Origin of the sequence: Bacteroides sp. AF29-11, from assembly GCF_003602895.1 — a bacterium.
GTDB lineage: Bacteria > Bacteroidota > Bacteroidia > Bacteroidales > Bacteroidaceae > Bacteroides > Bacteroides uniformis.
Genome location: NZ_QTLY01000004.1, coordinates 173,410 through 231,080, shown reverse-complemented (window position 1 = coordinate 231,080; position 57,671 = coordinate 173,410). Strand labels below are relative to the sequence as shown.

43 protein-coding genes and 1 pseudogene (2 of these 44 only partly in view) are annotated in these 57,671 nt (G+C 47.9%); 18 read left to right on the top strand and 26 right to left on the bottom strand.

Annotated elements, in window-relative coordinates; translation table 11 throughout:
* From DWZ03_RS08555 to DWZ03_RS08545, 3 genes are all read right to left on the bottom strand, one after another.
* Nucleotides 1–2,068: the 5' portion of a glycoside hydrolase family 3 C-terminal domain-containing protein gene (locus DWZ03_RS08555; RefSeq protein ID WP_016272120.1), read on the bottom strand. Its footprint begins 158 nt before the window's first position; the window shows 2,068 of its 2,226 coding nt (coding positions 1–2,068); its start codon is at nucleotides 2,066–2,068; the stop codon falls past the left edge of the window.
* A gap of 360 nt (nucleotides 2,069–2,428) precedes the next feature.
* On the bottom strand, nucleotides 2,429–3,679 hold the full coding sequence (locus DWZ03_RS08550; protein WP_034525477.1) for a glycoside hydrolase family 5 protein: 1,251 nt from the start codon (nucleotides 3,677–3,679) through the stop codon (nucleotides 2,429–2,431).
* Nucleotides 3,680–3,884: 205 nt separating this feature from the next.
* The gene (locus DWZ03_RS08545) at nucleotides 3,885–5,477 is read right to left on the bottom strand and encodes a DUF6377 domain-containing protein (RefSeq protein WP_225982638.1); all 1,593 of its coding nucleotides are present in this window, start codon (nucleotides 5,475–5,477) and stop codon (nucleotides 3,885–3,887) included.
* A 106-nt stretch (nucleotides 5,478–5,583) separates the two neighbouring features.
* Between DWZ03_RS08545 and DWZ03_RS08540 the strand changes: the two genes are divergently transcribed.
* The 3 genes from DWZ03_RS08540 to DWZ03_RS08530 all read left to right on the top strand — a co-directional run bounded on the left by DWZ03_RS08540 (nucleotide 5,584) and on the right by DWZ03_RS08530 (nucleotide 8,350).
* A complete protein-coding gene (locus DWZ03_RS08540; RefSeq protein WP_061412230.1) occupies nucleotides 5,584–6,768 on the top strand; it encodes a DUF5009 domain-containing protein in 1,185 nt (394 codons plus the stop codon).
* Nucleotides 6,768–7,355, top strand: a complete 588-nt coding sequence (locus DWZ03_RS08535) for an epoxyqueuosine reductase QueH (RefSeq protein ID WP_009037437.1) — start codon at nucleotides 6,768–6,770, stop codon at nucleotides 7,353–7,355. Before DWZ03_RS08540 ends, DWZ03_RS08535 begins: the two co-directional genes overlap by 1 nt.
* Before the next feature lie 89 nt (nucleotides 7,356–7,444).
* A complete protein-coding gene (locus DWZ03_RS08530; protein ID WP_044468248.1) occupies nucleotides 7,445–8,350 on the top strand; it encodes an alkaline phosphatase in 906 nt (301 codons plus the stop codon).
* Between the two features lie 9 nt (nucleotides 8,351–8,359).
* Here the strand turns inward: DWZ03_RS08530 and DWZ03_RS08525 are convergent, their stop codons facing one another.
* Entirely contained in the window at nucleotides 8,360–9,607 is a 1,248-nt protein-coding gene (locus DWZ03_RS08525; RefSeq protein WP_009037438.1) for a M16 family metallopeptidase, read from the bottom strand.
* Between the two features lie 123 nt (nucleotides 9,608–9,730).
* Between DWZ03_RS08525 and DWZ03_RS08520 the strand changes: the two genes are divergently transcribed.
* From DWZ03_RS08520 to DWZ03_RS08485, 8 genes are all read left to right on the top strand, one after another.
* Nucleotides 9,731–10,336, top strand: a complete 606-nt coding sequence (locus tag DWZ03_RS08520) for an SIS domain-containing protein (protein WP_005826081.1) — start codon at nucleotides 9,731–9,733, stop codon at nucleotides 10,334–10,336.
* Nucleotides 10,324–11,253 carry a carbohydrate kinase family protein gene (locus tag DWZ03_RS08515; protein ID WP_005833892.1) on the top strand — a complete coding sequence of 310 codons (930 nt, stop codon included), beginning with the start codon at nucleotides 10,324–10,326 and terminating at the stop codon, nucleotides 11,251–11,253. Before DWZ03_RS08520 ends, DWZ03_RS08515 begins: the two co-directional genes overlap by 13 nt.
* A gap of 163 nt (nucleotides 11,254–11,416) precedes the next feature.
* A complete protein-coding gene (locus tag DWZ03_RS08510) occupies nucleotides 11,417–12,799 on the top strand; it encodes a hypothetical protein (protein WP_005833893.1) in 1,383 nt (460 codons plus the stop codon).
* A complete protein-coding gene (locus tag DWZ03_RS08505; RefSeq protein ID WP_005826095.1) occupies nucleotides 12,796–13,410 on the top strand; it encodes a DUF5043 domain-containing protein in 615 nt (204 codons plus the stop codon). The genes DWZ03_RS08510 and DWZ03_RS08505 overlap by 4 nt, the downstream gene beginning before the upstream one ends.
* Nucleotides 13,411–13,446: 36 nt before the next feature.
* Complete coding sequence (locus DWZ03_RS08500; protein WP_005826095.1) at nucleotides 13,447–14,061, top strand: DUF5043 domain-containing protein; 615 nt, start codon at nucleotides 13,447–13,449, stop codon at nucleotides 14,059–14,061.
* 36 nt (nucleotides 14,062–14,097) lie between these two features.
* Nucleotides 14,098–14,715, top strand: coding sequence for a DUF5043 domain-containing protein (locus tag DWZ03_RS08495; RefSeq protein WP_005826097.1), 618 nt, complete (start codon nucleotides 14,098–14,100; stop codon nucleotides 14,713–14,715).
* A gap of 149 nt (nucleotides 14,716–14,864) precedes the next feature.
* Nucleotides 14,865–15,929, top strand: coding sequence for a tyrosine-protein phosphatase (locus DWZ03_RS08490; RefSeq protein ID WP_117878326.1), 1,065 nt, complete (start codon nucleotides 14,865–14,867; stop codon nucleotides 15,927–15,929).
* A gap of 144 nt (nucleotides 15,930–16,073) precedes the next feature.
* Entirely contained in the window at nucleotides 16,074–18,026 is a 1,953-nt protein-coding gene (locus DWZ03_RS08485; protein WP_009037442.1) for a DEAD/DEAH box helicase, read from the top strand.
* An 89-nt stretch (nucleotides 18,027–18,115) separates the two neighbouring features.
* On the opposite strand, the gene DWZ03_RS08480 is transcribed toward DWZ03_RS08485, so the two are convergent.
* On the bottom strand, nucleotides 18,116–18,604 hold the full coding sequence (locus tag DWZ03_RS08480) for a Dps family protein (RefSeq protein ID WP_005826103.1): 489 nt from the start codon (nucleotides 18,602–18,604) through the stop codon (nucleotides 18,116–18,118).
* A 140-nt stretch (nucleotides 18,605–18,744) separates the two neighbouring features.
* On the opposite strand from DWZ03_RS08480, the gene DWZ03_RS08475 reads away from it, so the two are divergent.
* From DWZ03_RS08475 to ahpF, 3 genes are all read left to right on the top strand, one after another.
* Nucleotides 18,745–19,671, top strand: coding sequence for a hydrogen peroxide-inducible genes activator (locus DWZ03_RS08475; RefSeq protein WP_005826104.1), 927 nt, complete (start codon nucleotides 18,745–18,747; stop codon nucleotides 19,669–19,671).
* Between the two features lie 195 nt (nucleotides 19,672–19,866).
* A complete protein-coding gene (gene ahpC / locus DWZ03_RS08470; protein ID WP_005826106.1) occupies nucleotides 19,867–20,433 on the top strand; it encodes an alkyl hydroperoxide reductase subunit C in 567 nt (188 codons plus the stop codon).
* Between the two features lie 213 nt (nucleotides 20,434–20,646).
* Nucleotides 20,647–22,206 (top strand): alkyl hydroperoxide reductase subunit F, encoded by a 1,560-nt coding sequence (gene ahpF, locus DWZ03_RS08465; protein WP_120129619.1) that lies wholly within the window; start codon nucleotides 20,647–20,649, stop codon nucleotides 22,204–22,206.
* Between the two features lie 38 nt (nucleotides 22,207–22,244).
* On the opposite strand, the gene DWZ03_RS08460 is transcribed toward ahpF, so the two are convergent.
* From DWZ03_RS08460 to DWZ03_RS08430, 7 genes and pseudogenes are all read right to left on the bottom strand, one after another.
* Nucleotides 22,245–24,383, bottom strand: a complete 2,139-nt coding sequence (locus DWZ03_RS08460) for a S46 family peptidase (protein ID WP_005833898.1) — start codon at nucleotides 24,381–24,383, stop codon at nucleotides 22,245–22,247.
* A 16-nt stretch (nucleotides 24,384–24,399) separates the two neighbouring features.
* Nucleotides 24,400–25,770 (bottom strand): TIGR00341 family protein, encoded by a 1,371-nt coding sequence (locus tag DWZ03_RS08455; RefSeq protein ID WP_005826112.1) that lies wholly within the window; start codon nucleotides 25,768–25,770, stop codon nucleotides 24,400–24,402.
* A 52-nt stretch (nucleotides 25,771–25,822) separates the two neighbouring features.
* Nucleotides 25,823–26,454, bottom strand: a pseudogene (dinD, locus tag DWZ03_RS08450) (DNA damage-inducible protein D); the annotation flags it as partial.
* A 180-nt stretch (nucleotides 26,455–26,634) separates the two neighbouring features.
* Complete coding sequence (locus DWZ03_RS08445; RefSeq protein ID WP_120129616.1) at nucleotides 26,635–28,077, bottom strand: lipopolysaccharide biosynthesis protein; 1,443 nt, start codon at nucleotides 28,075–28,077, stop codon at nucleotides 26,635–26,637.
* A 42-nt stretch (nucleotides 28,078–28,119) separates the two neighbouring features.
* Nucleotides 28,120–29,157 carry a Holliday junction branch migration DNA helicase RuvB gene (gene ruvB / locus DWZ03_RS08440; RefSeq protein WP_034525480.1) on the bottom strand — a complete coding sequence of 346 codons (1,038 nt, stop codon included), beginning with the start codon at nucleotides 29,155–29,157 and terminating at the stop codon, nucleotides 28,120–28,122.
* 1 nt (nucleotide 29,158) lies between these two features.
* Entirely contained in the window at nucleotides 29,159–29,806 is a 648-nt protein-coding gene (locus DWZ03_RS08435; protein ID WP_120129613.1) for a DUF3226 domain-containing protein, read from the bottom strand.
* A gap of 3 nt (nucleotides 29,807–29,809) precedes the next feature.
* Nucleotides 29,810–30,889, bottom strand: coding sequence for an AAA family ATPase (locus DWZ03_RS08430; RefSeq protein WP_005833903.1), 1,080 nt, complete (start codon nucleotides 30,887–30,889; stop codon nucleotides 29,810–29,812).
* 298 nt (nucleotides 30,890–31,187) lie between these two features.
* Here DWZ03_RS08430 and DWZ03_RS08425 point away from each other — a divergent pair, with 298 nt between their 5' ends.
* A complete protein-coding gene (locus DWZ03_RS08425) occupies nucleotides 31,188–31,622 on the top strand; it encodes a DUF6078 family protein (RefSeq protein ID WP_120129611.1) in 435 nt (144 codons plus the stop codon).
* 178 nt (nucleotides 31,623–31,800) lie between these two features.
* Here DWZ03_RS08425 and DWZ03_RS08420 read toward each other — a convergent pair whose 3' ends face one another.
* Nucleotides 31,801–32,568, bottom strand: coding sequence for a DNA alkylation repair protein (locus DWZ03_RS08420; protein WP_120129608.1), 768 nt, complete (start codon nucleotides 32,566–32,568; stop codon nucleotides 31,801–31,803).
* A gap of 131 nt (nucleotides 32,569–32,699) precedes the next feature.
* On the opposite strand from DWZ03_RS08420, the gene DWZ03_RS08415 reads away from it, so the two are divergent.
* From DWZ03_RS08415 to ybeY, 3 genes are all read left to right on the top strand, one after another.
* Nucleotides 32,700–33,704: a M28 family metallopeptidase gene (locus DWZ03_RS08415; RefSeq protein ID WP_119961991.1), complete on the top strand. Its 1,005-nt coding sequence runs from the start codon at nucleotides 32,700–32,702 to the stop codon at nucleotides 33,702–33,704.
* Nucleotides 33,705–33,729: 25 nt separating this feature from the next.
* The gene (locus tag DWZ03_RS08410; protein ID WP_008662144.1) at nucleotides 33,730–34,962 is read left to right on the top strand and encodes a nucleoside recognition domain-containing protein; all 1,233 of its coding nucleotides are present in this window, start codon (nucleotides 33,730–33,732) and stop codon (nucleotides 34,960–34,962) included.
* A 67-nt stretch (nucleotides 34,963–35,029) separates the two neighbouring features.
* Nucleotides 35,030–35,443, top strand: coding sequence for an rRNA maturation RNase YbeY (gene ybeY / locus DWZ03_RS08405; protein ID WP_005826129.1), 414 nt, complete (start codon nucleotides 35,030–35,032; stop codon nucleotides 35,441–35,443).
* 71 nt (nucleotides 35,444–35,514) lie between these two features.
* On the opposite strand, the gene DWZ03_RS08400 is transcribed toward ybeY, so the two are convergent.
* From DWZ03_RS08400 to DWZ03_RS08340, 13 genes are all read right to left on the bottom strand, one after another.
* Nucleotides 35,515–36,051 (bottom strand): hypothetical protein, encoded by a 537-nt coding sequence (locus tag DWZ03_RS08400; protein WP_117589459.1) that lies wholly within the window; start codon nucleotides 36,049–36,051, stop codon nucleotides 35,515–35,517.
* Between the two features lie 128 nt (nucleotides 36,052–36,179).
* Nucleotides 36,180–36,707: a hypothetical protein gene (locus DWZ03_RS08395; RefSeq protein ID WP_120129606.1), complete on the bottom strand. Its 528-nt coding sequence runs from the start codon at nucleotides 36,705–36,707 to the stop codon at nucleotides 36,180–36,182.
* A gap of 6 nt (nucleotides 36,708–36,713) precedes the next feature.
* Nucleotides 36,714–38,144, bottom strand: coding sequence for a C10 family peptidase (locus tag DWZ03_RS08390; RefSeq protein WP_016272137.1), 1,431 nt, complete (start codon nucleotides 38,142–38,144; stop codon nucleotides 36,714–36,716).
* Nucleotides 38,145–38,213: 69 nt separating this feature from the next.
* Nucleotides 38,214–39,350: an aldose epimerase family protein gene (locus tag DWZ03_RS08385; RefSeq protein WP_120129603.1), complete on the bottom strand. Its 1,137-nt coding sequence runs from the start codon at nucleotides 39,348–39,350 to the stop codon at nucleotides 38,214–38,216.
* 29 nt (nucleotides 39,351–39,379) lie between these two features.
* Complete coding sequence (locus DWZ03_RS08380; RefSeq protein ID WP_120129600.1) at nucleotides 39,380–41,410, bottom strand: hypothetical protein; 2,031 nt, start codon at nucleotides 41,408–41,410, stop codon at nucleotides 39,380–39,382.
* Between the two features lie 33 nt (nucleotides 41,411–41,443).
* Nucleotides 41,444–44,170: a glycoside hydrolase family 78 protein gene (locus DWZ03_RS08375; RefSeq protein WP_120129597.1), complete on the bottom strand. Its 2,727-nt coding sequence runs from the start codon at nucleotides 44,168–44,170 to the stop codon at nucleotides 41,444–41,446.
* A 5-nt stretch (nucleotides 44,171–44,175) separates the two neighbouring features.
* Nucleotides 44,176–45,192 carry a family 43 glycosylhydrolase gene (locus tag DWZ03_RS08370; protein ID WP_120129595.1) on the bottom strand — a complete coding sequence of 339 codons (1,017 nt, stop codon included), beginning with the start codon at nucleotides 45,190–45,192 and terminating at the stop codon, nucleotides 44,176–44,178.
* 133 nt (nucleotides 45,193–45,325) lie between these two features.
* On the bottom strand, nucleotides 45,326–46,294 hold the full coding sequence (locus DWZ03_RS08365) for a glycoside hydrolase family 43 protein (RefSeq protein WP_165859855.1): 969 nt from the start codon (nucleotides 46,292–46,294) through the stop codon (nucleotides 45,326–45,328).
* 3 nt (nucleotides 46,295–46,297) lie between these two features.
* The gene (locus DWZ03_RS08360) at nucleotides 46,298–47,266 is read right to left on the bottom strand and encodes a glycoside hydrolase family 43 protein (protein WP_117703746.1); all 969 of its coding nucleotides are present in this window, start codon (nucleotides 47,264–47,266) and stop codon (nucleotides 46,298–46,300) included.
* Between the two features lie 244 nt (nucleotides 47,267–47,510).
* Complete coding sequence (locus DWZ03_RS08355; RefSeq protein ID WP_120129592.1) at nucleotides 47,511–50,153, bottom strand: family 43 glycosylhydrolase; 2,643 nt, start codon at nucleotides 50,151–50,153, stop codon at nucleotides 47,511–47,513.
* Between the two features lie 84 nt (nucleotides 50,154–50,237).
* Nucleotides 50,238–51,815 carry a RagB/SusD family nutrient uptake outer membrane protein gene (locus DWZ03_RS08350; protein WP_120129589.1) on the bottom strand — a complete coding sequence of 526 codons (1,578 nt, stop codon included), beginning with the start codon at nucleotides 51,813–51,815 and terminating at the stop codon, nucleotides 50,238–50,240.
* Between the two features lie 22 nt (nucleotides 51,816–51,837).
* Nucleotides 51,838–54,849 carry a SusC/RagA family TonB-linked outer membrane protein gene (locus tag DWZ03_RS08345; protein ID WP_044467408.1) on the bottom strand — a complete coding sequence of 1,004 codons (3,012 nt, stop codon included), beginning with the start codon at nucleotides 54,847–54,849 and terminating at the stop codon, nucleotides 51,838–51,840.
* Between the two features lie 299 nt (nucleotides 54,850–55,148).
* Nucleotides 55,149–57,671 carry the 3' portion of a hybrid sensor histidine kinase/response regulator transcription factor gene (locus DWZ03_RS08340; protein ID WP_120129587.1) on the bottom strand. Its footprint extends 1,431 nt past the window's final position, so only the last 2,523 of its 3,954 coding nucleotides appear in the window; its start codon lies off the right edge, out of view — the gene reads right to left on this strand; the stop codon is at nucleotides 55,149–55,151.

Here is a 57,671-nt window from a genome sequence, read left to right as displayed (position 1 = left end):
CCGGAGCCAGTTTCACCTTTTGGAAACCTTTCAGTTCCTTGACGGGACGAGGCAGAGAGGACTTCTTGTCACTGATGTACAGTTGGACAACTTCCTGCCCTTCGCGCGCTCCGGTATTCTTTACAGAAACCTTCACGGTCAGCGTACCGTCGGCCTGCATGGTCTTGCTGTCGGCCGTCGGCTTGCCATATTCGAAAGTGGTATAGCTCAAACCGTGGCCGAAGGGGAACAACGGTTTCACCTTCTTCTGCTTATCGGCCCAACGGTAGCCCACGAAGATGCTTTCATTATACTTGATGTCGATGATGTCCTTGCTCCGTTTGCCGGTATATTCGCCCAAGCTGTGGGCCGGGCAGTCCTCCAGCTTCACGGGGAAGGTGAACGGAAGCTTGCCGCTGGGATTGACATCACCCATGAGGATGGCGGCAAGGGAACTGCCGGCTTCGGAACCCAGATACCAGTCCTGCACGATGGCAGGCACCTCGTTCACCCACGGCATGGCAATGGCGTTGCCGGAGATGTTGACGACAATCAGATTCTTGTTCGCCTCGGCCAGTGCGGAGATAACGGCATCCTGACCGTAAGACAAACCCAGACCTTCACGGTCTGAATCCTCACAGTCCTGGCCGTTGCTTTTGTTCAAACCACCGATGAAGATGACATAATCGGCATCCCGGGCCTCTTTCACGGCTTCGGCTATCAGCTCTTCGGGAGTACGGTCATCCTTCAGATTCTGTCCGGTCACCACCCCGTTGTATTCACCGCTTGCATCGCCCACGTAGCCACGGGCATAGACCACCTCGGCCTTGCCGGCCACACGCTGCTTGATGCCGTCCAACGGAGAGAGTTCGCGCTGTACCTTCAGGGAAGAACTGCCACCGCCTACGGTCATCATCTTGATGGCATTCTCGCCCACTACAAGAATCTTTTTAGCCCGGTTTAGGTCTATCGGGAGCACATTGCCCTTGTTCTGCAACAGTACGATGCCCTCCTCACCGATGCGGCGGGCAGCCTCGTAATGTTCCGGAGAGAGCATGCTTCCCCACGGGCGGTCGGGGTTCATCACCGTACGGAAGATAAGGCGCAGAATGCGGCGTACCTTGTCGTCCAGTTCCGTGGTACCTACCTTACCTTCGCGGATGAGGTTCAGATAGGGATTTGCCAGATAATAGTTATCGTATGCGTTGCTGGCACCGTTCGAGAGCCCGTTGGTCCAACTGCCGAATTCCATATCCAGCCCGTTGGTGATGGCTTGCCGGGTATCGTGCGTGCCGCCCCAGTCGGAAATGACTACGCCGTCGAATCCCCATTCGCCCTTCAATATATCGTTCAATGTGTATTGGTTGTGACAAAGATGTTGGCCTTTGTATAGGTTGTAGGCACCCATGATGCTCCACGCTCCGCCTTCCTGCACGGCCATCTTGAAAGCAGGCAGATAGATTTCATAAAGGGCACGGTCGTCCACGATGACGTTGGTGGTGTGGCGGTTCACTTCGTGGTTGTTCAAGGCGAAGTGTTTCACGCAGGCGGCCACGCCGTTCTGCTGCACGCCCCGGATATAGGGCGACACCATCTTTCCAGCCAGATAAGGGTCCTCACCCATATACTCGAAGTTGCGTCCGTTGAGCGGTGTGCGGTAGATATTGACACCGGGGCCCAGCAGGACGGACTTGTTGCGGTAGCGTGCCTCTTCACCAATGCTCTGTCCGTAAAGGAGAGACATTTCGGGGTTCCAGGTTGCCGCCAGACAGGTCAGGGCAGGGAAAGCCACGCAGGAGTCGTTGGTGCATCCGGCTTGTTCCCACTCGTCCCACAACACATCGGGACGTATGCCGTGGGGGCCGTCGTCCGTCCACACATCGGGAATGCCCAGACGGGGCACACCCGCACTGCTGAACTTGCTTTGCGCATGGGTCAACTTCACTTTCTCTTCCAGGGTCAGACGGCTCAAGGCGTCTTCCACTCTTTCTTCAATAGGTTTGCTTGCGTCCAGATAGACGGGCTTCTGCTGGGCCGAAAGAGGCAGCGCGACAGCAGCCAGAACCAAACCGAATAATACTTTTTTCATTGTTGTATAATTAAGTTGTTATATAAGTAAGCAATCATAATCAGTCCGTACCATTGATAATCCCCAACATACAAGGGAATATGACTTAGCCCTACCTACATAGGAACTGAAGTCCTTACACCCGTATAGTGAGTACCCATAACATCCGGATGTTGTTGTCCAAAACATCCCCATGTTTTACCCCAAAACACCCGGATGTTTTATCCCAATACATCCCCATGTTTTGCCCTAAAACATCCGGATGTTTTGGATGCTCAGTCCTATGGTGTGTACAGCTCAGTCCCTACCTCTTTCATACTAAGTCCCGGCATCTCATCCTCTGGGACTTGATACGTACTGTTTGCAGCGAGGCAGCACCCGCTACTTCATTCCCAATGACCGGATATAACCCTCCTGAACCACACAATTCTTCAGTTTGCATGCCTCGATAAAGTCCATCATCGCCTTGCGGGACATGGCCTGCGCGGGACGTGCCTCACGGATTTCCTTGTACGTGGCACGCGGTGCTTCGGAGAAATACACGATGTTTGCCCAGTTCTCCGGCGGAGTGATGCCGACGAAAGAAGAACCGTCCATCTTCTTGTAGGGCCAGAAGGTATAGCCGATGTTGTTCTCGCGCATCGTCTGGCAGAAAGCGGCCTGCCATTCGTCCGTATTGTGGCCTATCTCACCCATGTACATGGGCAGGTTCACACTGTCGCGGAAGTTGATAATCGTCTGGATGGCAGCTTGGGTAGGTTCGCCTCCGTAACGGTGGCAAGTGTACATTATCTTGTCGTCGAACTTGGAGTCCTTGAAAGGCTTGAAATTACCGTTCCATTGCGCACCGCCCAGCAGAATGATGTGGTTGCTGTCCACCTCGCGGATGGCGGCTACACCTTTCTTATATACATCTTCCAGCTTGCCGTTGAGTTCCTCCATGTTCTCGAAGTAAGGGGCAATGGGCTCGTTGAAGAGTTCGTAGCCGAGGATGACCGGTTCGTCCTTGTAGCGGTCGGCTATCCGGCGCCAGATGTCACAGTAGAGTTGCTGGCTGGCTTCGCTGTCGAACAGCCAGGGATAGCCGTAGCTGTCGTCGATGTTGTCGCCTGTCTGTCCGCCGGGAGCGTCGTGCATGTCGAGGATGAGGTACAAGTCCGATTCGCGGCACCACTCTACCAGGCTGTCCACGCGGGCAAATCCGTCCTGGGCGGCGGTCAGCCCCATATAGTCCTCGTCGGTAAACAGCTTGTAGTGGAAAGGCAGGCGGATGGTGTTGGCACCCTGCTCCTTGATGAAGCGGATGTCCTCGCGCGTTACATAATTGTCCTTGAATGCTTTCCAGAAGTCGGCCGTAAAGTCCGGTCCCACCAACTGGCAGAACATCTCATTGATGAAACGGCCGGAATTGGTCTTGTTGAACTTGAACATGTATCCTTCCGGATTCAGCCAGTTGCCCAGGTTGGTACCCATGATGAAGAGTTTGGTACCGTCGGGCTTTATCAAGTCCTGACCCTGAATGGTTACGAATGCATCCGAAGTTACTTCTTTTGTCGCTTGTTTCTCACCGCATCCCGCAAGGCCCAAAGAGAGCAGGGCGATGGTAATGCTTGTCGCTAATAAATGTTTCATGGCAATAATTTTGGTTATAGTATTAGTTGCGATATTCGCTTTTGCTTCCCCAAAGTTAGGAAAGATAAGAACACCTCGTACCGGCGAATCGGGAATAGGTGGAAGGAGTGAAGAAGCATGAACAAACAAACAACTAATAATCAGAAATATAATCAGAAGAAGAGAAAGGCAGAAAGTGGATTCAAAAAGCCAGTTTGACGTATTGTCAGCGTATCTGCATCAGCCGTATTTCAAAGTCCTCGCGCGAAATGCGGGCCTTGTTCTTCACTTTGGCACGGTAATTATAGATGGTGTTTACGGAATAACGGAGGAATTCTGCAATCTGCGAACTGTCGTCGATACCCAGACGAATCAAGGCGAAAATGCGGAGTTCCGTATTCAGCAACTCGCCTTTACGGAGCACGATGCGTTCTTCGGGCTGCAGCAAGTCATTGAATTTATCGACAAAATCGGGGAAAAGGTGCAAGAAGGCAGTATCAAAGTTATCATAGAGTTCCTTCAGTCCGGTGTCCAGCACCTCGCGGGAACGCACCATCTTCAGCAGCTCTTCCATCTGCCCGGCAGAGATTTTCTTGTTGACCATCCGCCGGTAGGTATCCAGCCGGTTGATATAAACGGAGCAGAGATTCATGAAACGGCCCACATACTCCTCCTTGATGTTGTTTGAGAGTTGCAGTTGCTCGTTGGCATGCTCCAGCTTGTTCCGTGCGGCAGAGAGTCGCTGCATCTGCCGGTAGATAAAGCCCACTGCCACCACCAACAGCACAATCAAAGCGCTGATGAGCCAGAGGTACAGCCGGAGCCGGTCATTCTGCTTCTCGCGCATGGCCTGATAAGTGAGGTCTATCAGTGAAAGGATGCCGGCAGTCTGGAGGCTGCGGCTACGGGCGTTGTATCGGTTGGTTTCGTCCCACGAGAAACGGATGTAACGGTAGGCATGCTCCATATCCCCTTCCTCATAAAGAAGTTCCGCCAGGTTCCAGAGTGAGGCATGGTCTGTGATGCTCAGGCGAATATCGGTCAGTGCAGACAAAGCCAGATAGCGCTTCTCCTCCTCCCGGTTCCCGAGCCGGCGGTAGAGCAATGAGCGCTGATAGGTCACCAGCGCATATTCGGGAGTATTGGGCTTGGCATGTGCCAGACGCGTATCATTGATGCTCAAGGCTTCGTCCGGATGGCCTGCAGCGGCCTCCCGCGTCTCTCTTCGTTCCAGATAGAGGGGGGATGAAGGCAGAAGTACCTGCATCAAAGAATCGTCATAATGGGTAGCCAAAGCCTGATAATGCTTCTTGAAAGAATCGTCCAGCGTATAGAAACTCAGTTCTGTGTAAAGTTTATGACAGGCATTGTAATAGTCCGGCATCAGATGGGTGGGAAGGGAGGCTTTGTCCGTCTGCCTCAAGAGTTCGGCAGCTTCCTCGTACATGCCTGCCGAAGCCATCAGGTGGGCAAGCTCCAGCCTTGTTTCGAGTGCTGCATTCCGTTGGCCATAGCGTTCTGCCCAATCCAGATTGACACAAAGATAATGGATGGCAGAGTCGCAGATATATGCCTTGTACTCCTTATAAATTTCCCCATTCCATCGAAAAAAAGAGAGATTGGCGGTGTCGGCATCCAGCAATTGGCACTTCAGCCGGGCAATGCGCCCTTCACGCACGGCGACATAGTGCCGATGCGCCTCGATAGCCTCATCCAAAGAAGCCGTCAGTGCAGTGAAAGACGACGTGCCGGCAGCCAAAGCCACACTTTGCCATACCACGACGGCAAGAAAACAAAAAATGAACAATCTCCTTTCCATGACCATAAAGTTCATGCAAATATAGCAAGAAATCCTGCAAAGCAGTAGCATCGGAAAGAATAGTTTCCTATATTTGCGTTCAAAACCCCCAAACAAATTATCTATCATGAAAAGCTTAACACCCCAACGGATTGCCGCGGTAGACGTATTCCGCGCACTCACCATGTTCCTCATGCTCTTTGTCAACGACATTCCCGGACTGAAAAACGTCCCCCACTGGCTGATGCATGCCAGGATAGACGAAGACATGATGGGATTCTCCGACACCATCTTCCCCGCTTTCCTTTTCTGTATGGGCATGTCCGTATCCTTTGCCATACAAAACCGGTACAAAAAGGGAGACAACACCCTGCAAGTCGTGGCCCATATCTTCTGGCGGACAGTGGCACTGATTGCCATGGGACTGTTTTCACTGAACAGCGGAGGCATCGAAGGCGGCCTCTCGCACCCATGGTTCTCCATCCTGATGGTCATCGGTTTCTTCCTCACCTGGGGGGTATATCCCAAAGCGGTAGGAACGAAAAAGGTCCTTTTCACCGCAATGAAAACAGCAGGCGTGCTTCTGCTTGCCTTCCTCGTCATCTACAAGGACATGAACGGGAAACCGTTCCAGATAAGCTGGTGGGGCATCCTCGGACTTATCGGCTGGACGTATGCGGTATGTGCAGGCATCTATCTATTCACTCGGGAGAACCTGCGGAAGAATGCCATTGCCTGGTTCGTGGTCGTATTGCTTGCCGTAGTCAGCCATTCCGACTTGATACCGGGAGAGTACGGCAGCCGGATTGTCCTGCTTCCCTTTATCCCGAGCGACTGGACGCTGCATGCCCTTGGTATGTCCGGCGTACTGACCTCCCTGCTCATGCAGCGCTATGCCGACCGGGAACGGCCGGGACGGTTCATCGGCATGCTCTGTGCCCTCGGCATAGGAATGCTTGTCCTTGCCCTCGTCTCACACCCGTTCTGGATTATATCCAAAATACAAGCCACACCGACATGGCTGTTCTACTGCCTCGCCATGTTCTTCCCCTTGTTCGGCTTCTTCTACTGGCTGACGGACGTGAAAGGCAAGACCAACTGGTTCGATATTATCAAACCCGCAGGCACGGCAACGCTGACCTGCTATATTATCCCTTACATCTGGTATGCTGTCCAGCAACTGCTGCATCTGCACTATCCCGAAGCATTGGGAAGCGGTGTACCGGGGCTGCTCAAGTCCCTCGTCTTCTCGCTTGTCATTGTGGGGCTGACCGGCCTGCTGGTGAAAGGCAAGATTAAACTGAAAGTATAATGTTGAAAGTCCAAACACCCAACGGTGACCGCAAGGTGCTGCTGCATTCGTGCTGCGCACCTTGCTCCTCTGCCATCATCGAGTGCATGCTGGAGAACGGCATACGCCCCACCGTATTCTACTGCAATCCCAACATCTATCCGCAGGCGGAATATGAGATAAGGAAAAACGAGGCTATCCGTTTCGTAACCTCCAAAAACATCGATTTCATCGATGCAGACTACGATTATGCACACTGGCTGCACACCATGCAAGGCCTGGAGCACGAACCGGAACGCGGCAGCCGTTGCCTGAAGTGCTTCACCCTGCGCCTGACAGAGACAGCCCGCTACGCCTCCGAACACGGTTTCTCCGTATTCACCACTACCCTCGCCTCTTCGCGCTGGAAAAGCCTGGAACAAATCAATGAAGCCGGACGCCGTGCCGCCGCGCTCTACCCGGGCACCCTCTTCTGGGAACAGAACTGGCGGAAAGGCGGACTTCAGGACCGGCGCAACCAACTGCTGAAAGAGTATGACTTCTACAACCAGCAGTATTGCGGCTGTGAATTCAGCATGCAACGGTTGGAAAAGAACGAAACGATATAAAATCGGCCGGATTATGTACGATATCGTACTAAAACTAGGTACGTTTCCCGTAACTTTGTTTCATGTTAACAATAAGAACTAAAGAAAACATGAAGAAACTGACTTTTACATTATTCATCGCCCTAGCAGTGGCATGCCTCTTTTCAGTTCCCTGCAATGCCAAGGGAAAAGCAAAACACGTAGTTTTCATCGGTCTTGACGGCTGGGGTAGCTACAGTGTTCCCAAAGCAGACATCCCCCACATCAAGCAACTGATGGCAGACGGTTCTTATACATTAGAAAAACGGACTGTACTTCCCTCCTCCAGCGCCGTCAACTGGGCAAGCATGTTTATGGGGGCAGGTCCTGAATTGCACGGATATACGCAATGGGGCTCCAAGACTCCCGAGCTTCCGTCACGCGTACTGAACCAGCACGGCATATTTCCTACCATCTTCCAGCTGCTACGTGATGCCCGGCCGGAAGCGGAAATAGGCTGCCTGTATGAATGGGACGGTATCAAATACCTTGTAGACACTCTTGCCTTAAGCCACTATGCGCAAGCGCCCGACTACAACAAACATCCCGAAGCCTTATGCGGTATGGCAGAAAAGTATATCAAGGAGAAACAACCGACCCTTCTTGCCATTTGCTTTGACAACCCCGACCATGTAGGCCATCAAGCCGGACACAATACTCCTGAATATTACGCCAAACTGAAAGAACTCGACGGTTATGTGAGCCGCATCATCCAGGCCGTTACAGAGGCAGGCATGCTGAAAGAAACAATCTTCGTCGTTACTGCCGACCACGGAGGTATTGAAAAAGGACATGGCGGCAAGACCATGCAGGAAATGCAGACTCCCTTCATCATCTCCGGAAAGAACATTAAGAAAGAAGGCGAATTCCACGAAAGCATGATGCAGTATGACGTTGCCTCCACCATTGCCCACATCTTCGGGCTGAAACAGCCACAAGTATGGATAGGACGTCCTATGTTGCAGGTTTTCAAATAAAAAAAGCGGTCAGCGATAAATGAGCGTCGAAAGATAGTCCTCGGCAAACATCTCGTTCGCCACCTCTAACAGAGCTTCCGAAGTGAGCTGTTCAATGCGATGGAACACGGCTTCGGAAGTTTCGCATTTATTATAATGCAGGAAAGTCTTTCCCATACCCAGCGCATTGTTCTCATTATTATCCGAAGCTACACCGATTTGCCCGATAAGCTGCTTCTTGGCGGCCGCAAGCTGCGAGGAAGTCATCCGGACATCACGCAAGCGTTTCAATTCCTTATATACCAGGCGGGTGCAGTAGTCCAAATCTGCAGGGTCGCAACCGAAGTAGATGCAGAAAGTTCCCGTATCGGTATAGGAAGTCAAGTTGGATTCTACGTTATAGACCAGCCCACGACGTTCACGGAGAGAGACGTTCAAGCGGCTGTTCATGCCCGGGCCACCCAAGACATTGTTCAGCAGGTAAAGTGCGGTGCGCTTGTCATCGTATGCATTATATCCCCGGCTGCCAATCATGACATGTGCCTGGTGAGTATCCTTATGCACTACAAGATGCTCGGGTACATAGAGGGGCGGCAGAGTACGACCATAATGCACCGGTGTTGCCGGTATATCCGCCAGAAGTTTTTTTGCCATAAGCACAACTTTCTTGAAACTCAGATTACCCAGAACAAAGAAAACCATATTGTTGGGATGGTAGAAGCGGGCAGTGAATGCGGCAGCATCCTCACTGCGAAACTGCTTTAACTGCTCGGGATTGCCCAGAATGTTGCGTCCCAAGGGATGCCCCCTGAATATCAAGTCCTCAAAATCATCGAAGATTAGCTCGGAAGGGTTGTCTTCGTAGGATTGTATCTCGTCGATAATCACCTCTGTCTCCTTCTCTATCTCGCGTTGCGGAAAGGTGGAGTGGAATACAATATCCACCAGAAGTTCGAAGGCACGGCCGAAATGCTCGGTCAGGAAAGCAGAGTAAATCACCGTCTCTTCCTTGTTGGTGTAAGCGTTGAGGTCACCGCCCACATTCTCCATGCGGTTCAGAATGTGCCATGCCTTGCGCTTGGCGGTACCTTTAAATATAAGGTGCTCCACAAAATGCGCCATACCCTGCTCGTTTTCAAGCTCGTCGCGCGTACCCGCATCTACGGCAAAACCACAATAAGCCACTTTGGAGGCTGAGGGTTCGTGAATGATGCGCATGCCATTGGGCAGAGTATATTGATTGAAAGTTGGCAGTAAATTTTCTTTTAAGTTCTTCATTCTGACGTTTCAAACTATTTGAGGCGACAAAAATACAATAAAACTTATTGCCGTTTATAGAAAATTGCAGATATTTGCAATTGCTATAATTTTAAGCACATTAATCAAATTAGCACATTAAGTATGATTGCATCCATTCAAGAGCTTTTGCAGAAAGAGGCACAGGCCGTACTGAACATTCCAGTGACGGACGCTTATGAAAGAGCTGTAGAACTCATCGTAGAACAAGTGCACCGCAAAAAAGGGAAACTGGTAACTTCGGGTATGGGCAAGGCAGGACAGATAGCCATGAACATCGCTACCACCTTCTGCTCTACCGGTATTCCGTCCGTTTTCCTGCACCCCAGCGAAGCACAGCATGGTGACCTCGGCATCCTCCAGGAGAATGACTTGTTGCTGCTCATCTCCAATTCGGGCAAAACTCGCGAAATCGTGGAGCTGACACAGCTGGCACATAACCTGAACCCGGGACTGAAGTTCATCGTCATCACCGGAAACCCCGACAGCCCCCTGGCACACGAATCCAACGTATGCCTCAGCACCGGGAAACCGCAAGAAGTATGTGTACTGGGCATGACACCCACGACTTCGACCACCGCCATGACCGTCATCGGCGACATCCTGGTGGTACAGACCATGAAAGAAACAGGATTCACCATTGAAGACTACTCCAAGCGCCATCACGGTGGTTACCTCGGAGAAAAATCAAGATCGCTATGCGTAAAGTAATAGGCATCGGAGAAACCATACTGGACATCATATTCCGTGGCGAACAGCCCACAGCAGCCGTTCCGGGCGGTTCGGTATTCAACGGCATCGTTTCACTGGGACGTATCGGTGTTCCCATCTGCTTTATCAGTGAAACGGGCAACGACCACGTGGGCAATATCATCCTCAACTTCATGCGCGAGAACAATATTCCCACAGACCATGTCAATGTGTTCCCCGACGGGAAGTCCCCCGTATCACTCGCTTTCCTGAACAACCGGAGCGATGCGGAATACATCTTCTACAAAGATTATCCCAAGCAGCGCCTGGACGTGGAATATCCGCAGATTCAGGAAGACGACATCGTAATCATAGGGTCGTACTATGCCCTGAATCCGGTACTGCGCGACAAAGTGGTGGAGCTACTGGAACGCGCACACGACATGCATGCCATTATCTACTACGATCCCAATTTCCGTTCGTCCCATAAAGAGGAGGCCATCAAGCTGGCTCCCACCATCATCGAGAATCTGGAATACGCCAACATTGTACGCGGCTCGCAAGAGGATTTCTTCTATATGTGGGGCCTGCAGGAGGCCGACAAGATATACAAAGACAAAGTAAAGTTCTACTGCCGCAACTTCCTCTGCACAGCCGGCGCGGAGCAGGTTTCATTGCGCACCGGCACGATTTCCAAGGAATATTCCATCCCCCCACTGGAGGCGGTCAGCACCATCGGTGCAGGAGACAACTTCAACGCAGGCATCATCTTCGGGCTGCTGAAACATAATGTACGCTACGAGGACCTCGATACCATGGACGAGGCTACTTGGGACCAAGTTATCCAATACGGCATTGAGTTTGCCGCCGAGGTATGCAAGAGTTTCAACAACTCCGTTTCAAAGGAATTTGCAGAAGCACGAAAATACCAGCCATAGACACCCTTACAAAAGGGTGTTCACCACAGATTACATGGCCTGAAAATCCATGCAATCTGTGGTAGAACAGCTTCCGGATTAACAAAATTCTCCCGCTTTTCCTTTCATTTCTGCTTTTTTTTTGCTTTATTTGTCTATCCTTTATACCTTAAGCATTCGCGCTATGAATACAAAAGGAAGCAGACAGCACTCTCCAACCCCTCCTAAGCAGAAATGGCAAAACATCTGCCTTGCCTTGTGCATTCTTTTAGGAATACTCGCCTCTTGCGAAACAGAAGAATCCTTCTATCAACCCCGATTCCCGGCAAACGATGTCCCGTTGACCCGGCAAGCGTTATTCAAGCCGGAAAACTTCTTTGCCTACACCGACTCTACCCTAAAAGCCGTGATTTCCGCACTACGCAGAGTGGAAGAAGAAAAGCATTTCACCGCTTCTTTCCTGTTGAAATACGGCATTCCTCTCTGGAACTTCACCTATAAATTGACTGGAGAAGAGACCTGTATCTTCGTTCCCCTCTACCGCCTTGACAAGCCACACTGCATCGATGCCATCTGGCTGTTGCACATCAAAGACGGATGGATGAAGTTTTTTCCATTGAAGCGTGATGACGAACTCATAAGAGAAAGCGACCAAGTGTTCATATTCGACTTGTTAAGCTATCTAGTATTTGGCGAAGAGAATGCGCAAGGACTCACATTCAAGCCTCATGCCCAGACCCGTTCGGTAATAACCGTCACCCAATGCTGGGATGTATATACCGGACCTAAAGACCAGCTGGAATACAGCTATACCAACTGCGTTAGTCATTCCTATTGGGTAGATGATGCCCTTATAAATAATAGCAACTGGAACAGTGAAGGAGGAGGAAGCGGCGATGTGTGGATTGGAGGAGGAAGTTCAGGAGGTTCCGGCTCTTCATCGGGCACTCCGGCAGGAAATATATTCAAGAAAGAGGCCGACCAAGACTCGCTTTTATGGGTAATCACCGAAAACATGACAGCCCGAATCATGGAAGACTGTTTGGGAGGAGACCTATACAGCCAACTGAAAGAGAAAGTCAAAAACAACAAAATCAATCTGGAATTCGATTTCGGCAAAGGGTATTCCTACAATTGGGAAGAGCATACCTTGCACATCGGATTGGAAGAATTGGAAGCAAACAACCTTCTGCATGAAATGTTCCATGTTTTCCAAACCACACAAGAGCCTATATCATCGTTCAAAAGTTCTATGATGAACAGAGAGATAGAAGCGCACTATGCGCAATACCTGTTCTTACAAAGGAGCGCGGAGTGGACGGACAAAAAACAAGATAAATATGCAAAAAGCCAACGCCTAAGAGCAACAACTTCATTGACTAAATATGTAAATCAGCAAGGTCATGTTACAACTTCATTCTTGGATATCTTTGAAACCTATATATCTAATAATGTCGTTAATGCTTTCCGTCAGGAAGGATACGACAATTATCCATTTAAAGAGTATTCGGATATCACCAATATTTTTCCCAACATAAAATTAACAACTAAAAATTGTGACGAATGAAAAGACTATTGCTTATTACACTGCTTATAGGATACATCTACCCTTGTGTAGCACAGGACAAACCTATCAGAACAGAAGAATCACTTGAAGGAACAGTCATTTATAAAAAGACCACCACTTTCGAGGTAGATGGTTATACGTACCAATGCGACGTAGATGACGGTAGCCAGTTTGTGACTCTTTATAACAAAGAAAACAAACTGACATACGAAAAGATTGTGTATAAAGACACGGGGAAGACATATATTGGCAGCTGGAGTAGCAATGTAATTGAATATGACAGATTCATGAGTCAGCAAGCAGATTTCATAGTAGACCAAGCATTCACCAAAGCCATGGCAGATGAAATTGGGAAAACGGAACTTATGATAACCATGTTGCTCAGTCCAAATACGGGAGAAGTAATGGAAGTGAATTTCAATTTTTTCACCTTTGAGCCATACGCCAAAGTGCCACTACATGTATATAGGGAAATCGAAGTAAAACTGAAAGAACAAATTCATTTTAAACCCATAGAGGAAGGAAAACAACTCAACTACATTATGCTGGCATGGATGCAAAAGCCCCAAGGGAAACTCCCCCCATTACCTCCTCCCGGTTCGCTAATGTAAGCAACATACAAAATTAACAACTAAAAATTGTGACGAATGAAAAGACTATTGCTTATTACACTGCTTATAGGATACATCTACCCTTGTGTAGCACAGGACAAACCTATCAGAACAGAAGAATCACTTGAAGGAACAGTCATTTATAAAAAGACCACCACTTTCGAGGTAGATGGTTATACGTACCAATGCGACGTAGATGACGGTAGCCAGTTTGTGACTCTTTATAACAAAGAAAACAAACTGACATACGAAAAGATTGTGTATAAAGACACGGGGAAGACATATATTGGCAGCTGGAGTAGCAATGTAATTGAATATGACAGATTCATGAGTCAGCAAGCAGATTTCATAGTAGACCAAGCATTCACCAAAGCCATGGCAGATGAAATTGGGAAAACGGAACTTATGATAACCATGTTGCTCAGTCCAAATACGGGAGAAGTAATGGAAGTGAATTTCAATTTTTTCACCTTTGAGCCATACGCCAAAGTGCCACTACATGTATATAGGGAAATCGAAGTAAAACTGAAAGAACAAATTCATTTTAAACCCATAGAGGAAGGAAAACAACTCAACTACATTATGCTGGCATGGATGCAAAAGCCCCAAGGGAAACTCCCCCCATTACCTCCTCCCGGTTCGCTAATGTAAGCAACATACAAAATTAACAACTAAAAATTGTGACGAATGAAAAGACTATTGCTTATTACACTGCTTATAGGATACATCTACCCTTGTGTAGCACAGGATAAACCTATCAGAACAGAAGAATCGCTTGAAGGAACAGTCATTTATAAAAAAACCACCACTTTCGAGGTAGATGGTTATACGTATCAATGTGACGTAGATGACGGTAGCCAGTTTGTGACTCTTTATAACAAAGAGAACAAGTTGACATACAAAGATATTGTATATAAAGCCACAGGAAAAATATACATCGGTAGCTGGAATGAAAAAAAAGTAATTGAATACAATAGCTCCATGAGTAAACAAGCAGACTTCATTGTGGACGAAGCTTTTACCAAAGCCATGGCAGATGAACTCGGAAAGCGTGAGTTCACAATAACCATGCTACTCAGTCCGGATACGGGGAAAGTAATGGAAGTGAATTTCAATTTCACGACCTTTAGCCCATACGCCAGAGTACCACTGCATGTCTATAGGGAAATCGAAGTAAAACTGAAAGAACAAATACACTTTAAACCCGGAGAAGTGGGAAAACAACTCAATTACATCATGCTGTCATGGAGACAAAAGCCCCAAGGGAAACTCCCCCCATTACCACCTCCCGGTTCGCTGATGTAACATTGTAAACCAACCTGCCTATGCACGAAAGAATCTATAGCAGTTTTTTTAAAGTTCAAAAAAGAAATATAAAAGCTTGGCATTGCTGTTACCTTCTGTGGGTAAATTACATATATTTGTGACTGACGACATCAGAGAGGTTACGAATTATGTATAAGAACTTATTGAACTTGCTTGTTTTGGCAGTGCTGCTCCCTTCCTGCAGCGGCACTTCCCCTCACATTTCCGTTGTATGCGAAGAAAACAACGTGGGCAACTGCATTGTAAAATGGGAAATGGCCCCCCTCATCAAAGGAAATGTGAAGGTATATGCTTCGACCAATCCCGACCATATCCCCGAAGATGTTCCCGTTGCCGTCGCCAACATCTCCGACCTGAAGATGACTGTCATCACTACCGACCCTACACAACGATACTACTACACACTTGTATTCGCCGACAAATACCGGGTAAAGATTGCCACCCGCAACATCAACATCCCCGGCATACAGAACTTCCGGGACCTGGGAGGCTATTCCTCCTATCCCACCCAAAAGAAAGTGCATTGGGGCATGTTATATCGCTCTGCCGAAATAGACAAGCTGAAACCGTGTTCGCGCAAAGAGCTCAAGAACATAGGCATAAGGACCATCATCGACCTGCGTTCATCTGTCGAAGCGAACAGACAAAGCCCTTTGCAACAGGAATTCAAAGTGATCCATATCCCCATTCCTACCGGCGACATGGAGTATATCCTGAAAGGTGTGCAGGAACAGAAAATCAAGAGCGACACTGTCTACCGAATCGTGGAGCAGATGAACCGCGAGCTCATCAGCAACTACACCAAAGAATACCGCCGGATTTTCGATATTCTGCTGGACAAGAACAATTATCCCGTCGTTATCCATTGCTCGTCGGGCAAAGGGCGCACAGGCATCGTATCGGCACTTGTGCTTGCCTCCCTTGGAGTGGACGAAGACATCATCATGGAAGACTACCGCCTCAGCAACGACTACTTCAACATCCCGGCGGCCTCCCGATACGCCTACCAGCTTCCGGCACGCTCGCAAGAGGCCATCACCACCCTCTTCTCGGCACGCGAGGATTTCCTGAATGCCGCCATCGAAGAAATGGAACGAAGGTATGGAGATACCGACACCTACCTGCAAAGAGGCATCGGTCTGACAAAAGAAGAAAGAAAGAGACTGCAAGACATTCTTTTAACGGATAATTGACAATGGATAATGGATAATGAGTAGCCAATAAAAAACGATTTTATCATGTAATTGCATAATTATCAACCATCAATTATCAATTATCCATTGAAAAGCACTATCTTTGCGCCCGAAATATAAAGATAAAGATATACAGAAGATTTAATGAAGACATTTGAAGAGCTCGGTGTGTCGCCGGAGATACGCCGCGCCATCGAAGAAATGGGTTACGAGCAGCCCATGCCGGTACAAGAGGAAGTAATTCCCTACCTTTTAGGAGAAAACAATGATGTAGTAGCACTGGCACAAACAGGAACAGGAAAGACCGCAGCGTTCGGCCTGCCGCTCATACAGAAGATTAACGTCAACAACCGAATTCCCCAATCACTTATTCTCTGCCCCACCCGCGAACTTTGTTTGCAGATAGCAGGCGACTTGAACGATTATTCTAAATATACCGATGGCTTGCGAGTGTTGCCCGTATATGGAGGCTCGTCCATCGAAAGCCAGATACGCGCCCTGAAACGGGGTGTACACATCATCGTAGCCACACCGGGACGACTGCTGGACCTGATGGAACGCAAAACCGTGTCCCTCGCCACCATACAGAACGTGGTTATGGACGAAGCGGACGAAATGCTGAACATGGGATTCACAGACAGCATCAACGCCATTCTCGCCGATGTGCCGCAGGAGCGCAACACCTTGCTGTTCTCCGCTACCATGAGCCCGGAAATCGCACGCATCTCCAAGAAGTACCTGCGCGATGCCAAGGAAATCACCATCGGACGCAAAAATGAAAGCACCAGCAACGTGAAACACGTAGCCTTCTGTGTACATGCCAAAGACAAGTATGCTGCCCTGAAACGTATTGTGGACTACTATCCGCAGATATACGGCATCATCTTCTGCCGTACCCGCAAAGAAACGCAGGAAATAGCTGACAAGTTGATGCAGGAAGGCTATAATGCCGACTCGCTGCACGGCGAACTGAGTCAAGCGCAGCGTGACACCGTGATGCAAAAGTTCCGCATCCGCAACCTACAACTGCTGGTTGCCACGGACGTTGCCGCACGCGGCCTCGATGTGGACGACCTGACACACGTCATCAACTACGGATTGCCCGATGACACCGAGAGTTATACCCACCGCAGCGGCCGTACGGGACGTGCCGGCAAAACCGGGACTTCCATCGCCATCATCAACCTGCGAGAGAAAGGCAAAATGCGCGAGATTGAGCGCATCATCGGCAAGAAATTCATTGCAGGCGAAATGCCCACCGGCAAACAGATATGCGAAAAGCAACTGCTCAAAGTGATAGACGATCTTGAAAAGGTGAAAGTGAACGAGGAGGAAATCGCCGACTTTATGACCGACATCTACCGCAAGCTGGATTGGCTGAGCAAAGAGGACCTGATTAAACGCATGGTTTCGCATGAATTCAACCGTTTCCTGGATTACTATCGCGGCCGTGACGAGATAGAGACAGCAACCGGTAGTGAGCGTGGTGCAAGAAGTGGCGAGAGGGGCGACCGCAACGACCGTAGAAGCAGCCGCAAAGCAGAACCCGGCTTTACCCGCTTGTTCATCAACCTGGGTAAAATGGACAACTTCTTCCCCAACGAATTAATCAGCCTGCTGAACAACAATACACGTGGACGTGTAGAGCTGGGACGAATTGACCTGATGCAGAAGTTCTCCTTCTTCGAAGTGGAGGAAAAGGAAGCCACCAATGTAGTGAAGGCCCTGAACCGCGCCAGCTGGAACGGCCGTAAAGTATCCGTAGAGGTTGCTGGAGACGAGGGTAAGGAGGCTCCGAGGGGCAAACGTCCGGGTACAGCCGGAAGCCATGGGAAAAAAGAGTTTGACAGCAAGAAGCGCAGTTACAAGGAAGACGGCAAACGGAACGATGCCACCGGCAAACGCAGCGAAAAGGCCGAAAGTCCTGCAAACGACAAGAAGAAAGGCAAGCCCAGCCGCGAAGAGCGGGGTTACACCAAAGCCCGTGGCAAAAAGGATGACTGGAAACAGTTCTTCCAGGGCAACAATGACTTTAAGGATGCAGAGCCCGACTTCAGTGAAGAAGGGTGGGCAAGACGGACACCGAAGAAGAAGTGATATAAACTATAGAAAGATAATAGGGTGATAAAACCGGCAGCATCCGCTACCGTTTTATCACCCTATCCTTTTTCACGACTCTTTATCCTTTATTTCGTGCAGCTTTTCGTACTGAATGCAACGAGCATCCAAACCATTTTCTCCTGCTCTTTCAGGTAGCCGGTCATCAAATCTGCCGTCACGTCATCGCCAGCTTCATTTGCCAGTTCAATTACCTTTCTCTCTTCACCAATCAGGTAGCCGTAAGTCTCGAGGATATGGTCCACAGCCTCACTGCCGCAAGAGATGTCGGACACTTCCTTCACGTTGGCAACCTTCAGGTATTCACTGAACTTATTCTCGGGCACGCCACCCAGCATCAAGATGCGCTCTGCAATCTCGTCAATCTTCTCGGCGGTATCGTCATACATACTCTCGAACTTCTCGTGCAGCACAAAGAAGCCGTGTCCCTTGATGTTCCAGTGCATACCGCGCAAATTGGTGTAATGTACCTGGAAGTCGGCCAATAATTGGTGCAATGCTGATGCTACGCCAGCCACTTTCTTTTCATTCAAATGCAAGTAATCTAAAGTTTTCATAATTCTATTGTTTTAAATATTTATACTATTTTTCTTTTGGGTATTGCAAAGATAAGGGGTAAATCAAGGCTTGTCAAACAGATAATTTCTATCTTTGCATAGACGAACTCTATACATAACCTTCAAATGCCTTGTTCATCATGACTTTACAACAATTGGAATACATCCTTGCCGTCAACCAGTTCCGCCACTTTGCCAAAGCAGCCGAATATTGCCGCGTGACACAGCCCACCCTCAGTGCCATGATTCAGAAACTGGAAGAGGAACTGGACACCCGGATTTTTGACCGCAGCCAGCAGCCGGTATGCCCCACTCCCGTCGGTATCCACATCATAGAACAAGCACAGAATATATTGGTTCAAGCCAACCGTATAAAGAATATTATAGAAGAAGAAAAACACTCACTGACTGGCACCTTCAAGCTGGGCATACTTCCCACCGTAGCTCCTTACCTCCTGCCCCGTTTCTTTCCGCAGCTGATGAAGAAATACCCCGACCTCGACATCCGGGTAGTCGAAATGAAAACAAACGACATCAAGAAAGCCCTGCAGACGGGAGAGATAGATGCAGGTATCGTAGCGAGTCTGGCAGGTATGGAAGAGTTGCAGCAGACGCCGTTGTTCTATGAACAGTTCTTTGCCTACGTGTCGCGCGAAGACGCCCTCTTCAACAACGAGGTAATCCGTACTTCCGACCTGAACGGCGAACAGCTTTGGCTGCTTGACGAGGGCCATTGCTTCCGCGACCAGCTGGTGCGCTTCTGCCAGATGAAGTCGGCACGTGCCAGCCAGCTTGCCTATCACTTGGGCAGCATGGAGACCTTTATGCGCATGGTAGAAAGCGGCAAAGGCGTGACCTTCATCCCCGAACTGGCCGTTCTGCAACTGGGCGATGCCCAGAAAGAGCTGGTACGTTCCTTCGCCATCCCCTGCCCCACCCGCCAGGTCGTGCTGCTGACCAATAAGAACTTTATCCGCCACACGCTGCTCGAAGTGCTGGTTAAGGAGATAAAACTTTCCGTACCCAAGGAAATGCTCTCACTGAAAGCAACCCAAGCAGTCGTATAGATTTCATCTATCGCTCCATAAAATCTTTCAATCGGATTTTTTGTTCTATCGGGGAAAAATGCTATATTTTTGCAAACAGAAAAAGCGAAGGTCGGTTGCACCTCAGCATCATCAAGCAAACTGGCTTCTACATTCTGTCTGCACAATCTTCGCATTGGTAAAACAAAAAACTAAACCTATTAAAAGAGAAAAATTATGGAACCGATCATCAACTCACAACTCCCTGAATTCAAGGTTCAGGCTTTCCAAAACGGAAGTTTCAAAACAGTATCCCACGAAGACGTAAAAGGTAAATGGGCCATTTTCTTCTTCTATCCGGCAGACTTTACCTTCGTATGCCCTACCGAGCTGGTAGACATCGCAGAGAAATATGACCAATTCCAAGCAATGGGCGTAGAAGTATATTCTGTAAGCACAGACTCGCACTTTGTGCACAAGGCATGGCACGATGCTTCCGAAAGCATCCGCAAGATTAAGTACCCCATGCTTGCCGACCCCACAGGCGTACTGAGCCGCGCATTCGGCGTGATGATTGAAGAGGAAGGCATGGCATATCGCGGCACATTCCTCGTAAATCCCGAGGGTAAAATCAAGATTGCCGAGATACAGGACAACAACATCGGACGCAATGCCGACGAGCTGCTGCGCAAGGTAGAAGCTGCACAGTTTGTTGCCACACACGATGGAGAAGTATGCCCTGCCAAGTGGAAGAAAGGAGCGGAAACTTTGAAGCCGAGCATCGACCTTGTAGGAAAGATTTGATAAGTAATAGGAGGAGCGGGCGCTTTCACCATAGAAAGACGTCCGCTTTCCTTTAAGACGTCCGCAGTACTTGTACAGAAGTACTGTAGTACTTTCAAAGGAGTACCGCAGTACTTTCGAAGGAGTATTGGAGTACTTCCTCACAAGTTCTGCAACTACTCTATATCAAACATATTAAAAGACTATTTTCTCACCCCAAACACCCTATTAATCATGTTAGAAACAACTATATTAGACCAGGTGCGGAGCGTATTCCAGCATTTGGAAGCCCGCTACGTCTTTCACATCACCTATCATCCGGGTCACGAGCAGGCACAAGAGCTTATCGGATTCTTGAAGGATGTGGCAAGCTGTTCCGACAAGCTCTCCTGCCGGATGAGTGAGATAGAGAACCCCGTGTTGGAGTTCACATTGCTGAAAGACGATGTGGAAACCGGCATCAAGTTCCGCGGCATCCCCGGCGGACACGAGTTCACTTCCCTCCTACTTGCCGTGCTGAATGCCGATGGAAAGGGGAAAAATCTGCCGGACGAAGCAATTCGTCGCCGCATCCGGGCGTTGCAAGGCGACATCAGCCTGCAAACGTATGTATCGCTTACTTGCACCAACTGTCCGGATGTGGTGCAGGCACTGAACATCATCGCATTGCTGAATCCGCACGTCACCCACGAGATGGTGGACGGGGCGCTTAATCAAGAGGAAGTGGATGCGCTGAAGATACAAGCCGTGCCGTCAGTCTACGCTAATGGCAAGCTGCTTCACGTAGGTCGCGGTTCTTTAGGAGAGCTTTTGCAGAAGCTGGAAGAAGCCTTCGGCAGTGCTCCGCAAGAGGACGAAGCACCGATAGAGAGAGATTTCGACGTGCTGGTATTGGGCGGTGGACCAGCCGGAGCTTCCGCAGCCATCTACTCTGCACGCAAGGGCCTACGGGTGGCGATTGTTGCCGAGCGCATAGGCGGACAGGTAAAGGAGACGGTAGGCATAGAAAACCTTATCTCCGTGCCGCAGACTACTGGTGCAGAACTTGCCAACGCACTCCGCACACATATAGAGCACTATCCGATAGAGATTTTCGAGGAGCGTAAGATAGAGAAAGTAAAGTTGCAGGGAACGGAAAAAAGTGTCTCCACCGTAGGCGGCGAGGTGTTCCATGCATCGGCGGTAATCATTGCCACAGGGGCAAGCTGGCGCAAACTGAATGTGGAGGGCGAAGCGGAATACATAGGACGCGGCGTGGCATTCTGTCCGCATTGCGACGGTCCGTTCTATCAAGGCAAGCATGTAGCGGTTATCGGTGGAGGTAACTCGGGGATTGAAGCTGCCATCGACCTGGCAGGCATCTGCCGGAAGGTAACGGTATTCGAATTTGCCGATACACTGAAAGCCGACCAAGTGCTGCAAGAGAAAGCCCGGAGCCTGCCGAATGTGGAAATCTTTACCTCGTCACAGACCATTAAAGTTGATGGAAACGGGGAAAAAGTAACTTCTATCCGCATCAAGGACCGCCTTACCGGCGAAGAACGCGACTTCCCGTTAGACGGCATCTTCGTGCAAATCGGTTTGGCAGCCAACAGCGCTCCTTTCCGCAACAAGCTGGAAACGACTCCGACCGGGGAGATTAAGATTGACGCTTTCTGCCGTACCACACTTCCGGGGGTATATGCGGCAGGGGATGTATCGAATGTTCCCTACAAGCAGATAGTCATTGCCATGGGCGAAGGGGCAAAGGCAGCACTCTCGGCATTCGATGACCGTATCCGTGGAGTGATTTAGAAAATATCACCCATAAAAGTATAGGCAGGGGGCACACGTTAAGGATTGGCAAGCTTCAGTTCCTGAATCAGATTTCCTGCCTTCCCATACTTCTCAATCATAAACAGTATGTAGCGTACATCTACCCCGATGGTGCGCTGCATCTTCGGCTCATAAAGGATGTCGCTGCTCATGGCTTCCCAGTTCCCATCGAAGGCAAGCCCCAGAAGTTCTCCTTTGGCATTGAACATGGCACTGCCGGAATTGCCTCCCGTAATGTCATTATTGGAGATAAAGCAGACATTCATTTCTCCCTTCTCATCGGCATATCTACCGAAATCACCGGAGGAAAGAAGGGATAGCAACTCAGGCTGCACTTCAAAATCCACATCGCCTGCATGGGCTCTGACTTTCTCCAGAATACCTTTCGCGGTGGTATAATAATCATATTCCGCTCCGTCGAAGGGGGCATAACCGCAGACAGTGCCAAAACTCAAACGCATGGTGGAGTTGGCGTCGGGATAGAAGTTACGGGATGCGTACATACGTCGCACGGCAGAGTTGAACAAACGTTCATTCCGCTCGATTTCACCGGAAGCCTGCTGTACCTGCATATTCATCTCGAATAGCTTCGTGATGAGGTCGATGCCCAAGTTGATGGCAGGGTCATTATATATCTGATAGGTGGTGTCCTGCTCCAGAAAACGCTTCAATCCACGGGGGGTGGTCAGCTCCGAGCGGGCATAAAGACTATCCACATAGGTACGCTCGTTACCTCCGTATTCTGTCGCAATCGTCTGGTAGAGCTCGGGCAGATAGGTGGAATCCACTTGGGAGCGGTATTCTTTCAACAGTGCTGTAAACACTTCCTTGTCAATGCCCAAGTCCAGATTGGCATATTTCTCAACGATAGCTTTCAGATTGGCAACCACCGTTTTCTCTTCCCCCTCAAAGTCGAAGTTGAGGATGGACAAAGCAAGCTGCACCAGTTCCGGACCGTTCAGGAAAGATTCGGCAAAGTAAGCTCTGGCACGATAAGCATCACGGCGGCTCTTGTAGTTCAACTCCAGGTCGGAAAAAAGATGCAGCAGATGTTCCCGCTCCTCCGGTGTCTGCTGTATCCAGCGACGGAGTTCGGTCTCCATGGCACGCTTCTTGTCCAGCACATGCAGTTTCTTGATGGTGCGGTTCACTCCTATGCTGTTCTTCCAATAATTGGAACTTTCGTCGTATTTGGAAGCGTACTTGATGCGGATGCTGTCACGGCTATCCATTTCACGCTTCCAGATGGCCTGCTTCACACCACGGACATCTATCTGAGCCTGGTTGGTGGTGGTCATCATCTCTTCGATGCCAAAAGAGGAAAGATAGCGTTCCGTACTGCCCGGATAGCCCATCGTCATACAGAAGGAACCCTCACGATAGCCGTCCAGGGATATCGGAGCCACGTATTCGGGATGGTAGGGAACATTGTCGGGAGAGTAGTCGGCAGGACGGTTGTCTTTGCCGGCATAGATACGGAATACGGCGAAGTCGCCCGTATGGCGTGGCCATACCCAGTTGTCAGTGTCCCAGCCGAACTTGCCCACTGAAGAAGGGGGTGCAAATACCAGACGCACATCATTGTAGTCGCGATAAACGGAAAGCCAGAATTCATTGCCTCCATAGTAAGCATCCACAATGCCTATCAGCGTGGAGTCTTTACGAGAAACCTCTTCGCCAATGACCAGCATCACCGAATCTACTACACTTGTACGCTCAGATTCGTTCATATCCGGTTTTACTGCTCCAAGTACCCGACGGGTCACGTCTTGCTGGTGCAAGAGGAAGCGGACGTAAAGTTCCGGATTAGGCAGTTCTTCACTAAGATTACGTGCCACAAAGCCGTCTTTCAGATAGTCGTGCTCCACAGACGAGTGTTGCTGTATGCTGCTGAAGCCGCAGTGATGATTGGTAAACACCAGCCCGTCCCCGGACACCACCACTCCGGAACAAAAGCCTCCGAAGCTGACTACCGCATCCTTCAGCGACGGGCGTTTCGTATTGTATAGCTTGTTGACAGACATCTGCAAGCCCAACTCTTTCATGGTCTGGCGTGTCTGCTTGTTCAGATTTCCCAGCATCCACATCCCTTCATCCGCTTGTCCCGGCAGAGAAAAAAGGAAGCAGACAGCTATCAGTATAAATCTTATTTTCATTCCGTCAATTCTTGTATTATTCAGTAATCAGCCTCAATTGCTTGGCACCCGTACGCGCCTTGAGCCACTCCGCAATCTTTTCCTTCTCGTGCGCACCCGGATGCTTGCCGAATTTCAAGACGGCAAGGGTCACAGTATCCACCCGTACAGAATCTACCGCCAGTTCAATCGCATGAGATATTGATACGGTCTTTACCGACGGGTAGAGCACTTTCAGTTCTGGGATAATCTTCTTGCCCAATTCATCGAAGGTTTTGTATCTTTCCAAATTCTGCTCCAGTGTGGCAATCTTCTGTTTCTGTTCCACCAGACGCTGCTCACTGTTCTTGTAGAAGTCTTCCATCACCATGGCACGGATGGAAGAAATATCCACCGCTTCATTGTTCATACCTTGGAGGACTATCAGCTTGGTATTGTCTAGCTTATAGTCTTTCATCTTGCTGCGGGCAATGGCGATGGAAGCTTCGGGCACTTCCTGCCCAATCAGCACGACACGTATTTCGTGGCCCTTGCCCTCGTGATGGATTTTCTTGTCCAGCACCTGCGTATTCTCAAAGGAGAGCTGCTCGTTGACAAAACGGTTGGCAGCACTCTCAAAGAAGGTATCCTGGACGATACCTACCGTCAGATAGACAGCGGGACACATGGTCAGGATAGCAATCAGGACGATATATTTACGTACTTTCTTCTCCCGGTTCTTATCCACAAACTCCTTGCGCTGGAAGTGCATCACGCGCACGCCCAGGAAAGTGGCAAGACTGATAAACACGGAATTGATGAAATAAAGATAGAATGCACCGAGGAAATAAATCAAGTTACCCGTTGCCAGCCCGTAGCCTGCCGTACAGAGAGGCGGCATCAAAGCCGTGGCAATGGCAACACCCGGAATCACATTTCCTTTCTCTTTGGTAGAGAGCGCCGTCACACCTGCCAAGCCACCCATCAAGGCGATGAATACGTCATAAATGGTGGGTGACGTACGTGCCAGCAATTCCGACTGCCCCTCGGCAACGGGACTCACCAGAAAGAAAATGGTAGCAGTGGTCACACTGAACAAGGTAGTTATCAAGAAGCTCTTCAAAGACCGCTTCATCAATTCAAAATCATTCAACCCCACAGAAAGCCCCACGCCCATGATAGGCCCCATCAGCGGCGAGATGAGCATGGCACCGATAATCACGGCTGTGGAGTTTACATTCAATCCCAACGAGGCCATGAATATGGCGAATATCAGAATCCAAAGATTGGCTCCTTTGAATTCTACTCCCTTACGGATGGAATCTACAGTTTCCAGTTCATTGTCCTTGTCTTTGCGCAAATCAAGATAGTCTTTCAGAAAAGTCTTGATAGCAAAGGTATTTCTGTTGTCGGTCGTCTTTTCTTCCATTATCAATTATCAGTTTTCAATTTTCTTTCAATGAAACGCCTCGTAAAACACTGCTGGTCATCTCGGCAGCAAAGTCCTTTGCCTTAATGCCAAGAGTTGGCAAGAAATCTGCCAAAGCACGTTTTTCCGGTGCCCCAAGTTTACGTTTAAGCATAGCAGTGTTCATGCGAAAAAGAGCTTGGTGCCCTTACTACGTATGATTCCGAACCCCTTGTCATCCACACCACGCTCGTAAAGAACACCAGAGAGGCGTTTCTCTGTCTCTGCCAACTTATGGCGAGCCTGGACACGGTCGTAGTCAAGAAGTCGTTGCTCTATTACCTCTGCCACACGTGTTTGTACAGCAAAGTAATTTTGGGCAAAAGCAATCTCCGACTTACGAGGGTCACCATTTTGTGCCACAAGGTAGCAGGCATAGCGAGTGAGCATAAAGTCTTCAATGTCCTTTGATGCACCTTTAGGCATAAGTATCGTTTTACTGATGCCGGTAAAATGATTACTCGTCTCTACACCAGCGTTTAGGCAAGCCTCCTTAGCTTTTCCTAAAACATTCTCAAACGTTTGCCATTTGGCATAGCCCAGAATGGGATATAATTCGCGAGCACTCCAGCACTCCACGCCTTCGTATTCACACGCAATGGATTCGAATCTTGCGAGGAGATTCTGAATTGCTTCTGATTTAATCATACTTGATTCTGAATTTATTGTTTGCTCTTCTGCACAATCCTTGATTTCAAAACAATCTTTATGCGATTGATTTTTCTGTCCATTGTATCACTTCAGTTTTAATAACAGTACAAAAGTAATGCTTTTCTTGACAAAACTGTTAAATACGCAATGTTTATCAATCTAACTTCTCTAACCTCACTTCACCAGCCTACCAATGAACGGAATCTGCCTCAACGGCAAGTCGCACTTCACGATATAGGTCACAAAGAGCAGCAACAAAACGGTACGGTACGCCATACGCAGGTAAATATTTTCTATCGGGACATATTCGGCAGCCAGATAGAGTACTGCCGCAAGCAGCACATAACTACCGATAGCCTTCAGGTCATACTGAATGGGATACTTCTTCTGCCCTACGAAATAGGACAGAAGCATGGCGATGCCATAGCCACAAAATCCTGCCCAGGCACAAGCCATATAACTGTATCGGGGAATCAGAAGTATGTTCATCACTACCAGCACCGTGCAACCTATCAGGGAGAAGTAGGCTCCCCAACGCGTTTCGTCAATCAGCTTGTACCAGAAGGAAAGATTGAAATAGATACCCATAAAGATTTCGGCAGCCATCACGATAGGCACTACCCGCAATCCCGGCCAGTAATCAGGGCCGATGATATAGCGCAAAATATCCAGATAGAACATGACAGCCAGGAATGCCAGCAGTGTAAAGATGATGAAAAACTTCATGGCCTGCGCATATACCTGCTTATTGTCTTTGTCCCGGCTCTTTCCGAAGACAAAAGGCTCGTATGCATAGCGGAAAGCTTGTGTAAGCATCGCCATCACCATAGCAATTTTGCTGGCAGCTCCATAAATGCCCAACTGCACGGTAGCTTCCGCCTCATCCGGATAGACAAAAGGAAAAATAATCTTATCGGCCACCTGATTCAAGATACCCGCCAAGCCAAGTACCAGTAACGGCAGACTGTAAGCAAGCATCCGCTTCAACAGTTTTTTATCCAGCACATAAGCAAACCCGCGTAACTCCGGAATCATGCAAAGCATAATGGTAGAGGTGCATATCAGATTGAAAAGGAAGGCATAGCCCACGTCATCCCCTTTCATCCCTACATAATAGACCAGATTCAGTGCTATATTCAGGAAGATAAACAGCAGTTTGAGTGCCGCAAACTTAATGGGACGCTTCTTGTAGCGCAAATAAGCGAAAGGAATGCTTTGAATAGCATCCATCGCCACCACAATCATCATCATGCCCACGTACCAGGGATGCTCACTGTACTCCATCCATCCGGCAATAGGGTCGAGAAACAGCAGCCCCAATGCAAGGAAAGTAAGCGCCCCCATACTCACACTGAGTAATGTCGTGGAGTACACACGCATCGGGTCATCCTCCCCTTTATTGGCAAAGCGGAAGAAACCGGTTTCCATGCCGCACGTCAATAATACCAGCATGAGGGCCACCCACGCATATACATTCGTCACTACGCCATAGCCGCCACTCTGTGCGGACATCGCCATGGTATATACGGGCACCAGCAGGTAATTGAGGAAACGCCCCACAATACTGCTCAGCCCATAAATGGCAGTTTCTTTTGCCAATGATTTTAATCCGGCCACTTCTTTTTAATGATTAATGGTTAGTGATTAATGATTAATGAATCACTCGTCGCCAAACAAGGTACGCTGGCTACTATAGAGACTCCGCCCCAAATGCTTGTAGGCAAGCTCCGTCACTTCACGCCCACGGGGGGTACGTTTCAGGAAACCCTCTTTTATCAAGAACGGTTCATAGACTTCCTCTATCGTGCCGGCATCTTCGCCCAAAGCGGTGGCAATGGTGGTCAGTCCCACCGGGCCGCCTTTGAACTTGTCGATGATGGTGCAGAGTATCTTATTATCTATCTCATCCAGACCGTATTTGTCGATATTCAGGGCTTCGAGGGCAAACTGTGCGATTTCCGTATCGATACTTCCCGAACCTTTCACTTGGGCAAAATCGCGTACACGCCGCAGCAATGCATTGGCAATACGCGGTGTGCCACGGCTGCGGCTCGCAATCTCGGCGGCAGCCCTTACGGAGCAAGGCACATCGAGGATGCCGGACGAACGACGGATAATGCCGCTCAACACATCATCATCGTAATATTCCAGATGCAGGTTGATACCGAAACGGGCACGCAACGGAGCTGTCAACAGACCGCTACGCGTGGTAGCTCCCACCAGCGTGAAAGGATTCAAATCAATCTGTATGCTTCGGGCAGAAGGGCCTTTGTCTATCATGATGTCTATGCGGTAGTCCTCCATGGCTGAGTACAGATATTCCTCCACTACGGGGCTCAACCGGTGTATTTCGTCGATGAAAAGTACATCATTGGGCTCCAGGCTGGTAAGCACTCCCGCCAAATCCCCCGGCTTGTCAAGTACCGGACCGGAAGTTATCTTGAAGCCTACGCCCAGTTCGTTGGCTATGATATTGCTGAGTGTTGTTTTTCCCAATCCGGGAGGGCCGTGAAGCAACACATGGTCCAGCGCCTCGCCACGCAGGCGGGCAGCTTTCACAAATATGCGCAGATTGTCCACCACCTTGTCCTGCCCGCTGAAATCCTCAAAATTCAACGGACGGAGAGCGTTCTCGAAATCACGTTCTCGGCTGGTGACGGGCTGCTGGTTGCGTATATCAAAATCTTCTTGTTCCATACTATCTATCATATAACTTATTCAGCCATCCTATAAAAGCTTTTGCTTCTTCTGCATCCGGATTCAATATACGAGCAGTAATAGCTTGTCCGATAGGCTTTCCCGGTTCATCCTGCCATGCCAAGAACGTATGTATTTTTGCCTTGGAGCGATGCACTTGCTTGTAGCGTTGTATCCCTTCTGCTTCCAACTCTGACAGCACTACTTCAACTTTCCGAATCAAAAGGTCTTCTGCCGGAATCATGTTCAATGCAAAATCCTCCAACATCCCCTCAAAACGATTATTGGGCATAATCCAAATACCTACTACAGCGTCATAGTCATTCAACGGATACAAGACCAGTCCGTCAGAAGGCAAATCTAAGCCATCACAGTCATATTTATTACTGGATTTCAAAATATCAACCAATTGCCTCCAGCGTTTTTCCACATCAGTATCAGTATCCAGCACAACACCGATACGAGGATATGCCGATGGATTAGTAAGTGTCAGCCTGAACAGCCCGATTGCGTTCTCTACACTCTCGCAAACTTTGATATTGAAATTCTGATTCACATGATGTAGTCCGCATAAAGACGAAACTACATGAAGGTCATTTTTCCCTTCAACGAACAAATGATAGGGCAAGCTCTTGCTTAATTTACTCATATCCTATCGTATTTCAACACCATTTTGTGCTATAAATTCCATCTCCTTGTCATCGCTATAGTTCACAGCAACGATCTCTCCTCCCCGGTTGTCCAAGCGAATTATCTGACCTCCCCGGTTCACAGCTATAAAACTATTGATACAATCGTGACTATGCGAAGTGGCAAATACCTGGACATTCAGTTTTTCGGAAAGCATGAAGATAACTCTCCACAATTGGGTCTGTACCGTATAGTGAAGCCCCGTTTCAAACTCATCCAGCAAGAAGACGCCACCTTTGCAATTGACCAACGCAAGAATTACAGTAAGAATCCGGTTAATGCCGTCACCCATCGAACTCAAACGAACACGCTCGCCCGTATCTTTCAAAGTGACAAAAGGGACACGCCTATTGGAATATTCATTCTCATTCAAGAAGTTCAGCCGGTCAATACTTGGTTCGATGATACGCAGGGCATCCAAAACATAACCTTCTCTATCGGATAGAGAGATACGGTCGAAAAGCAATACATTTTTTCTAAGATGAAAGTCTTGTGCCAATACGTACTCAAACGGAACTCTGTCCTTTACATTGCCCGGAAAGCCACGTCGAAAAAAAGGTATTAGCATAGGGGCATTCGAGCCTGAGACCACACTCAAACCATCACCTATGTAACGAAATAAGTGTTCGCCCGAATCAGCATCGTCATCATTATAGACCCAACGTACAATTGTCCCTCCCCTCTGTTCCTCGGCTATATGTACAAGTTTGATATTCAGTAGGTCACTCTGTTCGCCAATGGAAATAGCCGTGGCATTCCTGAAATCCATCTTACGCCCGGAAAACAAGGAGCTGTAATGCTCCGACAATACTTGGCTGAAATCCACATCCCCTTTAGCGGAATCTACATTCACCATTTCCCCTCTGAAATCCAAAATCGTTTTCAGCCATTCGTCATTCCCGTTTGCCAAATAAATGGAAACAGCTTCCAGCAACGTAGATTTACCTACATTGTTGCACCCTACTATTAAATTGACCCGAGCAAGCGAATCAATAGACAGCTCTCTTAGGTTCTTATAGTTCTTGATATACAATGACTTCATACTCCAAAGCTTTTTGTCTACTGCAAAATAACGAATTTATTTTGAGATAGCACTCATCCCCTTTCTTTTTTCACATAAGTAAAGGGCGTATGACATACCTGGCACGCTCCATACAACGGAATATTATGCTGCTCGGAGGCAAATTACAGAAAAAACGATAGAAGTAGCAAGATATATACTTGAAATATATTTGCAGGTTCACACTTTCTTCCTACATTTGTGTAAAATAACCAGCCATTTACTGACAGCAAACCAAATCTACCCCTGCTGAAAGCACAATGCATAGAACACGCTACTTATGAAAGAAGAAATATCCTTTACCCAAGTCCCCTTCAACTACCCCTTGTGCCTCAACGAACAATGTCCCAAGGCTGCCACCTGCCTCCGCCAACTCGCCATGCAGAGCATGCCTACCGAAAAGGATTACTGGAAAATCATCAGCCCCAAACGCCTTGCCACCGTCAAAGGAGAATGCCCCTTCTACCGCTCCAGTCAGAAGGCACGCTACGCCAAAGGCTTCATGAACATGCTGAACAGCCTACCCTACAACAAGCGGGGAATCGCCATCGCCAACCTGATAGCCGGCTTCGGCCAGCGCACCTACTACCGCGCCCGCAAAGGCGAACGCCTGCTGCTCCCCGAGGAGCAGGAATCCGTACTGAACGTCTTCAGACATCTGGATGCCGGCATGGCTACAGAATTTGATAGTTACGTAGAAGGCTACCTTTGGTAATACACTGGCAATCAAAGACTAATTTTGCCAACCCCTTGCCTCACCTTTGGCAAAACTTTGCCATGCCTATGGCAAAAGTTTGCCAACGCGGTGGCAAGGTCTTGCCAATAAGGTGGCAAAAACTTGTCAACTTGTTGGCAAGAAGAGCAAAATACAGTTTCACGATTTTCATTCCCCATCAGCGCTTCATAAACTCCTTGCGTTCCTCCTCCGGGAACTTCTCTATCGCATAACGCAACATCGTTCGCGGCATCGTCCTGCAATGCTTCTCCAAGAATTGCACCAGCAAGTCCTTGTCCCGCTTACCCATCTCCCGGAGCATCCATCCTACCGCCTTTTGCATCAAGTCATGCTTATGATGGAGCAGCCGTTCCGAAAGGGCTAATATATCGATGAAATCACCATTTTTGATAAGAGTATAGGTAGATACCACAGCAATGCGCTGGTCCCAAAGCAGCGGACTATCCGCCAGCCGGTAGAGGTCTTTACGAAGTTTGTCTTTCAAATATTCGCCCACAATGCCGGGGGCAGACAAATCGACCAAATCCCAATTATTGATACGGCCCGTTTGCGAAAGGTAAAAGTCATAAATCTCCTTTTTCCCCTTTTCATCGCTCTTTTTGAATCGCTCCACCAACATCAGCAAGGCACAAAGGCGACACTCGTGCCATTCACTCTGAAGCAAGGTTGCCATTACCCCAAAAGGTTCGTGCTTGTGCTGCTTTGCCACCTGCCGGGTGTTGGGTACCACCACTCCCAGAAACTTATCCCCCTCGCCATACTGCCCCTTTCCGGTCTTGAAGAAACGGGGAAGATACTCCCTTTTCACCGGGTCGATATACGCCTCCAATTCCTGCTGAATCTGTACCGAGATGCACGCCACTTCTTCTGCCGAAAGCACACGTTCGCACAAGACGGTTTCCACTGCTTCATTCTTCTTTTTCATCCTTCTCTCATTTGATTTACACGGATTTGAATTCATCCGCCAATGGACAAAAATACTACATTTATATAGAAACTATGGAAAGTTATCTTTAATTTTGCAACCGGTATGTCCAATCCTTAAAACCGTACGACATGTATAAAGCTGTTTTGGGAGCAATCTGCTGCCTTTCTTTCGCACTATCCTTACATGCACAATCTCCACAAGAAAAGGGATTGCAAAGCATCAGCCGCACTTCGGCCGAGGCTATTGTCGGCTTTCTGGCCGACGATGAGCTGCAAGGACGCGAAGCAGGCATGCACGGTTCACGACTGGCTGCCCGCTATCTGGCATCCTGCCTGAAAGAAGCCGGCATTGCCCCGCTGGAAAAGGACAATTATTACCAGCCCTTCGAGGCTTACAACAAGGAACGCCAACAACGGGGACGGTGGCAAGTGCATCCCGACTCCATCGCCATCCTTAAACAAGGCGTCCACCGCATCCTGCAGATGAGTAATGTATTGGGAACCATCCCGGGAGAACGACCGGATGAATATGTCATCGTAGGTGCCCACTTCGACCATCTGGGTGTGGACGAGACGCTGGCAAACGACCGGATATACAACGGTGCAGACGACAATGCCTCCGGTGTCTCTGCCGTCCTGCAGATAGCCCGTGCATTTCTTGCCACCGGACAGAAGCCTCTGCGCACGGTCATCTTTGCCTTTTGGGATGGGGAAGAAAAGGGATTGCTCGGCTCAAAATACTTTGTACAAAGCTGTCCTTTCATCAGCCAGGTGAAAGGTTATCTCAATTTCGACATGATAGGCCGTAACAATAAGCCCGAGCAGCCTCAACACGTTGTCTACTTCTACACCGCCGCCCACCCCGTATTCGGCGACTGGCTGAAGCAGGACATTGCACGCTACAGCTTGCGCCTGCAACCGGACTACCGCGCCTGGGACCGCCCCACGGGAGGAAGTGACAATGCTTCTTTTGCCCTGTGCAACATCCCCATCATCTGGTACCACACAGACGGACATCCCGATTACCACCAGCCTTCGGACCACACCGACCGGCTGAACTGGGAAAAAATGATAGAAATAACCAAAGCAGCTTTCCTCAACGCCTGGAATCTTGCCAACGAAAACAAATATTAATCCATTAGAAACAAAGTAACGATACATGGTTTTAAATTACATCTGGGTAGCATTCTTCGTCATCGCATTCATCGTGGCCCTCTGCAAACTCATCTTTATGGGTGATGTGGAGATATTCACAGAACTCGTCAACTCCACCTTCTCCTCTTCCAAAACAGCTTTTGAAATATCCCTGGGACTGACGGGAATACTCGCCCTCTGGCTCGGCGTGATGAAAATAGGCGAAAACAGCGGCATGATCAATGCCCTCTCCCGTTGGCTGAGTCCGGTATTCTGCCGTCTCTTTCCCGAAATACCGAAAGGACATCCTGCCATGGGCTCCATTTTCATGAATCTCTCTGCCAACATGCTGGGGCTGGACAATGCCGCTACTCCAATGGGGCTGAAAGCCATGAAGGAACTTCAGGAACTAAACCCGAAAAAGGATACTGCCACCAATCCGATGGTAATGTTCCTTGTCCTCAACACCTCGGGACTGATACTTATCCCCGTCAGCATCATGATGTATCGCTCGCAGATGGGTGCCGCCCAACCCACGGACATCTTTATCCCCACACTGATAACGACTGCCATCTCGACCATTGTCGGTGTCATTGCCGTCAGCATTGCACAACGCATCAACCTGCTGAACAAGCCCATACTTATCCTGATTGGCTGCATCAGTCTTTTCTTTGCCGCACTCATTTATCTGTTCACACAGATTAGCCGTGATGAAATGGGTGTATATTCCACTTTAATTGCCAACATACTGCTGTTCTCCATCATCCTGCTGTTCATCCTCTGGGGGCTATGGAAGAAAATCAATGTATACGATGCCTTTATAGAAGGAGCCAAAGAAGGCTTTACCACCGCCATACGCATTATCCCTTATCTGGTTGCTTTTCTCGTTGGAATCGCCGTTTTCCGCACTTCCGGCGCCATGGATATACTGGTGAACGGTATCGGTTATGTAGTAGGACTATTCGGTGTAGATACCAGCTTTGTAGGTGCCCTACCCACTGCCCTGATGAAGTCACTGAGCGGCAGCGGTGCCAACGGACTGATGATTGACACCATGAAACAGTATGGCGCCGATTCATTTGTAGGACGCATGAGTTGCGTGGCACGTGGCGCTTCGGACACCACATTCTATATTCTTGCTGTGTATTTCGGCAGCGTAGGTATCACCAAAACGAGGAATGCCGTGACGTGTGGGCTGATTGCCGATTTTTCCGGCATCATTGCAGCCATCATCATCAGTTACTTATTCTTCTTTTAAAAGAACTAGCTTAATCGCAAGAACGTAATTTCAATCGTACATCGTAAATCATTAAATCGTAAATAAAATGATTAGTTATCAGACAGACGGCGTGGAAATGCCTTCCATCAAGAAGCGTGAAACCACGGAATGGATAAAATCCGTAGCCGCCACTTACGGAAAAAGAGTCGGTGAAATCGCCTACATCTTCTGCTCGGACGAGAAGATACTCGAAGTGAACCGCCAATATCTGCAACACGATTATTACACAGATATCATCACTTTCGACTACTGTGAAGGCAACCGCCTTAGCGGTGACCTCTTCATCAGCCTCGATACCGTACGCACCAATGCGGAACAGTTCGCCGATAACAACTACGAACGTGAACTGTACCGTGTCATCATCCACGGCATCCTCCACCTTTGCGGCATCAATGACAAAGGGCCGGGAGAACGGGAGATTATGGAGGAGGCGGAGAATAAGGCGCTGGCGATGCGGTAATTCCAAAGAATAAAAACTCTGTCTTGATAAAGTGCTGATTTTACCAAGACAGAGTATTTAAGAAAAACAAGTTACTTTGCCAACACAACGACAACTAACGGGTGATATTTGTCTGCTCCTGATTCGATGCGGGCATCCACACCATCTATAGTTACTCTAATAAGTTCAACACTGCCATAACCATCATTGTACTTCCAATGGGAAATAATGGAATGTTCCTCTCCGTCACCAAAGATATAGGGACAAACAAACGTACGCCTCAATACTTCAGGCTTCTTGTCATATTTATATCCATCCCATAGTGCATCAAAGATTGCCAAAGTAAAAAGTCCGTCCCTGCTTTCCACATAGATACAGTCCGGTCCGGTAAAGTCATCTTTAGAATCGGGTTCTACCAATTTATAGGAGTAATCTTTCTCTCTCAAAGCAGGCTTACCATTTCTTCCAAGACCGGTTTGCATTCCCTCAATCAAATCATTGCCATTTTCATCGACAAATGCTAAATTGTATCCATAATGAATAGGAGGATAAGAGTCTTCCTCACTTTTGCAACCCATGAAAATCAAAGGGAATAAAGCAGTCAATAACAAAAATCTAAAATTTCTCATAATATATTTTCTGAAGTGAAACATACAAACTTACTCTATCATATTGATAAATCTATCTTCTATAGGACTAACATCATAAGCTGTATACCAACCATTATATCGTCCATATAAAAAACATAAGATACTCTCTATTTATCTAAGCTAACAAGAGCTTGAGGATAAAATTTGTCAAAACCTTCAAGAATCGGACTCTCCACATCATCTATTGTAAGACGGATAAGTTCTGCCTCCCGATAATCAGTATCAAACTTCCAATAAGAAACAATCGTATATACTTTCTCATCACCGAATATATGCTTACAGGCAAGTTTATGAGTAAGGACTTCCGGCTTCTTATGCCCATACCAGTCTTCCATGCAGACATCAATGCGTAGCGATTGATAGCCACTTACCTTTCCTAATATTAATGATTTGGTATCAAAATAATCATCTTCCGTTGATTTGATAAACTCAAAAGTATAAGTTCCGCGTAATAAAACAGAATCCCTCTCGCTGTTTATTTCAAATGGTACATCTGCAAGCAAATCATTACCCGATTTATCTATGAATGCTAAATAGTATCTATAGAGATGAGGCGGGTAAGAGTCCAATTTATGTTCACAACCGGCAAAGCATATCGCAAACAATAACAATGAATAGATATATACTCTTCTCATAATGCGTCATTTTAAGGGTGAAACATACAGATTTTCTCTGTCGTATTGATAGTTCCTATCATCTGTAGGATTCACATTATTTCCACTAAACCAGCCATTACCAGTGCCATACCACCCCCAGTTCATATGAAAATATATGCGACCAGAACCAAAAGAAGTAGTAGTGGGATTCATATAATTAGGGAATCCACAACTTGAATAACTTGGATTTGTAGAACGGTTTACAAGATACTCCACAAAATAGCTATAGGAACTTCCATATTCTTCCGCACCATCACAAACCCATGCATGCCCTTTCCAAGTTATTCCGATAAAATTTTTCCTGTCACCTGTCATATATACAGGACGTCCTCTAAAATAGATTTCACTTTCTACATCCCACATGTCATGATCCTTTTTAGATACTGCATACCCCATTGCCTCAAAACCTCTTTTGGCATCACCTAAGGAAGCTCCAGATTCGTCTTTACCATATTCCATATTCACGGCTTTACCAATCATCGCTATTAGAGATTGAGATGCAGAAGTCGGTCTATCATTAGCCATACCGCTCCAGTCAAAGGATTGAGGCCATTCATGATACTTCTCAATCTGAGCCATAGCAATGGCAACACAGCCAGCAGGATATTCATTCGGACATAATGCACTATATCCTCCCTCCTGCCCCCATTTTGTATTCATCAAAGGCCCAACTTTTCTGTTATTACTATTATATCCTACTATTGTAAACTCAAGAGGAGAACCATAAAAATTAGCCTTTTCTACAAGACTTTCATAATCTGATTGTGAGAGAAAAGATCTTGCAGAACTTAAAGGACCAAACGAATATCCCGGACACAAAGTATACAATTCGCCTAACCTTTCACGAAACATTGTCCCATCACTATAATGATCAGAAGTAGCATCACGTGTTGTGGCAGGCAGTATTTCGTAAGCCTCCCACATAGAGCGCATATTTGCCAAAGTCTCGGCATTTTGCATATCGCTTTCCTTAATAGCCCAATTTGTTTCATCCATCCAAATAGAAAAGCCACTCTGCTTAGCTTTTTCTATATTGATAGAGTTAGTATCTGAATATGCCAGAATCGGATAGTAATTCTTGGTAGCACCTACTATAACAAAACCACCGCCTTCATAATTTATTATATACATAGAAGGCGTATTGTCTTCACCGTAAACCGTCTTAATATCTTTTACTGTTTTACCAGAAAAGGCATCTGGCTCAATAGAGCCATTTCTTGTTGTCACCGCATCTTTACCATTAGCAGCTAAAAACAAGCCGGCCACCTCTGTGGCTTGACTAACCGGCACAAAGCTTTCATCATTTACAATGTCTACACAATCAGCATCCACTTCTATAGGAAGGGGTTCCATGCTATTCTCACTGCATGAACAAAATGCTGATACAATCCAAGCATACAATAAATACTTTTTCATACGCATTAATTTTTAAAGTTAACAAAAGAGATTATTATAAATATAAGGCAGGCTACGCCTGCCTTATATTTATTTCTTCACCGAAAAGCGATAGATGCAATGACTGTCATACTTTTCTCCCGGCTTCAGCAACGCCGAAGGCCATTCCGGCTTGTTGGGCGTATCGGGATATTTCTGCGTCTCCAAACAGACGGACGCACGATGACCGTACACGATACCTTTCTTTCCGGTCAGTGTGCCATCCAGGAAGTTACCGGCATAAATCTGAATGCCCGGTTCGTTGGTATAGACATCAAGCACAATACCCGTTGAGGGAGATTCGAGGGTGGCACACGGGCGGGTGATGTCACCCTTCGTATTGAGTACCCAGTTATGGTCATAGCCCTTGCCGTTCTTCAATTGCTCAAAGTCATTGTCAATGCGGGCGCCAATGGCTGTAGGAGTGCGGAAATCCATATCCGTACCTTCTACGGAAGCTATCTCACCGGTAGTCATGAAGGTACTGTCCACGGGAGTATAGGCATCTGCATCGATGGTAAGCAGATAATCCGAATTGGACTTGGAGGGATCGCCATCCAGATTGAAGTAAGAATGGTTCGTCATATTGACAACAGTGGTACGGTCTGTTTCGGCACTGTAACGAATGTCGATGGCATCGTCATCTGTCAGCGAGAAAGTGACCTTGCAGGTTAGGTTACCCGGGAAGCCCTCCTCTCCGTCTTTCGACAGATAAGTCAGTTCCAGAACCCGGTCACTCAACTGACGGGCATCGAACACTTGATATTGGTATCCCTTGGGACCTCCATGCAGGCAATGACCGTAATTGTTGCGCGGCAGCTGATACTCTACCCCATCCACTGTAATCTTACCCTGGTTGATACGGTTGGCATAACGTCCGATGGTAGCGCCGAAATCCGAAGGGAACTTGATGTAGTCCTGAATGGAATCGAAGCCCAGCACCACATCACGCATAACGCCATCCTTGTCCGGCACCATTACTGATACAATACGTCCACCGAAATTCGTAATACAAACTTCCATACCATTCTTATTCTCCAAAACAAACAAGTCTGTCTGCTTGCCATCCACTTCCGTACGGAAGTTCGCAGGTTCCAGTCCAGAAGCAGTCTTTTCACTCGCCTGTTTGCCCGTGCAAGCCGATGCCAATAGCATCACGCTTGCCAACAAAGTCATCATCTTATTCATAAATACAATATTGGTTACTGTTTAGACTATCATTTTTTCAACAAGAACTGCTCCGCACGTCCCGGAGTGAACAACTCCCACAAAGAAGCAACCGTCCAGCCCGGAGCGAAGATATTGTTGTAATATCCCTTTCCGTTACGTCCGTAATCCCAATTGGTATGCTGCACCACTTCCGGGTAATAGCCTACTTTGGCAATGCCACACATGTGTCCTTCATACGGCAGTAACTGGCGCATGGAAGTGGATATCACCTCGGCAAAGTCAGAGAAGCGCGGCTCGTTGTACTCTTTGGAGAGCCAATGCAGCACATCGGCAAATTCGAAGATAAATACATCGATATGGTTATTCTCTACCGACACATTTCCCCAACCACGGGTTTTCAAGCCGATATCTCCCAGCATCTGACCTTCGGCAAAAGGAACATCCCAAGTATAATACCATGACAAGGCAAAATAAGCGGCTTTCTTTGCCAGACCGGCATAGTGTGCACGCTCTTCTCCTTTGGTAACCAAAGCCAGATAATAAGCAGCCGTAGCAGCATACAAGGAGGCTTCCTTGTCCTCGCAGTTAGCATCCAGCGTAGAAGAGAAATAATCGGCTTTGGATATCAGTTCCTTCTCCAGATAGTCTACCGTACGCTTGGCGCTTGCCAGATAACGTTTGTCCTTGAAATACTTGGACGCCATCACCAAAGGCAATGTTGCCGAAGGCGTGCTACCACCGCTGGCATCCACGATAGAGAAATCATCCTTGAACTTGCGCGGGAAGCTGCCGTCCTCGTTCTGCAACTTGAGGAAGCTGTCCAGCATGCCCTTGATGCGTTTCTCCCATTCGGGGTGTTTACGCTTCTGCTGTTTCTCGTAGTTCAAATAGTTCAAGATGGCATACACTCCCTCGGACTGACGGCGGATGCTATGTCTGGTTTCCTTGAAGCCGCGGTTGTAGTGTACCACTTCGTTGAAGAAACCGGCAGGCGAAAAACCATTCTGGAGATAAGTGTCAAAGATATGGTTGGCATTATCCACCAGGTCTTGGCGATTCTGCTGTTTGCCATACTCCAAAGCATTGAAAGCGTTCAGCAACGTACGTCCCACAAAGCCCACTTCGGCAACATCGGTATTGGCACAAGTAGCAGTCTCCAACTCTACACCGGAGTAATAATGAGTGGGGGTATTGCTGACATAGCTTTCCACAAAGAAGTTGCTCATCACCTCCTTCATGCGGTCTACCGTGTAAGGTGTGTCAACCGGTTTCGGGCGGTTAGTGTCATAACAATACTCCCAGGTGCGCTGTACGCATTCCGAGAAATCGGCAGCATTCCTTTCGGACACCTCCCAAGTCATGGAGATGCTGTCGCCCTTACGCAGCAACTGGAAAGCCTCAACGGCAGGAGCCAACGTCAATTTGCGGATATATGTCTTCGGTGCTTCCTTATAGGGGAAACCGTATGCCAAGACAGTCATACCATCCACATTGCAGAAACCGGTATATCCGATGGAAGTCTCACCGGACAAGATTACCTCTCCTTCCTTATGAGTGGTCAAAGCTTCCTTGTCGAACTTGTCAATACGGATAACCGACATGGACGTACCGCTTGCCGGATTGAAAGCTGCCGTCAGCGGAGTGCTCAAACGGTCCTCACGCACCAGCCAACTGTCCGATGTGTGGAAAGAAGGAGCCTCCTTCGGCGAACGCAGGTTGCGGCGATACCAGAAGCCCGGCATGTAGAACTGGCAGTCCGAATGCTTGTAACCGGTCTTTATCTGTTCCCCGTAGTTGAAATACACATTTTCCAGCGCCTTGAGTGTGACGGTAATGCGCTGTTTGCCATCCTTGTCCACCACCTGGCGGATGATGTCCAACGGCAACGTTTCCGAAGCCCGGCAGCTGTACATACCATCCTGCATCTTCTGCAAGGCCAGCGGATATTGCTTGGCATCATTCCCCGGCACTTTCAAGGAAATAGAAGCAGAGATGTCTTCCGGAGCAACATTTGCCGCTCCTGCACCCGTAATGCCTGCCAAAAGCATTACCCCCAAAAACAATCTTTTTAGTCTCATAGTTACATCTGTTTTATTGTTGTTAGAAAAATATCATTCAGACATGAATACATACTTGCCGGAGCCCAATTCGACTACCAGCTTACCGTCAGCCTCCTCCACGGAATGAATCCCCGCTTGACCGGCATCTACCTGTACATGGAAGTCAAGCGGCAGCTTGACCGTAGCGGTTGTATTGGCAGGAATCTCAACGTTCCACTTCAGCTTATTGCCATCACGTTTCCAGGAACTCCCTATCCTGCCATAAGGCGATACATGCGAAGCATTCACATAATTCAGTTTTTCCGGGAATACCGGTTCCATCAGAATCTGCTTGAACCCGACGGAAGTGGGAGTATTCTTTATGCCGGCAAGATCCTCATAGAACCATATCAGCAGATCTCCCAAAAGCATCACATGGTTTCTTGAATTCATCGCCGGATTTGCCGTGTCACCATTCCATAATTCCCAAATGGTGGTTGCACCCTTCTTAATCATGTAGCCCCATGAGGGATAAGTGTCATTGGTCACTATCTTATAGGCAAGTTCCAGTCCACCGTACTCGGTAAGTCCGCGCATCAGATGCTGGATGCCAAGCACACCGGCACTGACATGTCCCTTACAGTCTTTTTCCGTCTTCTCCACGACATTGGCAAATACTTTATCTTCATATCCGTCGGGAACCAGACCCAGTCTGAGGGAAAGCAGGTTCGCCGTCACCGTATTGTTGTCATACTGTGCAGTCCCGGGATTGAAGAATTTCTTGTTATAAGCGTCCTTGATTTTAATAGCAAGTGCGGCATACTCTTCGGTATCTGCCGGAAGTCCGTTCATTTGCGCGAACTTCTCCATCAGTTGTAGAATGCTGTAAAACACCGTTGTACTCAGCACTTCGCCGTTCGTCTTCCGGGCAGGGTCCTCCGAATGAATCAGCTCCGGCGACTCGGGAGGCATGCACCAATCCCCGTATTCATCCTTCACCAGAATATAGTCCTTCATTTTGGTCTCCGTCATGTGGTTTACCCAGCGCTTCATGGACGGATAGCGCTCTTTGATGGAGCTATCATCGCCAAACTGGCGGTAAAGCATGTCGGCTACGTAAAAATAGGCAGCCGGCCAAGTCACGTCATCATGGAAGATGGTCCAGTAACGGGGAGATACCACAGAGATACTTCCATTTTCATTCATGGACTCTTCTATATCCACCAGCCACTTCTTATACATCAAGGCATTGCCGAAAATGAAACTTTCACCATAGGCACCGGTAGTGCGGTCGCCCAGCCATCCAAGACGTTCATCACGCTGGGGGCAGTCGGTAGGCATACCGCGATAGTTTCCACGGATTCCCCAATAGGCATTCTTGTGAAGTCTGTTAATCAACTCCTCGGAAGTCTCGAACGTACCGTTCGTTGCCATTTCATCATACACCACCTTACCGGTGAAATCATCCGCTGCCGGTTCATAGTCCAAACCGGATATTTCCATAAAACGGAAACCATGGTAAACAAACAACGGTTCCCAAACAAACTCACCGTCAGCGGCAGGAGTATAAATATCCGTGACAAGGGCACTGCGCAGGTTGTCAAGATACAGTTCCGTACCATTGTCCTTCAGCACTTCGGCAAAACGCATAGTAATGGGCTTGTCCTTCTTGCCACGCAGTTTCACCTGCTGTATTCCTACCATATTCTGCCCCATATCCACGATATATCTTCCATCACCTACCGATTTAACGGATATTGGCTTTATCTCCTCCATCACCTTCAGACTCGGAGAGAGCTGTGCCACAAGTTTTCCTTTGGGAGCCTCCATCCGTTCGGCCAACTGCCATCCGGAATCATCATAGCCGCTTTCCGTCCATTTACCCAATTCCAAGCGGGCATCGTAATGTTCACCGTCAAATTCGTTGTTCGCAGTTATAGGACCGTGGTTCGTCGCTTTCCAGGAATCATCGCTGACTACCGACACCGTCTCACCATTGTCGTACTCTATATTCAACTGCGCCATGAGACGGGGCAAACCAAAACCTACCATCCCATTGGCGCGCATGGAAAGATAGCGGCCGTTGCCCAGAGCCACGCCTATCGCATTGGTACCGGACTTCAACAAGGGGGTGACATCATAAGTCAGGTAAGATACAGAAGCATCGTACCAGGTAGGCAAAGGACCGAATACATCATTTCCAATCCTCTCGCCATTCATATAGCATACGGAAGAGCCTACTCCCGAAACATAAAGGACTGCACGCTTCGGCTGTGACGGCAAATCAAACTCCTTCCGCAGATAACGTGCCGGAAGGATGGTCCGCTCACCGTCCAGTTTCAAGTTTGTACTGTCGTTCAGTCCAATCCAGCCGGCTTTCCAGTCCGAACTGTCCAGCAAAGCCATTGACCAATATTGGATACTACTTTGCGCCTTGTCACCGGTATTTGTCCATACAGTGACACGCCACCAATATTTCTGTCCCGACTCCAAAGGCGCCCCTGCGTACTTCACCAGCACCGATTGGCCAGACTCCACACGACCGCTGTTCCATACCAGCCCGGAGCCGGCCTGCAAGCCCTTGTCCGAGTCCGCCACTTCAATCTGATAAGCAGTCTGCATCATATCCTGCTTGTCGGTTACCAGTTGCCATGAGAAACGGGGAGCCGATACAGCCACTCCTTCGGGATTCTTCCGCATTTCAACAGTGGTTTCCTCCACTTTCAAGGAACTGCCACCCGATACTTGACAGCCCATCATCAATAGGGCCAACAAGGAGATTAAAATAAATTTCTTCATACTCGTCAGAATTTCGGTTTCTCCGATTCCGTAGATGCAACGGAGCCTTCTACCGTCGGCCATCCGTCTTCCCAGCCAATCTTATCCAGCATCAATACACGGCCTTCGGGATTCTTCGTGCTCACTGCATGATAGAAGAACCAGTCATTACCGGCATTGTCCGTCACAATCTCCGAATTATGCCCGGTACCCACAAAGGTATTGCTTTTCTGAATCAGCACTTCGTGCTTGTTGTCCATCATACTGCCGCCATTCTTGTTGACGTAGGGACCAAAAAGGTTGTCCGACCGCCCTACAACGGTAGTGTAGGTACTGTTCAATCCCTCACAGCAACTTCCTATGGAAGCAAAGAAGTAGTAATGCCCGTCCTTCTTGTGAATATAGGTACCTTCGTAAGCGGTTCCTGCCACTTGCTGCGGTGTGGCGCCTTCCTTCAAAGACAGACCGTCATCGGACAGTTCAATCGCATAGATTCCACGGAAACTGCCCCAAAACAGATACTTCTTTCCTTCCTCCTCTATATAGAAAGGGTCGATGGAGTTCTGTACATTGATTTCATTGCTGCGGAACATCTTTCCGAGGTCTGTAAAAGGTCCCTCAGGTTTATCGGCAACAGCACAACCGATGCCGCAAGTCCACTCGCCTCCCCAAACGGACATGGAATAGTAGAGCACGTATTTATCACCTATCTTGTTGATGTCCGGTGCCCACAGACCTCCGTTCTGCTCAAAATCAGGTCGGGTACGATCGGTAAAGGCCGTACCTACATATTCCCAATCCACCAGGTTCTTGGAACGGTGAATCGGCAGATTGCGTATGTCTTCGGTGGCATACAGATAGAAATAACCGTCGCCGCCCTCTATTACAGAAGGGTCGGGCAAACTGTAGTTTATCACCGGATTGCGGTAAACGTTCTTCGGCTGTTCACCCGGCTGTTCACCCGGTTTGTCCTCCTTTGCGGCCGATGAGGAGGAGCATGCTATCAGACAGCATAAGACTGATAATACAAGAAACTTTTTCATACTATATAATTTTTTATTTTACTCAAGTTTCGCAAGTCACCTTTGTTTATCAAAACTATCTCAATTCCCCTCCTTCTTGAAGGAGGAGAATTGAGATACTACAATAACATAAGGAACTTGCGGATCAGTTATTTTATTTTTCAGATGATGCATTGCTCAATACCTGCGGACGGACAAGAGGACCGCCGATAGAAACCGTTCCCCGGTCGGAAATGGCAAAATCCTTGATGTACGAAGTGCGCGGCTGCACTTTCGTGGAATCCCAATGTGCATGAAAAATGTATTTCCAACTGCCGTCCTCGCAGCAGAAGGGCGCTCCGTGGCCGGTACCCATCAAGCCGTCGGCACGTTGCAGAATCGGATTTCCTTCGTATTTCTTCCACGGTCCCATCGGACTGTCTGAAGTGGCGTAGCCCACCCCGTAGTTCTTGCTTTCAAAGTGATTGGCCGAATAAACCAGGTAATAAACGTCCTCTCTCTTCAAGATGGAAGGCCCCTCGGCTACTTTGGCGGGCTTGTCCTGCGAGAGTTCCCAAGGCTCCCCTACTTTGATGCACTCCGTCAGTGTCTCCTGCTTGATGCCGGTCAGGTCATCGTTCATCTCTGCCACCCAGATGACATTGCCATCCGTGAAACGCACGAAATAAAGGTAAGGCGTGCCGTCATCGTCGATGAAGAGAGAGGTATCGATGCTCTTCTCATCCCATATCGGCTGCTTCACCTCCTGACGGAACGGTCCCTGAGGTGCATCTGCCGTTGCCACGCAGATATGCTCTTCGGTGGAGTAGAACAGATAAAACTTCTTCTTCGACTCGATGTAGTAGACTTCCGGCGCCCAGAATCCCCACGTGCCGTAGGAGTCGGCAGCCGACAATGCCTGGCCTTCACGCGTCCAGTTTCTCAAATCATCGGAAGAGAAGCAGGCAAAGCCCTCTCCTTCTACCGTACCTCCGGTGCCGTAAGCATAATACTTGCCTTCGTAAAGCATTACGTAAGGGTCGGCAATCGGCAGATAGTCTGATTCTACAACCGTCTTCTCCTTGCATCCTGCAAAGCAAAGACAAAGCAACAACAGCCATATACAATTCTTCTTCATATCCATCTCTTATTTCACTACTTTGGGGGTCATATAGTCCTTGCTGATTCTCATGCGGTCCACACCATCCACTTTCTCGAAAGAAACGTCAGTGATATACATGGCGCGTGGATGGATATTGCTCTTGTCCTTATGAGCATGGAAAACAAGACGAAGCTTGCCAGCCTTGTCTGTGAAAGTGGCACTGTGTCCCACTCCGACCAGTTCTCCGGGTTTCTGTAACAAAGGATTCTCTTCATATTTGGTCCAGGTACCCATCAAATCGGTAGCCGTGGCGCAACCTATGCCGTAGAAAGGACTTTCATAGCTATTGGCAGAATAGGTCATGTAATAGAGTCCGTTGTGCTTGATGACAAACGGGCCTTCATTCACACGGGGCCATACTTCCTCCCATGCCTGAGAGACATGGATGCAAGGGTGCATGGTCTCCTTCTTGATAGTGACAAGGTCTTTCTCCAATTCGGCCACCCAGATGTTGAGCCCGTCGTTGAAACGGTCGAAGAACAGATAAGGCGTACCGTCATCATCAATGAACAGAGAGTTGTCAATGCATTTCTCATCGGCAATCTGGGGTTCCTTCTTGCTTTGGATGAACGGCCCCGCCGGTGAGTCGGCTGTTGCCACACAGATATGCTCGTCTGCCGAGTAATACATATAGAACTTCCCGTTCACTTCGTAGACCTCCGGAGCCCAGAACCAGCGGTCGGCCCAGACATCCTTCTTCTGGAGCGCCATGCCCTTATACTTCCAAGTCTGCAAATCATCGGAGGTATAGACTTCGATGCCGTCATCCGCATGGGTGCCATAGGCATAGTAAGTGCCATCGTGCAACATGATGAACGGGTCGCCCAAAAGCACCGGCGTTTCAACTCCTTCGACAACAATATCGTCCACATCCTTATAGTCTGAAGAGCAGGACTGGCAGGAAGCCAGCGTGGCCAACAGAAACAGATACATACATATAAAATTCTTTTTCATGATTCTTTCTTAAACAATTGTTATGATGATAAATATTTACTTTCAAGAAGATGTTCCGTTACACCCGTATATTGAACCCTATTCAGTCGTATACTGAATCCTATTCAATCGTATACTGAAATACATTCAGTCGTATACTGAATCACCCCAGTCCATCACACTGATTCACAAGGAAATACAAACACCAGCTTCTATATACATTTTTCATTACATATATACGGAACGGCACATCCCACGATTGCGTCTAATCGCGCCTCTGCCCTACATGATAATACAACGTACCACTATAAACCGGAGAGCCGCCCTCCGAACAGAATCCGATGCGGGATGCAGGGTAGCGTATATCCAAAGCTCCCAGCTCCCTGCCGTCGACAAACAGATACAGCTTGTCTGCACGACGCACGGCACGGAAATTATAGGATTCCTTCCACAATTCATGTACACCTATCTTATAGATATGGCGTTCCAAATCCTCCGCCTCCTTGTTGATGAAGCGGATGCCTTCTGCCTTTACCGGAGTAAAGGTACAATAATTATATGCAGGATGTTCTACTATCCCCCTATCTTTGTTTTCTATCGGATGCCATTCGCCGCCATTCAGGTATTCTATGTCGAACTTGCCGAACATGTCATCCGCAAATTCGGATTTATTGCCTGCTTCGTGACGATTCAGGTAAAGTGTATCCAACCATGCAGGTGCGGCAAAACGATAACCTTTCTCAATGAAGTCGGTATACTTCACATCCGGATAGAGCGTTTGCAGGCATCCCAACGGGAATTCCTTCTTCCAGGCAGTTTTCCCTTTCTTCACGGCTGTCACCTCAAGCATACGGGTGATGCCATCGAACTGAGCCTTCACATAGTTATCCTTATCCACATAAACCGGATAGCTTCCTGCCTTGTCTTGTCCGGACAAGCCGGACAACTGGAAGCTGAATTCATAATCGTTCAAGAAATCGCCCTTCAACAACTCCTCATTCCCCGAAAGCTGGAAATGCACATCATCGAAGCCGATGGTATAGGTAGCCCCTTCGAACAAGGCAGACTTTGTCTCGTCAAATACTCCGGGAACACCCGCTTCTTCCGCCGGAAGAGCCTCTGCAAAGACATGTTTTCCCGGTGCGGGAATCTCATCCAGCCAAATCTTCAGACAGCCACCATTACGCTCAATGCGCAGATGATGGTACACACCCCAACGGAAATCTTCAGGCAGGGCATAGGATTCCTTATTTTCTTTACCGCCGACAAGTGTACGCAGGTACCAGCTCCGGTTCTCGGCATCCAAACCTACATAGGCACAGTTATCTGCATCCTTCCACCAGGCAATGACGCCGGCTCCACCCTCGGTCTTGACTCCCGTCTCGAACAAGTAAGCCACGGACGGCTGTACTTGTTGCAACACACCGAACGAAGCTGTCTCGCCTTTACCCGCAAAGGTAGGCATCGAAGGTTCGGGATGATAACCTGCCGTGCGGGGGCCGGTGATACCATCCACAAACAACGTCTTGTCGAAGAACTGGACACGGTTGATATATTGTCCCCGATGCTCATTGTTCTTGTTTGCCATATAAATCAGCCACCATTCAAATCCGTTGGGGCCTCTCAGGATATTGGGCTGGCCGGGAGTCATCAGAATATCGTCGGCAATGCCGTCTTTCATATCGAACAGAGAAACGTCGAAGAATTGCGAACGTCCCTTGTTTGTTTCTACGGCAAGCAGATTCGTGCCTTCCTTCAAAGCAGCACGCAGCTTCTTGTCCAGGTTTACGATGCAATAATCACGCCCCTGCTTCTCGTAGACAATTGTTCCGTTCAGATAAATCCGGGTATCTCCGTCGTGAGCGACACGCAGTGCCAGATTGCCGGTTTCGCTACCGGCAGAGAAAGTCTTTCGCAACCATAGGGAGGGCGTATTCCACCAAGTACCCAGATGCCGGGTTGTAGAACCTTTCACTTCACGGGACGAAAAGCCGGTCTCCCCCTTCGCCCAGCCGGAGTCATCGTAGGTCACTTTTGTCCAGTCGCCCTCCGGCTTGCTCTCCGTATAATCAAACAACGGCTCATACGTGCGGCCATACCGCAATAAATCCACTTGCTTCTCCTCCAGTTGTGTTTGATTGCAGCCTACAACCGGATAGCTATATTTATTACCATTTTGAAAACCTAAAGGAGAGTCTGCCTCAGCAACTCCCAACTGATAATTGCCCCACTCTGTAGAGGTGTGGTTGGCATTATACATCATATAGTAGCGGTCTCTATACTTCATGACCCACGGTCCCTCCGCTACTCTGTTATCCATCGTTTCCCATGTATCCGGCAATGAGGCGAACTGGCACACCGGTTCGCCGGCAAATTCTGCCGGGTTCTTCATTTTACGTCCCCATATGGTATTTCCATCAGTAAAACGTACCATATACATGTATAGTTGTCCATCATCATCTCTGAATATTTTGGGGTCGATACGGTTATCCATCCATGTCTTCTTGTTCGGTTCTGTATAAGCGCCCAAGACATCTTTGCTCTGCGCATGTACAATGTGAACGGCATGCTTGTCCTTCCCCCAATAATTGACTGACCAGTACAAATGAAAATCTCCATTCAGATAGAACATGTCATTGGCATGAATCTGGTCATCTCCGGCTCCGCTGCCTCTGGTCCAGTCATTGTCCATTGTCACGACATGGATAGGTTTCCCCCAATGAACCAGGTCATCGGATACATAGAAATCCCCGTTTGTACGGACCCCGCCAATATAATATTTGCCGTTATATTTCATTACGCCGGCATCCGCCACTCCCGGAAGTACCGGATTCTGGATGTTCTGCGCAAACAAGCTGCCGCAGCAGGCAAAAGCGAATGGTAATAGTAGTTTTTTACAGACAAGCATATGGTATAAGATTTAAGAAAGAAAAGGCTATGCCGGAAGCATCCTAAATGAGAACAGGCTTCCAGGCATAGCCTTCTTTAGTTATTAATAGTTAGGATTCTGAGTAAGATGTGCAACACCACCTACTGTGCTGTTTTCCACCTCATCTCTTGGAATAGGCAGACGTCTGTGCTTGCCAACAATAAAGTTGTCAAAGTCTTTGTCACGAGCTTTCAGTTCATCAATTCCAGCCTGGGAATCAAGTAATCCCCAGCGCTTCAAGTCAGCCCAACGCCAACCTTCGAAACAGAGTTCCAAAGTACGTTCCATCTGCAGACGCTTGATAAAGGCATCTTTAGAGCTCAAGCAATCTTTCCACTGACTGTCTTTCAACTTGGCCAGACCGGCACGTTCTCTCACCTTGTCCACATAAACAGCAGCATCGGCAGGATTAGTACCCGTTTCAACAAGACACTCTGCATAGTTCATCAGGATATCTGCGTAACGCATGATACGATAGTTGTTACGGGCAAAATAATCTTCTGCACTACGATAGTAAGAAGTATTGTATTTACGGATATAGCAGTCTTCCGGGTCAGTTCCCCAATTGTCATTCCAATCGGCATTTTCAAATCCATAATATTTCTTCGGCTGGTCGGGGAAGTCTTGCGAAAATCCACGATAAAGGATACTGCCGTACAAGCGCAAGTCATTCTTTCCATCCACACGTTTCTCTTTCAAGAACTCGTCTACCAACCAGCGGCGTGCCTTACCATCTCCCCAACCTATACCACTTGGAGCATAGAACTGAGTACGCTGGAAACCGAATGCCATACTGGCATCATTACCCGTACCACCCTTGTTCTGGTCATCGAACTGAATTTCAAAAATGCCTTCCTTGTTATTCTCGTCTAAGTCGGTGAAGTTATCTTCGCGGTTTGCAATAAGACCGTATAAAGAGCCTTCTTTGTCAATCAGCCATTGCAATTGTTCCTTCGCCTTGTCATACTTATGTTGTTGCATATAGGCCTTGCCCAGCAATGCTTTAGCGGCACCTTTGGTAGCACGTCCCAGGTTGGCAGCATCCCAAGATTCCGGTAAATACTGCATGGCAAAAGTCAAATCTTTCTCTATCTGATCCCATATTTCCTGTTCAGAAGCATCTTCCGGTATATAGGAAGCATCTTTAGGCTCCAACGGCATAGTTCCTTTGTCCCACAATAGATTTACCTGGAAATACCACAATGCACGCAAGAAAGAAGCTTGGGCCAATACCTGGTTCTTTGTAGTCTCGTCCATTTCAATATTAGGCACATAGCTCAACACCTGGTTGCAACGGAAAATGCCTACATAGAAATGTTCCCAATGAATGTTGTTGCCTTCGTAAAAATTATAGTTATTGTAGAGGAAACGTGTCCAGTCGCCCAATTCAATCCAAGGAGAAGAACTCCATCCTTCGTCCGAAGTCAAGTCATAGCGGAAAGAGAGCCAACGCATCCAAGTACCTTCCTTATAAAAGAAACTGTAGCAGGCGTTTACACCGGCTGTCGCATCTTCCGGCTTATTCCAATAAGTATCGTTGGTTACTTCATTGGGATTATCAATATCCAATAAACTCGAACTGCATCCGGTGCACAACGTCAAGGCACCTGCAAGCATTAATCCATAATATATCTTTTTCATAATTTATAAGCTGATTTATAAGTTAAAAGGTCAAATCCAATCCAAACATTACCGAACGGGTATTAGGATATGCAAAGCTGTCCGTACCACTGTTCCAAACGGAATTCGCACCCTTGAAATCAGGGTCCAGACCGGAATATCCGGTGATAGTAATCAGATTGCTGCCGGTAGCATACAGACGAAGTTTCTCAACACCCAAGTTGGTCAGCCATTTCTGCTTAAAGTTATAACCGATAGAGATGTTCTTCATGCGGAAATAAGAACCATTTTCCAAGAAACGGTCGGCATCACGGGAGTTACGGAAGTCACCATAAATGATACGCGGGGTATTGGAGTTAGGATTCACCTGGTAAGGCTCTTCACCCTTTTCAAAGCGGATATAGTTGGAGTTGTCTGCAAACAGACGTCCTTGCCAACGGGATACGTTATATATCTTATTACCGAACTGACCGTTCCACATCATACTGAAATCGAAATTCTTCCATTCTGCATTGAATACCAATGACATTTGCATCTTGGCCCAGGGGCTACCGCAATAATCACGGTCAGCATCAGTAATTTCTCCATTGTCATCCAAGTCAAGATACTTAACATCTCCCAATTGAGGACGTTTTCCTTCAATCATAATGGGGGTACCCGTAGATGTCACATAATTATCAATCTGTTCTTGCGTCTTGAAGATACCGTCTGTTTTTCTCAAATAAAATTCAGCCAAAGATCTGCCCGGTTCAGTTCTTGCCTGACCAGAATCAATATAGTCTCTATTAGTACCATCACGACCCAAACTCAATACTTCGTTATCCATCGTAGTCACATTCAGCAAAGCGCTGTACTTAAAGCCTGAAATCTGGTCTTTCCAACCAAGTGTAAACTCGAAGCCCTTGTTGCGCAAGCTGGCAGCATTTTTCCACGGAGAGCCTCCTTGATTACCGGTAGAAATAGCAATCGGAGTCTCAGCCAATACGTCACTGGTCTTTGAGTTGTAATATTCTGCACTAACAGTCAAACGCTGGTTAAGGAAGCTGGCATCAAAACCTACATTCACCGTTTCTTTTGTTTCCCAAACAAGACCTGCATTCACCAGTTTCACCTGAGTAGAACCCGGAACAATAGCACCACCGAATACAGTTACAATACTCTGGTTGATAGTTCCGATATAATCCCAATCGCCAATGGAAGAGTTACCAAGACGACCCCAGTTACCTCTAATCTTCAAATCATTAATCCAAGACACATCAAAGAATTCCTCCTTTGAGATTCTCCAGGCACCGGAGAATGAGGGGAAATTACCCCAACGGTTTTCCTTAGCCAGACGGGAAGTACCGTCACGACGGAAGGTAGCAGTCAGATAGTATTTATCATCATAAATGTAGTTAGCACGTCCCAGATAAGAAATCATCGCATTCTCACTGATACTGTTTGAATTCTGCTGGTTGCTTTGTCCGGCATTCAATACTGTCAGATAATCACCGTTACCCAACATCGGGAAGTTCAGACGGGAAGCCCACAAACCTTCCCATTCATGGTGCTGGTAAGTAGTACCGACCACGGCATCCACATGATGCTTACCAAAATCCTTATTGAAGTTCAACGTGTGCTCAATCAACATGTTGTAGGTGTTGTCGCGTGCCTTCTGGCTTTCCGGATCACGGTGTTCCTGATTCTGAGTCCAGTTACCTTCTCCACGGAACCATGAGTTCTCATAGAAATAAAGGTCAATACCACCGTTGAATTTATAAGAAAGGAATTCGAAAGGCTTGAATTCCAACCATAAAGAACCATTCAAACGATTCTGACGGAAATGACGGTATTCCAAATCTTCACGGGCAATCGGGTTTACACCGAACGTATTATACTTGGCTGCATCACCATAGCCATATCCACCCGGATTATTCTCATCATAGATAGGAATAGTAGGCATCATACGCAAAAAGTCATTGTAGGTATTTGTCTGGTTCGGGTCTGTGTTTGTGAGTGAATAAGCCAAGTTTTCACCAAAAGAGAACCAGCCCTTTTTACCTTGTGTATTGACACGGAAGCTATAACGGTCGAAAGTATTTCCATAAGAAACGCCATCATTGTTATAGTAACCGGCTGATACAAAATAACTACCGGAGTCACCGCCACCGGAGAGTGATACGTTGTAGTCCTGCACCAATGCGGTCTTCAACACTTCATCCTGCCAGTTGGTATCATACTGTGAGTGTTTCTGAGTGCTGTTTACAGTAGCAATGCCATCTTTGATAGCTTCATTATAGGCAATATCATTATACTTGATATATTCTGCCGCATTCATCAAATCAAATTTCGGGCTCCATTCCAATGTTTCCTTTACGCTTACATTCACCTTCATGGGACCTTTCGTACCTTTCTTGGTAGTAACGATAATCACACCATTGGCAGCACGCGAACCGTAGATGGCAGCAGCAGAAGCGTCCTTCAGAATCTGGATGGACTCTGCATCCGCAGGATTGAAATCAACACCCGGGTCTGTAATCATACCATCAATAACCCACAACGGAGAGTTATTACTCAAAGAACCGACACCGCGAATTTCAATAGAGGCATCTTCGCCCGCCCTACCGCTACTGCGTACGTTAATACCGGTTGCCAAACCCTGCATCTGGCTGACCAGTGTTCCTGCAGCGCTTTTCTTCATTTCCTTGGTATCAACAACGGCAACCGCTCCAGTCAAGTCGGACTTCTTCACGGTCTGATAACCGATGACAACCACTTCTTCCAGTGCTTTCGAATCATCTTTCATCACCACGCGCAAGGCAGTTCCCTTATAGACAACTTCCTGCGTAAGCATACCGATATAAGAAAAAACGAGTGTACTTCCTTTCTTTCCACTCACTGAGAAATTACCGTCAATATCGGTAATGGCACCCGTGGTAGTACCCTTCACCAATACATTCACGCCCACCAAAGGCTCACTATTTGCATCCGTCACCGTTCCCGTTATGGTCACATCTTGTGAATAAGCGGTAGCTGCAAACACAACAAAGAATAAGAATAAGATTTTCTTGATCATTTTTTATAGAATTAGATTTTAAAACTATGCGGAAACTAACGTCCGCTTTTAAATACACTGCAGAAAGTGATTAGTCACTTCTGCCAATCATAGAACATTGATTAGGATTTGTTACGTCATAGGCATAGGGGTCATAGTATTATAAATTGTTGGTTTTCGGATGCAAATATATCCGCATAAAGCTAAAATTAATGCAAATATCGCTTCAATCTATGCAATTATAAATCCAAAAAATGCCCCTGAGAGACACCTCAGGGGCATTTGATTGGATTGTTATATTTAGCAAGCATTCCATGCTATCATTTCACGAAGTCTTTGGGCAGAATACCGAATTGTTTTTGGAAGCACTTGGTGAAATAGGAAGGAGTATTGAAGCCGGTCATGTAGCAAACCTCATTGATTTTGCACTCCCCTTCCTTTAAAAGCTGCGCCGCTTTCTTCAACCGCTCCAGGCGGATGTAGTCATTGGGAGTCATATCCAATATGCCCTTTATCTTCCGGTTCAGGCTCGACCGGCTCATGTTCAGCAGGCTTGCCATATCATCCAGGCAGAAATCCGGATTCTGCATATTGGCAACCACCACTTCCTTCAATGTTTTAAGGAAAGATTCATCTGCCTTTGTCATTGCCATACTGCCCGTCTGCACAAAAGGAGAATTGACAAAAGAAGCCCGTAGCTTCTCACGGTTGTTCAGCAGATTGGCCACACAAACTTTCAGATATTCCACGGAGAAAGGTTTCTCTATATATACGTCAGCCCCCAGCTTCATTCCCTCTATTTTGGCTTGAAGAGTCGTCTTCGCCGTAAGCAGGATAATCGGTATATGGCTATAGTCAAGCTCGGACTTCAGATGCTCGCACAGCTCCAATCCATCCATCTCGGGCATCATAATGTCTGAAATGACAAGATTTACAGTATGTTCCTTCAACACCTTCAAAGCTTCCACCCCATTCACGGCAGTCAGCACACGATATTCCGAAGAGAGCTGTTTCACAACAAATGCCTGCATTTCCAGACTGTCTTCCACCACCAAAAGAGTATATCGGTGCTGTTCCAAGGCAGTACCTGCACCACTTTCCTCAGAGGATTCCCCGCCCGTTACCGGTTCTTTATGCTCCATGGCCACCGTCTGCTCGTGCTTCAGCGGAAGTGACAGCAGGAAACAGTTGTTCTCCATCGAATCTTCCATGCACAACGTACCCTCATGGAGTTCGGCCAATGAACGGGCAAGCGCAAGCCCGATACCGGTGCCGGGCACAGAGCGCAACGTACCGGTTTTATACTGGATGAACGGCTTGAAAATCTCCTCGCGCATCTCTACCGGAATGACAAGGCCGTCATTGCATACAGAAAGCAGCAGTCTTTCACCTTCCGAATATAGCCTGATGCGTATATAGGTCTCCGAATACTTTATCGCATTGGTCAGCAGATTGCTGATAATCTTGGTAAGCCCTTCCCTATCAACCGAAGCATACAAGCTTTCGGGAGTCTCTATACTCAATACCAGCCCCCTTTCACGTGCCAAAGGCTTGAAACGCTTATACGTCTTTTGTAAGAGCTCAGACACGTCACATTCCACAAAATTCAATTGGAAGCCTTGCGTCTCCGTCTTCCGGAAGTCCAGCAACTGGTTCACCAAATCAAGCAGCCGGTTGGTGTTCAGTTCCATGGTCTCCAAATCATCCCTGATGTCATCCGAAACAGAACGGGAAGCCAATACATTCTCGAGCGGACTCTTTATCAGTGTAAGCGGTGTACGTATCTCATGCGCCACATTCGTGAAGAAGTCTATCTTCGCAGTATACAACTCCCGTTCCTTTTCCCGCTCAAACTTGTCCATAGCCTGCTGATGCTTCTGCCGAGTCCGTTTTCTGAAATAGATGATTATGGCAGCCAGTGAGCATAACGCCAATACCGTATAAACAGCATACGCCCAAGTGGAGAGATAGAAAGGAGGATGAATATGGATGTCGAGCACACGTTCCGTCGCGTTCCACTTGCCATCGCTGTTGGAACCTTTTATACGCAATGTATAGCTTCCATAAGGAAGGTTTGAATAGTTGATGATGGAATTCCGCCCTACCGTATACCAGTCGCGGTCAAAGCCTTCCAGCTTACATTCAAGACCATTCATTTCGGGTGCCTGGTAACTCAGGGCTGCAACCTGAAAAGAGAAAGAATTCTGGTCGGCATCCAGCTCTATCTCATCCGCATAGGTGATGCTCTTCTCCAAAGGAGAATCCGGACTATCCACCGAAAGCCGTTTGTTGAACAGATAAAAATCTGTAATCACTACGGGAGGGAGAAAAGTGTTCTCCACAAAAGTTTCCGGGTCAAAGGCTATGAATCCGTTGATACTACCTAAATAGATGCGTCCCTTCTTGTCAATGTAACCGGACTGGAAATTAAACTGGTTGCTCAGCAGACCGTTTGCCGTGGTATAGACATGCTTGCTCTCCGTGTCGGGATTGAAGCAGACCAGACCATAATTGGAAGTAATCCATAAGTTACCCCGCTTATCCTCGACCATCTTGTAGATAGTGTTGCTCGGAAATCCTTTCGACATGTCATAACGGGTAAAATTGTCCGTTTCCGGATTGTAGCGGCAGAAGCCCTCACCCAGCGTCATGAACCACAGACGCTTCCTGCTGTCTTCGTAGATACTGATTACCTTATTGTAGGGAAGAGAGGTCGAATCATTCTCATTAGACAGATAATTCCTCCACTGCTGGCTTCTTACATTGTAGCAGAACACTCCATTGGAGAAAGTAGCAAACCACAGATTTCCGTTGAAGTCCTCCAGAATGTTATAAGTAAACAT

Bases quoted from the DNA above. Each gene is read 5' to 3' on its own strand.
- DWZ03_RS08415 (WP_119961991.1), top strand. From the start codon at position 32,700: ATGTATAAAGCTGTTTTGGGAGCAATCTGCTGCCTTTCTTTCGCACTA.
- DWZ03_RS08540 (WP_061412230.1), top strand. From the start codon at position 5,584: ATGAAAAGCTTAACACCCCAACGGATTGCCGCGGTAGACGTATTCCGC.
- DWZ03_RS08430 (WP_005833903.1), bottom strand. From the start codon at position 30,889: ATGAAGTCATTGTATATCAAGAACTATAAGAACCTAAGAGAGCTGTCT.
- DWZ03_RS08400 (WP_117589459.1), bottom strand. From the start codon at position 36,051: ATGAGAAATTTTAGATTTTTGTTATTGACTGCTTTATTCCCTTTGATT.
- DWZ03_RS08530 (WP_044468248.1), top strand. From the start codon at position 7,445: ATGAAGAAACTGACTTTTACATTATTCATCGCCCTAGCAGTGGCATGC.
- DWZ03_RS08390 (WP_016272137.1), bottom strand. From the start codon at position 38,144: ATGAAAAAGTATTTATTGTATGCTTGGATTGTATCAGCATTTTGTTCA.
- ahpC (WP_005826106.1), top strand. From the start codon at position 19,867: ATGGAACCGATCATCAACTCACAACTCCCTGAATTCAAGGTTCAGGCT.
- DWZ03_RS08525 (WP_009037438.1), bottom strand. From the start codon at position 9,607: ATGAAGAACTTAAAAGAAAATTTACTGCCAACTTTCAATCAATATACT.
- DWZ03_RS08460 (WP_005833898.1), bottom strand. From the start codon at position 24,383: ATGAAAATAAGATTTATACTGATAGCTGTCTGCTTCCTTTTTTCTCTG.
- DWZ03_RS08425 (WP_120129611.1), top strand. From the start codon at position 31,188: ATGAAAGAAGAAATATCCTTTACCCAAGTCCCCTTCAACTACCCCTTG.
- DWZ03_RS08515 (WP_005833892.1), top strand. From the start codon at position 10,324: ATGCGTAAAGTAATAGGCATCGGAGAAACCATACTGGACATCATATTC.
- DWZ03_RS08355 (WP_120129592.1), bottom strand. From the start codon at position 50,153: ATGCTTGTCTGTAAAAAACTACTATTACCATTCGCTTTTGCCTGCTGC.
- DWZ03_RS08480 (WP_005826103.1), bottom strand. From the start codon at position 18,604: ATGAAAACTTTAGATTACTTGCATTTGAATGAAAAGAAAGTGGCTGGC.
- DWZ03_RS08365 (WP_165859855.1), bottom strand. From the start codon at position 46,294: ATGGATATGAAGAAGAATTGTATATGGCTGTTGTTGCTTTGTCTTTGC.
- DWZ03_RS08375 (WP_120129597.1), bottom strand. From the start codon at position 44,170: ATGAAGAAATTTATTTTAATCTCCTTGTTGGCCCTATTGATGATGGGC.
- DWZ03_RS08485 (WP_009037442.1), top strand. From the start codon at position 16,074: ATGAAGACATTTGAAGAGCTCGGTGTGTCGCCGGAGATACGCCGCGCC.
- DWZ03_RS08345 (WP_044467408.1), bottom strand. From the start codon at position 54,849: ATGATCAAGAAAATCTTATTCTTATTCTTTGTTGTGTTTGCAGCTACC.
- DWZ03_RS08535 (WP_009037437.1), top strand. From the start codon at position 6,768: ATGTTGAAAGTCCAAACACCCAACGGTGACCGCAAGGTGCTGCTGCAT.
- DWZ03_RS08370 (WP_120129595.1), bottom strand. From the start codon at position 45,192: ATGAAAAAGTTTCTTGTATTATCAGTCTTATGCTGTCTGATAGCATGC.
- DWZ03_RS08495 (WP_005826097.1), top strand. From the start codon at position 14,098: ATGAAAAGACTATTGCTTATTACACTGCTTATAGGATACATCTACCCT.
- DWZ03_RS08350 (WP_120129589.1), bottom strand. From the start codon at position 51,815: ATGAAAAAGATATATTATGGATTAATGCTTGCAGGTGCCTTGACGTTG.
- DWZ03_RS08420 (WP_120129608.1), bottom strand. From the start codon at position 32,568: ATGAAAAAGAAGAATGAAGCAGTGGAAACCGTCTTGTGCGAACGTGTG.
- DWZ03_RS08455 (WP_005826112.1), bottom strand. From the start codon at position 25,770: ATGGAAGAAAAGACGACCGACAACAGAAATACCTTTGCTATCAAGACT.
- DWZ03_RS08500 (WP_005826095.1), top strand. From the start codon at position 13,447: ATGAAAAGACTATTGCTTATTACACTGCTTATAGGATACATCTACCCT.
- DWZ03_RS08545 (WP_225982638.1), bottom strand. From the start codon at position 5,477: ATGGAAAGGAGATTGTTCATTTTTTGTTTTCTTGCCGTCGTGGTATGG.
- DWZ03_RS08550 (WP_034525477.1), bottom strand. From the start codon at position 3,679: ATGAAACATTTATTAGCGACAAGCATTACCATCGCCCTGCTCTCTTTG.
- DWZ03_RS08380 (WP_120129600.1), bottom strand. From the start codon at position 41,410: ATGAGACTAAAAAGATTGTTTTTGGGGGTAATGCTTTTGGCAGGCATT.
- ruvB (WP_034525480.1), bottom strand. From the start codon at position 29,157: ATGGAACAAGAAGATTTTGATATACGCAACCAGCAGCCCGTCACCAGC.
- DWZ03_RS08475 (WP_005826104.1), top strand. From the start codon at position 18,745: ATGACTTTACAACAATTGGAATACATCCTTGCCGTCAACCAGTTCCGC.
- ybeY (WP_005826129.1), top strand. From the start codon at position 35,030: ATGATTAGTTATCAGACAGACGGCGTGGAAATGCCTTCCATCAAGAAG.
- DWZ03_RS08520 (WP_005826081.1), top strand. From the start codon at position 9,731: ATGATTGCATCCATTCAAGAGCTTTTGCAGAAAGAGGCACAGGCCGTA.
- DWZ03_RS08410 (WP_008662144.1), top strand. From the start codon at position 33,730: ATGGTTTTAAATTACATCTGGGTAGCATTCTTCGTCATCGCATTCATC.
- ahpF (WP_120129619.1), top strand. From the start codon at position 20,647: ATGTTAGAAACAACTATATTAGACCAGGTGCGGAGCGTATTCCAGCAT.
- DWZ03_RS08395 (WP_120129606.1), bottom strand. From the start codon at position 36,707: ATGAGAAGAGTATATATCTATTCATTGTTATTGTTTGCGATATGCTTT.
- DWZ03_RS08505 (WP_005826095.1), top strand. From the start codon at position 12,796: ATGAAAAGACTATTGCTTATTACACTGCTTATAGGATACATCTACCCT.
- DWZ03_RS08490 (WP_117878326.1), top strand. From the start codon at position 14,865: ATGTATAAGAACTTATTGAACTTGCTTGTTTTGGCAGTGCTGCTCCCT.
- DWZ03_RS08435 (WP_120129613.1), bottom strand. From the start codon at position 29,806: ATGAGTAAATTAAGCAAGAGCTTGCCCTATCATTTGTTCGTTGAAGGG.
- DWZ03_RS08385 (WP_120129603.1), bottom strand. From the start codon at position 39,350: ATGAATAAGATGATGACTTTGTTGGCAAGCGTGATGCTATTGGCATCG.
- DWZ03_RS08360 (WP_117703746.1), bottom strand. From the start codon at position 47,266: ATGAAAAAGAATTTTATATGTATGTATCTGTTTCTGTTGGCCACGCTG.
- DWZ03_RS08510 (WP_005833893.1), top strand. From the start codon at position 11,417: ATGAATACAAAAGGAAGCAGACAGCACTCTCCAACCCCTCCTAAGCAG.